This is a genomic window from Sphingobacterium sp. UBA1897, from assembly GCF_002337775.1.
Classification (GTDB): Bacteria; Bacteroidota; Bacteroidia; order Sphingobacteriales; family Sphingobacteriaceae; genus Sphingobacterium; species Sphingobacterium siyangense.
This window is the reverse complement of the sequence record NZ_DDGR01000023.1, coordinates 258,001-315,671: the sequence shown is the minus strand read 5'-3', so window position 1 is coordinate 315,671 and position 57,671 is coordinate 258,001. Positions and strand designations below refer to the sequence as shown.

Here is a 57,671-nt window from a genome sequence, read left to right as displayed (position 1 = left end):
GACCACAAAAACATACCAGAACGACAACAAATCGACTACAACATGCTGCAAATTCGTAACTCAGAATATAAAACAATCAATTGCAACATAACACGCGCTGTACAAGAACATCATTAATTAAAATATTTTCGGTCCTTACTTCAATAGCACTCTCCCATTTTCTCAAAATTTCGAAGACAGAAATAATGCCATAACCAATCACTCTTGTAGCTAAACAACTACAACTATATCCTCTAAAATCATTCGACTAGAGCTCGTACCTGTTCCTGTCATATTGCGCCTATTATCAGGATGTTGTTTCTTTTTTGATAGCGTGAGGACTAGTAAAAATAGTGTGATTCAAAAGCTTTTTTAGCAAAAAGAAATAGTAAATCAGAAGAAATAGTCGTGAACTAGCTCGATTTTTTTACGGTAATTAAATTTACTGTTCTGCTAGCAGATGTCTCAAAAAAATTAAAACCGAAACAGAACGACAATGATTTACTATTTTTAAAGTAATAAGCACAAAAAAAAATTAACAATCTGATAGGGATATGGATAAAATCACGAAAAAAGAAATTGCAGAAGCAGAGAACCAACTTTTCTTGGCGCAGCTAGCCAGTAATGTAGACGGTCTTGATCTCCTCCTATATGACGACCTAGTTGCTGTAGCACCTGATGGTCAAATGTTAACCAAAGAAATGGATCTAAATGCACACCGATCAAAGGCTATGATTATTGAAAATGCTTCAACAGAAATTGATGAGATCAGAATAATTGGGGATACCGCGCTTTCCGTTACTACGATGACGGCAAAAGGCAAGGTAATGGGAGCACCATTAGAAGGAAAATTTAAATATTTTAGGGTATGGAAACGCATTGACAACACACTAAAAGTCATTGGTGCCAGTTTTATGCAATTGCCTTAATAAGGGAACGGAAAACTGAAAATTCGGTTTTTTAATTTTGTCCTTGTAAATTTATATAGATGGGTATGATAAATAATAAATCTAGGATTATATGCAATGCAAAAATGAAAAAATATACTTTTTTTCTAGCTTGTATTTTACTTTGCTTTTTTATTTCTTGTCGAAATATTGGCAAACCTGTTGATAAACAAAAATCCGGTTCCTACTTCATCGATTCAAAAGGGCAGATAGCTTATTGTCAGAATGGAAATTGGTTTAGTTTGGGCATTTCACAAATGCAGGCTGATGCAAAATCGTTTGAGGTTTTGTCAGAAGATATTGCTAAAGACAAAAATGCGGTATATTTTCGTGGCACGATTCAAAAACTTGTGGACAAGAATTCCTTTTATGTCGACAATCAGATTCCAAAAGATCGTTTTCATGTCTATTATATCGATCAGGCCCTAGGCTTTAATATCATCCAGGGAGCAGATCCAAAAACATATGAGCTCGTAAAGGATCATATAAACTGGGCACGCGACAAGGACCATTACTTCTACAGTAATGACATGATAAAGACAGATCGGAAAACCTTTTCGTTCGTCAATGACTATTTTTTAATGGATAAAGATTCAATTTATGTCTCTCCGAATATAGGTACCTTTAAAGCAGTTGTTGCTAACGCCGGAAACATTGAAGCCATAAACAAATATTACATAAGAATTGGCAATACAATTTACTACCCACCATTTCAGCAGGGATCAGATGTCATAACGAGGTCCTTTAAGACAATTGATAAAATTCGTGTACTTGATCAGGATCATATTAGTATTGACAACAAAACGATCCTATTCAGGGGGAAAAACTTCAGATATGAACAGGTAGATGCTCCTTCCTTTGAATTATTCCCGATTGATAAAAAGAATGATGTGTATGGAAGCAACTCCTATTCAAAAGACAAGAATAATGTGTATTATAATCAGGAAATAATTCCAGATGCCGATATTAAAACGTTTATACCTTTAGGTCACGATTTCGGAAAAGATGCAAAAAATGTCTTTTATCAAAAACAGCTGCTTGAAGGAGTAGATGCAAATAGTTTTAAGAAGGACGGTGATTCTTATAAAGACAATCGAGGCAATAAATTCAGCGGCCTTACAGGAAATAAAATCTAATCAGCTTTCTTTTGACAGCTAAACCTACTTTTTGTATTCAAAAAAAGTTTGTCCAGAGGAACTTATCGATTAAAATTTCCAACTCGCAAACTATTTTAATACAGCTAGTCAGATTTTAGGCGCAATACATCAAACATGCGTTGATATTCAGGTGTCTCGAGATTATACTTTTTAGATTCACGAATAACGTAAGCTGTCAAAGATGCCAACTCTGTTTTCGGTCGTTTATTAAGATAGTCCGTATGCATGGATGAAGTCGCATCGTAAGGCATTTGTTCCATTTTGTCCAAGGTCATATGTACAATATGATCAGCAATAACAACTCCTTTTTCCTGAGCTAATGCTGCAACCTCCTGAATAAGTTTAACAACCGCATCTTTCTTCTTTGGATCTTCCATTATCTGACCAATAGAACAATCAAAATAAGAAGTAGCTGTGGCCATAGCGGAAATAAAAATAAATTTATCCCATATTATTTTCTCAATTTCATCGGAATAATTCACATGGATATCAGCCTGTTGAACAAGATGATATAACCTATCCAGTCTTTCATCATGTTCTCCATTCAATCCGAAACTCATTGTACCCCATTTCCCTGTCACTTCAATTACTCCAGCAGCCTTTAAACGGGATACAATATAGGCGCAACCATCCACAACCAAATTATTCGGATAATATCTGTTGATACGTTCTTTGCTGTCTACTCCATTCTGCAAGGGTATGAATACTGTATCTGCGCTCACACACGGTCCTAATAAGGCCATAGTATCTTCTAGATCATAAGATTTAGTACAAAGAAAAATGTAATCCATTTTTGTGAAGTTTTCAGCCTCACTGGAAGCCTGATAGGGCTTCGCTGTAAAACTTCCCTTTTCTAATAACAGCTTTAAACCATGTTGGTTAATCTCCTCAAGATGGTTACCTCGCGCCAAAAAATTGACATGAATATCAGTGTTTTCATACTTGCGCGCTAACATACCACCAAAATAGCCGCCCACTCCCCCCAGGCCCACAATTAATATATGCTGTTCCATTAGTTTTTTATTTCGTATTCCTTACCTGTATTCAACCTTAAAATAAATCTAAAGTGAATATAAAAGAACTTTTGACAACACACAACTTATCAATGTCAGGCGGAGATCAATTATTCAGCAACAACTTTTCTTTTACCATTACTTACAAATTTGTTAGTAACACACAAATAGCCGCTTTACACCCAGAAGCAAGTATTTGCCTTTACATTTGCTCGTATAATTAATCATGTACAATAGGTTTTTATTTATGAAAAAATACGCATACATCGGAGCTTTGGGTTTTCTCGCAGTAATCACAACCGAGTTTGGCATTATTGGCATCTTGCCCCAAATAGCCGATCATTATCATATCAGTATCGACAAAGCAGGTTATTTATTAAGTGCTTTTGCCTTGATCATTGCCATAACTGGGCCATTTATGACATTGCTGGCTTCGGGATTCGACCGCAAGAAAGTCATGTTAACTGCCATCGCTATTTTCTTAATCACGGCGATTGTCTCTTCATTATCCCCTCCTTTCTGGTTATTACTTACTGTAAGAATTCTTCCCGCCTTTCTCCAACCTGTTTATATTGCGACAGCATTGTCTGTCGCCATTTTAAAAGGGGGGAAGAAAAATGAAAATGAGCTTATGAGCATTGTTTTTAGTGGTGTTGCAATCGCCATGGTGACAACAGTCCCCTTCGCCACCTACATTGCCAGTCTCTATTCCTGGACATATTCTTTCACGATACAGGCCATTGTCAGTATAATTGCACTACTGGCGATCTATTTTACCATTCCTCCTTTGCCTGTAAAAGAAAAAAAATCCTACGGCAGTCAGATGAAAATATTAACCAAACCCATTTTTATGGTCAGTACCGCAATGAATTTCTTTATGGTATCCGCTTGGTTTTCTACCTATAGTTATTTCGCCGAATATTTAAACAAAGCAAAGAATATGGACAGTACCATGGTTAGTTATATGCTATTTGTATTTGGTATTATTGGAGTCATCGCAAACTGGGTGGCAGGGAAAATGCTCAACCGAAATATTACGTTTACCACAGCATTTTTCTTATCAGGTACACTTATTATTCCTTTATTACTGTATTTTTCAGATGGCAATATGTTCGCTACGGTCTGTACGATTGCCTTATGGGGATTTCTTTATTCTCCTAGCTTCTTAAACGCATCTACCTATATGATTTCTTCCGCTCCCGAGGCGCTAGAATTTGCCAATAGTCTAGCGACTTCATTTGGCAATCTCGGGGTAACCTTGGGAACTACCGTAGGTGGCTGGATTATCGTTTCGAAAGGTGTGGAGTTTTCGCCCTGGCTTACGATGGGTTTTGGTTTTCTCGCCTTTCTGATGATCGCCCTACGAGAGTTTTTAGAAAAACGTGGTACAACAAATCAAATCACTGTGGTACAGTGTACACAGCAATAATATATTTTGCCGGTATTATAAATAGCCAATGCACGACAATTGAGATCTAGTTAGCCTGAATAATCATTCCAGGCTAACTAGATCTAATGCATCTCCTTAAAGACCGTCGACAAGATACCAACTCAAAATAATACCTATAACAAAAATCAATATGGCCACAATTGTAATGCTATTTGAAGTTTGAGCGAAGTTCTCCTCTTCAATTTGTTTGTTTGTTTTACGATATTTAAAAAAGGCGACAATAACCGTCAACGCACCAATAACCACAATAGAAACACCAACAGCACCAGAATGTTCATGTTGGGATCCTGCAACTACATCTTTTTTTAAAATGAGCTCAATCTGACGAATAAATAATGAAAACTTAACAACCACAAAACCGAAGCCCATAATGCCCAGGCTTGTCCGGATCCAAGCAAGGAAAGTTCGTTCATTCGCAAGATGGTCATTTATCTTCTGGGGTACAGTTTTATTAGACATTTGAAATAAATTTTGATCAACAAAAAGTTAAAGGAATTTTAAAAAGTATTTCATAGCCTTAAACAATACTTTATCGCTGTGAATAATGCTTCAGCACATTTAATTTCACGGGTTAGTCAATTTTTTAAGGTTAAGAAATTCCATTGTTTGCTCCTCTATGAACGTTGCAAAACTTTGAAAGGTTTGAAAAATAATTCAAAGCTTCTTTCTTTCAAATCTTTTTTAGCAATGGCATACCGAACCCTGCAGATGAGGAAGGAATAAGTTTCCCATCTTTGACGAGATATCCCGACAAATCCACATCATCAGATGTACTTGTAACCCCTTCAATGGTTACGGTATTTCCGAGCCCTCCGGCTAAATGCGCTGTATAGAAGCTCTTGAGAAGTGATCCCCAGGCATGTGGAGATGCTCGTGCTCCGAGTTGTATTAACTTTGGCATTAAGTTCCTCCAATTCGTAAATCCAAGGCCTTCAATATCCGTAAGGTGAACATCCAGCAGTTTCTTTTCAAATAAGGTTCTCAGCAAGTTCTGATCAGGATCTGCTTCGCCATCCGCCAGCAAAGTATTTATGCCTTCCGATTTTAAAAAGCCGCTAAGCTTTTGATAATCCATCACCGTTTCATGAAAAGGTTCTTCTATCCAAAAGAGATTTACCATTGAGATACCCTTTAAATACTGAATAAATTGGTCTGATGTAAAACCGTTATTTCCATCAACTAAAATTCTACAGTCGGGAAATGCGTCTGCCACTGCTTTTGTAACCTCAATATCCCGTTGAAGTCCTTTGGAAAAAGGCATCCATTTATGTCCCCTTCCAATTTTTAACTTGAATTGCCTGTAACCCACTCCATAATCATATTGGCATTCCTCTAGAATACGGTCAATTCCTAATGGCCTATCCGCTGGCTCTAAGTCATCGAAATAGATCATACCACTATAATAATCTGTTATGAACGGATCTTTTCGACCAAGTATTTCATAAACAGGTTTATTTAAAATGACTCCTGCGAGATCGTGAAGAGCCATATCAAAGGGAATATGTGTATGCAGCAGTGTACCGACTTTGGGAGAGAAAAGATCTGACATTTTCTTGCCTATCAATTCTCCCGAAATTTGTTCAGCTTCACGTCTTGAGCCACGGAGTGAGGCCCAGCCCATTGCTCCCTGATCTGTCCTTATAACACATATTTCCACATCAGGTCCATAACCATGTAGGTCGAGACGGGCATTTTTCCCCACAAGCCTCGGATAATTCATCTTTACGGTAGAAAATCTGATATCTTTTATCTTGTGATAGGACAGTACCTTGTTTTCTGGTTCAGCATCAGAGGAAAATAAAATTTCATTTGCGTAACCTTTATACAACGTAGCTGTGGCAATGCCAAAATTCAGGGCCTGAATAAACGTTCTTCTTTTCATGGTTGATTTATTTTGATTATCCGAAACCGTCAGGATAGACTTGTTTCTAGTTTTTCCCTTTACACCAGCGTAGGCATAACTAGCCGCCTAGCCAAAGCTTTATAATTAGTTTATAAATATCCATTTGAAAGATACTACATACGCGTTTGTATTTATTGACAGGGCGTATCAATTGCTGTACAATTTGTATCATTTTTTTTATCAATGTCTCTGTCATGTACAATTTCCGTATGACTATCTTTACCGCTTCGAGCGGCCTTATTACCTCATACCAATACCGCATAAAAAAATTGTATATAAATACCTATGTCTTAAATTTTCCTTTATTTTTGTATACATGCGCGTATTGGTAACAGGATCTTCGGGAAAATTAGGAAGTGTAACAGTTCGGAATCTACGTCTTGCTGGACACGATGTTACAGGAGTTGATTTATTAGAAAGCGATACCACTGATCATTTTTTAGATGTACAGCGAACTGAGGCAGTTATTGAATTCACAAGTGGTTATGAAGCCATTATCCATACTGCAGCGCTGCATGGTAGACATATGGATTTGAATTATAGCCGACAAAGTTTTATAGATACCAATATAACAGGAACATTAAATCTGTTAAATGCCTGTGTAAAGAACGGAATAAAGCGTTTTCTTTTTACCTCTACAACCTCGATATACGGCAATGCACTTGTTGATGCGGAAAAAGCGGTGTGGGTTACAGAGGAACTTATAGCCCAACCACGTGATATTTATGATATTACCAAACAGGCTTGTGAAGAGCTCTGTAGAGACTTTTTAGAAAAAGAACAGCTAATGACCAGTGTCTATCGCGTTGGCCGATTTCTTCCAGAACCCGATAACCTTATGCTAAATCATCGTTTGTATCGGGGATTGGATGAAAGAGATGGAGCTGAGGCTCTTAGACTAGGTGTTGAGACCAACTTTACGTCGTTTCAGATTTTTAATGTTTCTAGCGGTTCGCCTTTTGAAATTGAGGATTTAATTGAACTAAAATCTAACCCTTCCCATATCATCGCTAAGCGTATCCCAAATGCCGTTGAAATATACCGACAGAGAGGCTGGAGTTTTCCAACATCGATAGATAGAGTCTACCGAAGTGATAAAGCAATGCAATTACTTGATTACACTCCGCAGTATACTTTCGAATTTCTTCTCAATCAACTTCAATAAAATAGCAAGACGGCACTTTAGTTATTGATCTACACCGATAAAAACGCCTTCATTTTATTTATTGCTTGCAAGGAAATATCTAAATCTTTATTGAGCACGATTTGTCCACTTGATTTTTCCCGAATAATTAAATTAGCATATTGTGTTCTAAATAATGAAAAAAGTGGCCTTTCCTTTAGCGGTAGATACTTTTCAACAATAGAAACTGCGTAACTATCGAAAACATATTCTTTTTTTCCAATGCTTATCCGGTCACTGAATAACGTACAGCGGTTTTGCCGATAGGTGGAAACAAGTAAGGCGGGTAAAAGAACAAATCCAAAGAGAGCGAAGGCCCCAAAAGATATAACCGTACTTGTACCTGAGATAATTCCCAAAAGATTATAGATTGATCCGAAAATAATAAAGGGCGCCAAGACACCATAAAAAATAAGTGTACGCTGTGATAGATTGATTTTCATACTAATTATAAAAAATTGATTTAATACACCAAAATAGTTAAAAGCAAAGGAATCTCCCGCATAATATAATTATCGCTTTGATCTCCTTAATATTCGTCCACTATCAATAAATAAGGGTAATATTTTTACCATTTTTAATCGGGAGTTTTTCTATCGTCAGATTCTTGCCGGAGCTTACAAAGCATTTGAAACAAGTCTCAAAAAACGACAAAATCTATATAAGATTTCCAAATTTCCCAGTATAGATTAGGATAAGGGTAATCATATCGAATAGCGCATGTGAAATGATTGAAACCCAAAGATTATTATTCCATTTTTTATATAAAATACTCCAGTACAATCCTCCCAAACAAGCAGCAACAACAGCAAATATATCTTGCTGCAGATGATAGAGGCCGAAAAGAATACTGGTTATCACGATAGGCAACCCACGTCCCATTCCTTTAAACAATCTTTTTTCGAGTATATTCTGGATATAGCCCCGAAATACAACTTCCTCATAAAATCCACCAATAATCCAAGCTGCAACAATTGTCATGATCAATCTTGCTATACTACTCCTGATAAAATTATACTCCGTATAATCGGGAACATTAAATAGATGTTTGATAATTGGAATATATATTATCTGCATAAATATTACCCAGGCTAATGCAGAGAGAATTCCTAAAAGAATAGCACGCGAAGAAAGGTTTTTCTTATCTAATCCCAAATCCCTCAATGTCCTGTCTTCTCTTCTTAAAACAAGAAAAATTGCTAGAAAACAAATCACTGCATAGGAATAAAAAGGTAATGGAACAGCATGCGGAAATACGACAAGAAATAGGATGAAACCGATATCCTGAATTATTGAAAATGCTTTCCTTTTCATAGCTTCAGTTATGAAGTGCGTATTATTTTCAAAAATTTAAGCAACCGTAACACCGAAGAAATGTCCTATTAACGCGGTCACTCCCATTGCTATTGTTCCCCAGAAACATATTCTGCCTACTGCAACTCCGATACTCGAGCCTCCAGTCTTGGCCGCAATCGCTCCAAGAACCATTAAAAAAATAATCGTAAAACCATACTGCAGATAGACCATCTGCCTAATTGGTGCAAGCAATGAAACCATAAAAGGAAGTAGCGCTCCTAACGCAAATGAGCCCAGAGATGCCAGTGCAGCTTGTAAAGGTTTAGCTTGTGTAATCTCATTGATACCCAATTCGTCATGTGCATGGGCGCCCAATGCATCATGAGCCGTTAGTTCACGTGCAACCTGTAAGGCGGTTTCTTGACTGACGCCTCTTCTTTCATAAACTTTGGCTAACTCCTGTAGCTCGATTTCAGGCATTTCTTCAAGTTCCTTTTTCTCACGTAGGAGATCGGCCTTTTCGGTATCTTCCTGTGAGCTTACGGAAACATATTCTCCTGCTGCCATAGACATTGCTCCCGCAATCATGCCTGCTAATGCTGCCAAGACAATGGTATTGCGTTCAGGACTTGCCGCTGCAACTCCAATCACAATACTCGTCGTCGATAATAAGCCATCGTTGGCACCTAACACAGCAGCGCGAAGCCACCCAACCCGGTTGACATAATGTTTTTCTAATCGATGGTGCATATCAGTATGTGTTTGTGAAAGATACTTAAATTTAGCAATTATATTTATTTAAAGCTACACTGATATCACTGTAAGTCAACAACCTATCAAATCACTAACAATGCAATCCTGATTTTTTCACGATTGTGGTTATCCCTTTTAACCATTACCTTTCAACATTCCACAAATTCTATTCCACTCAGGGACTTAAAGAGAAGATGTAAAGAATCTTGCTTCTTTAAAATTTATAATTATATCCTAGTCTCAGCACCTGCGTTTCGTAATAATCATGGCTTGTATAATTAAAACCAATACCATCTATTTTTCGCTTAATAACCATCGTATTTAATAAATCCGTTGCATTAAAAAAAAGCTCGCCTTTTCCTTTTTGAACGGATTTTTTTAGTCCTGCATCTATTGAAAACCTCGATTGGATTTTTCCCTGCGGTATAATATCCGGTGCCAAATAGATTGCAGTAATCTGCCCATCCCATCCTCTTGCTAAACGAAACATATTGTTAAACTTCAAGTTACCTGAAAGTGCAGCCTGCCGATCTGCTGAAAAAGTATTGGGTTCGGGATAAAGATTTTCTACTGTAAAGGCATTGATTTGGTTTCGATAGAGATTACCATTAATATTAAAGGAGTAAATTGAAGATACTTTTTGATTCAAGATTGTTTCAATCCCCGTATTGAAGCTCTTTCCTGCATTTTGGAATACAGCATAAATTAATTTACTGTCCGGAACAGTACTCGATATCCGTGTAATAGTTCCCTCAGCGAAACGGTGATACATTGCGGCGTAAAAGTAACCCTTGCTCCAGGTGTTCTTATATCCCAGTTCGACAGAATTGGTGAACTGAGGACGCAAGCCTGGATTTCCAACCTTGATAATTTCAGCATCATCATACTTTGGAAAAATACGAATGTCAACTTCATTAGGTCGGTCCACCCGCCGATTATAAAAAGCCGAAAGCTTGTTATTGTCGTTAAGTTTGTAGGCCAATCTCACATTGGGAAAGGGTTGCGTATAATTGTACCCATCGCTTTTATAGGTGTTATGATTTGGATTTACATCGTATTGAATTTTCACATATTCTAGACGCAAGCCTAATTCAGCCTCCCATTTTTCATTTTCGAAAACATAATTCCCATACACTGCTGGTATCAATTCTTTGTAATTTGCCCAGCCGCCAGCATTCATATCAAGAACAGAGTTGGCGCCCGGTTTAAACTCCATATTAGTTGGAATATTCCGGTTTCTCACCTTTATTCCGGTTTCAATACGTCCATATTTCAGCGGTTTGATATAATCTACATTAACATCATAAACCTGTTCGTCAGATAGTAGCTTAAAAGAGTCTGTTCCCTTCGAAGAAGGTAGATAATTGTCATAGAAGTACTTTTCGTCTTCTCGATGAAATGTATAATTAAAACCAACATTGAGCAAATGCCCGGCATCTTTAAATTTGTGCTGATAAGAAGTGGTCGCCATGGCTGTTGTCTTCAATTCATCTTCCAAAAATTGCCAAAGACGCAAGCGTGTTGAAATATCAGCATTGAAAAAAGGTTGATCGCCCCGGTCAATAATCTTCTCACTACCATACATCCCCGAAATAGTCAGATTATTCTGTTCGTCAATATGCCAATCTATCCCCGCTTTCGTCGTTAGAAAATTCGTATTCCGATTTCGTTTCAGCTGTGAGTTAATAATTGTACCATCTTCATATTTACGAGTTACAAATTCATTCTTGTTCAGTGTCTGTGTATAGAGATTATCGGCCTGTATGAAAATATTGACCTTATCTTTTCTGTAATTTAATGATACACTTGGATTGATTTTAGGTGTTAAAGTATATTGTGGTCTTATGGTTGGTAGATTTTCCTTCCGGATCCATAATGAGCCCAATCCGGAACTGAAACCGACTTTACCATTAAATCCATTTTGATTACTTTTCTTCATAATAATATTAATAATACCTGCATTCCCATTGGCATCATACTTCGAAGAAGGATTATTGATGATCTCTATTTTATCTATCGCTGATGACGGAATATTATCCAACCCAGATTGGTTACCAAAGCCCGTCAAGGCGGTTTGTTTTCCATCGATCAGCACGGTGACTTTGTGGTTGCCTCTCAGTTGAACTTTGCCATCCTGAACCGTGATTCCGGGCAAATTTTGCATGGTCTGCAAAACAGAACCGCCGGTCTGACTTATATTATCGGCAACGGAATAGATTTTCTTATCCAGTTTATTACTTACATGACCTGCCTGAGCAGTCACGGTAACCCCTTCCAATGCGATGGAACGTTCGCCCAACTCGATCGTTGGGATATCCAAAAACTCCGAAAGACTACCAACAAACAGGGATTGCTTCTTATCCTCAAACCCTGTAAATGAAATGTTTAATTGGTAATTTCCTGGCTTAATTTTGGAAATGGTAAACCGGCCTTCATCGTTTGTCATCGTTCCGGCGATAAAAGCGCCGTCTTTATCAGATTTGACCACAACATTAACATATTGAATAGCCAATTTATCCGCCTTATTTTTTATAATACCTGAAAGGGTAACAGACGATACCTGTGCCGAAACAACCGAAGAAACTATAACTAAAATAAAAATAAAAAATAACCGTAATTGAACCATAATCTAATCCCTAACCTCCTTTATAAATTTACCCTTATCATCAAAAATTAAGTCCCTACCATCGACTTCAGCCTCATAGCTAGCATTATTTCTAGCATCAGTAATTTTGGCTGCTTCTTTGATATTTTTATGTGGATAGTTTTTGATTACATAAGCTTTAGCGTCTGCAGGAAGCTCTCCGACGGGAATTCCAACCTCGGTTTCAATAATATGTCCTGCGGCATTTATAAGGACGGAATAATTAATTTTTCCATCCTTAAATCCAGCTTCATAATTTCCCTTTTCTTTTTCCCATTTTACAGACTTTACATTAGGGTATTTCTGTTGAAACGCCAGCTTAATTACTGATGGAACTTTCTTTTCTGAGACTTCTTGAGCTTTGACCAATGATACGCTTACCATCAGAGCCAAAATAAAAATTAATCTTTTCATGTTCTTTTTATTAATGATTTCATAAAATTCAAAAACAATTTAGAAGAAATTTAGAACTCAATACCAACCAGGATGATGGAAATTGTGGAGCTCATGAATAGCTATCATCTTCGGAGATTACTCGGTGCTTGTTCGGAACTTCTTCGGAACTTCTTCGGTGCTTCTTCGGTTGGGAGCGAATAAATAGCGACTAAGCTCCGAGGAAAAAACGTCGATTGTATGAGTAAATATCGAAAACTATATAAGGTTAAACTTACCGCGTATGGGATTCGCTTTCCTTACAGTATTTTATTTTTTCAAATAGCCTGATACATCTTAAGGATATGTTAAACTTTTCGTATTAACACTTTTTAACGATGTTAAATGGTAGCTTTAGCAAATATTATAATTTACATCAACCACAAATGCCCTTTTTAGACCATGTTCTGCAAGTTCCTACCTACGGATGGAAAGACAACGATGGAAACCTCGTAAAGCCAAGCAAAAAAGAAATTTTCAGCGAATTCTTCAAACGCCTCAATATTTTTAAAGATAAAAGAAATTGGTTACCCTTTTTTAGCTGGCTAAAAGTAGCTTGCCTCATCCCCTTTTTTATCATCTTTTTGGTGTACCACTTCAGTTGGTGGACTGTCTTGGCAGCATTTGTCTACAGTATGATCGTTATGGGGACTCATGGTACGATATGGCACCATCGATTTGCAACACATGGCGCATTTAAATTCCGGAACGGATTCTGGCGTTTTTTCACACAGAATCTGACTATTAATGTAATTCCAGAAGAAATATATGTGATTTCACATCATGTTCATCACGCAAAATCTGACACCCCTGGTGACCCTTATAATGCACAAGCTGGCTTTCTATACTGTTTTTTAGCCGATGTAAATCATCAGCCTATTGCTAAGGACCTTACGGAAAATTCATATAACCGTGTTAAATTACTGATGCGACATACAGGTGTAACCGCCAATAGTTATGCACAATATCGAAAATGGGGGTCGTACGTAAATCCTTCCCATGCTATCGGATCCTGGATACTAAACTGGGCTTTTTGGTATGCCATTTTCTATTTGATCGGTGGCCACGCGCTTGCCTGTACACTCTTTGGTGCGGCCGGTTTCTGGGCAATCGGTGTACGGACATTCAACTATGAAGGCCATGCAAAAGGTGAAGACAAGCAACGTGAAGGTATTGATTTCAATGAGAAAGACAAATCGATAAATCAGTTATGGCCCGGCATTGTAGCGGGTGAATGGCACAACAACCATCATTTATATCCTAAGAGTGCACGGAGTGGTTTTAAGCCTTATCAGATTGACCTCGCTTGGTGTTATATCAAAATGATGTATAAACTCGGCGCAGTCAGTAGTTATCGGGATGACAAGAAAAGATTTGACGAACAATATCGTATCCCCTACCTAAAATCTAAGGAATAATCAATCGCTCCTATTATAGTTTTAACCTGTTACCGGCTTCAGCTGGATAGCACGAGAACAACTAAGTCAACGTAGCGCGATAGTAGATTACTGCATTTTATTTGGAACAAGTCTAAATAGAGTGTATATTTGGGTGCTTTGAAAACCTCCGTACGTAAAATAGAGATCAACAAACAACAATTTGAAGAGTTCTTTCAACTGTATTGGAAGAGAATGTTTTCATTTGCGCTTAAAAGTGTAGACAATGAAGATGATGCAAAAGAAATTGTTCAAGATGTCTTCAAATCTCTGTGGGAAAGAAGATATCAGCTAGAACTTCAGGATGCGGAGCGTTATCTATTGCGTTCGGTAAAATTAAAATCGCTAGAATTTCTTCGGAATAAAGGAAATAAAGAAAGACATCATGAGCTGATCTTAAATAGCAAAGCAACATCTTACGAAGACAATTATATTTATTACAAAGAACTCAAAAATCACTTGGATCAAGCTGTTGATTCTTTACCCAAACAATGCAAAAATGTCTATAAACTGAGTCGCGACGAAGGGTTAACTAACAAAGAGATTGCAACAAATCTACTTATTTCAGAGCGAGCAGTCGAATATCATATCAGTAAAGCATTGTCAGTTATCAAAATAAGACTTAAAAAGTATTGCAATATCAATATTGCGAGATTCCTATTAATTACTTTTTTGTACTTTTGAATATACGTGGATTATCAAAAGATGGAAATCAACCAAGAAATACTTAAAAAATATGCTTCAGGTGAATGCTCTGAAGCTGAAAAGCATGCGGTTGAAAAATGGTTGGATAATAATTCATGGGATAGTATTGCGGAAAATAACCATGTCGATGAACTAGTTGGATCTGACATGTGGAATAAAATTAATGCCGATGTATATCGATATAGAAAATTCCATTGGGCCAAAATTACTGCCGCCGCCGCAGTTCTTGTAATCGGTTTTTCTGTTTTCTATCTATCTCCCCCTGCTCTGGATAATCATACCTTTACCAATACATCAATTGAGAATAGCAAGCTCTTTACCGAAGATCATTATGATTTACAGTTAAGTAAAAATAGCACGGCCAATATTGATTTGGTCAATAAAAAACTAACCTTCAGCGGAGACTTTATGATCACACCTAAACGGGACTTTGAGCTTGTGGATAGCAACCATAATGTTCTTGTATTTAAGGCCGGGCGAGAATACTTTGTTTCTGATTCTCCGGATTTTGGTAAAATCGTTGCTTTTCAAAAAAGTGATTTGGCATTCCTCCCGTCCAATATGCAGATTAAAATTAGAGAACAATTTCAAAGCATTTAATAGGCAAACATGAAGCGATTAGTATTGTTGTCTTTCCTTGCAACTTTTATTTTTTCTTGTAAACAAATTTCCAACAAAAACATAGATCCTGATTTTGTTTTTTGTCTGTTCAACAAAGATGAAAGCCCAACCAGTTTGTTTTTCTCCGAAAGTTTGGAGGATACCCGACAACCGACTTTACAAATTCCTTTGTCCAGCTCACGAATTCAGGAACGGGAATATATCTATAAAAATGGCTTCTTTTATCGGTTGTCAAGCCAAACCAGTGTATTTACAAAACACCGATTACAGGGGTCGTCCTTGGTCCTTATTGACAGTATACAATTAAAAAATCGCGACTTTGAAACCATCACCTGGAAGGATGACAACAATTTAATTGCGCTATGTCGAGAGGATCTTATTGCAAAAAAAGCCCAGGCTCGACTCTATCAGATTAATGTTGCAGAGATGAAAATTATTAAGGAAGATACCATCACACTTCCCTTTGCAACAAAAGAATATAACGCACTACACCTCGGGCTTGTTGATATTGAAAACAATAACCTTTGGCTGGCTTATTCCTTCTTCAAATCACGCGGGAAATATGGACATACCACATCTGATACGACCTATTACGCCACAATAAACTATCCTAGCTTTACATTGCAACAAATTCAGAAAGAAACTCGTTCGACCTATCCCGGTGGCTTCAACATCATACAATCCTATAGTTTTAAAGACGAATTAGGGGACTATTATTTCATGACCAATCCTGGCATAGCGCTGGGCAATAATTTAAGGCTTCCAACAGCAATTTTTAGAAAGAAGAAAGGGCAGCAGCTCGTCGATCAGCACTTTATGATCAATATTTCCAAGGCAATTGGTAATCATGCATACGGGATCTGGTATGTGGGCAACGGAAAGGCGATTGTTCGCAATGAACAGAAGAATTTATACACCGATTTTTCCAATTATCACGCAGTTTATCAGTTCGAATATAGACTGGTGGATTTAAAATCTGGTTCCATCGAAAGAATTCCGCTCCCATTGGATAAAGGTACCCAAAAAGAGAATGTCTGGAGTGACAAAAAGGATGTTTATATAGCGATAGATGATGCAAATGATGAGCATCGTGTATGGAAGTATAATTTGCAGACAAAAGAAATCTCCAAGGGGATCCAACTCCCCAATAGTACAAACTTTATTGTACGCATGGATTATTTGAAAAAATAATCTATAGTTCTTCAAAAAAAACAAAGCTCATAATCAACTATTTGCATATTTTTCAAAAAAAATAGCTGAAATCAACATTCGGTAAGTGATCGGTATAGGCAACTCTCTTGTATATACTTAATCTAAATAAAAATGTTGAAGTCAACATCTACTTTTTTACTCTTATTAATTTTTACCGTATTTACACAGGCCCAGACCTCCCAAAAGAACGTTATTTCAGGTTTTGTCAAAGATAATTTTGGAAGACCAATCTCAGGTGCAACAATACTTCTAAAAGATCAGGTCAATGGTACCTCATCCGATGTAGATGGATATTATAAGCTACATACGAATATCCCGAACAAGGCCATCATACGTGTCACTGCGGTGGGATATAACTACGAAGAGCGACCTCTAAACGGAAAAAATATTCAGGACTTTCAACTTATCGAGGATCGCAATTATATCGACGAGGTAACCGTAACAGCACATAGGAAAACTGAAAATGAGCAGAAAGTAGCGGAAATAAAGCGATCGGGCTTTAATGTCAGTGTCATTGACATGAATAAACATGCCAACGAAGCTGCCAATTTAACACAGGTTTTAAAGCGCGCCACAGGAGTTACTATTCGTGAAGATGGTGGATTAGGCTCCAACTTTGTATTCCGTATCAACGGGCTCGATGCAAAAATCTATATTGACGGTGTTCCCATGGAAAACTTTGGGTCATCGATGTCCTTAAATAATATTCCTGTCAATCTGATTGATCGGGTCGAAGTTTACAAAGGTGTTGTTCCTGCTTTTTTGGGTTCCGATGCGCTCGGGGGTGCTGTCAATATTATTACAAAGCGCCGAGCAAGACCTTATCTGGATCTGAGTTATTCCTACGGCTCGTTCAATACTCATCAAGCGGCCGTCGTGGGCACATTTACCAATCCCAAAAACAAACTTTCCTTCCGGATGAATGCATTTTACAATCATTCCGACAATGATTATAACATGTATACTAACGAAAAGTACAACGTTCTTATCGAGAACACCGTCGACAACAAGTATGTCACCATCCCCAAAGCCAAGCGTTTTAACGATGCTTACACTTCAGCCATGGGACAATTGGAGGTCGGTTTTCGCGATGTATCCTGGGCTGATCAGTTCTATGCAGGTCTGACCTATTCACAAAATCACAAAGAAAACCAGCTTGGTGCCTCACTTAGCAAAGTGTTTGGCGGAGCATGGTCTGAAAGTAAATATCTGATGCCAACCCTGAGCTACAAAAAAAGCAATTTTCTGGTCAATCGCCTATACGCAGATATTTTTACAAGCTATAGCTACGATACCCGCTACGTGCGGGATACAGCTATGTACAATTACGATTGGTCCGGAAACTGGATCTCGAATTACAATGCCACAACCCCGAATCCCCAAAAAGATACAAAGTATAATTTGTCAAATTATCTCGCGCGCGTAAATCTAAACTATGACTTTGATGAAGCGCGTAATCAGAGTTTAAATTTCAATTACAATTTCAATAGCAACGATCAGAAACAATATGAACTGATTGGCAATTATGACCGGTCTGGTTTGCCATCCTACTTGGGCCGACATATTTTGGGTTTGTCATGGCAAAACCAATGGTTTGACAAGCGCCTATCAAATGTTTTAGCCGTAAAATATTACCGCATGAATGCCTCAAAAGATATTGACGAACGCACCTTTGATGCAAACAACAATTTGATCAGCGGTGGGATAATCAGTCAAAAAAAGCAAGGGAATTACTACAGCATGAGTTTAGCCTCACGGTATAGGATAACCAAGGATGGCGGTTGGAAACTATCTTATGAAAGAGCATACAACTTACCTTCTATGACGGCTCTTTATGGTGACGGTATCAATACAACATCCAACTGGGATTTAAAGCCCGAACGGAGTGACAATATCAACACTGGGTTTTACTACAATACGTATATTAATCAAAATCACTTTCTGAATGTCGATTTAACAGGTTTCTATCGCTTGGCAGATAACTATATAACCAGCCGTGCGGTCATGCAGAATGGAAATGCCTATTTTCAAAGCTATAACGAACCTGGAGTAAAGCTCTACGGCTTTGAGGCCGAAGTCAAATATGGCTTTAAAGATCTTTTAGCAGTTACCCTGAATGGTTCTTACGATAAAGCTACTTACAACAAAAAATACACAGACGATTCAGACAATAAACAAATTAGCCTCACTTATGGCAAACAACTCATTAATCGCCCTTGGATCTATGGAAACGCTGATATAAGCCTGATCCAGAATAACTGGTTTCAGCAAGGAAGCAGAGTGCAACTCTCCTACTTATATCAATACACGCACTGGTTTTATCTGACAGAATCATACTTGGGATCACTTGAATCCAAAGATCTCATCCCTTCCCAAAATATCCATTCTGCGGTACTTAGTTACGCTTGGGACCGGAACAAATACAATGTATCCTTTGAGGCTAGAAATTTAACAGATGAACGAGCATACGACAATTTTCGACTGCAACGACCTGGACGTGCATTCTACGTCAAGCTGAGATTATCCATTATGTAAAAAACAAATAAATATATATTTTTATGAAAATCAATAAATTCGCCATCGCAATATTTGCTGCGACTGTGTTATTTTCTTCCTGCAAGAAATCACCTGACACCACTTCACCTGATGAAACTACACCGACTTCAAATAGCTTATATAGTGTATGGGTGACGACCGCAGCGGGTTCATCTTACCTGCTTACCGCAGATAATTTAATGAAAGATACCCTGCTCACTCCGAACAACAATCAAGGAATCGATATTACCTCTCACCTACCAGCAGCATTCTATGCCATTTACGCTTATGCCTATGAAGGTAAATATTACCTGTCAAATGATGGAACAAGATTTAGTCAATTTGAAGTAGTCAATAGTAAATCTTGGAAAGAAACGAACAATTACGCTTTCCCCGGAAATTTCTATCTGGGAAAAGTCCTAAAAGATATCAGCACAAAAGATGAAATGGTCATGACTAAAACAGCTGGTACGACCAATAAAGTGAAAAATGTACTGGAACAACCGATTTATTTTATGAACATCAACAATATGACAATCAATAAAACAATTGGTATAGAAATTCCAATGATCACTTTTAATCCCAAAACTCCGGAAGGAAAAGATCATAATCCATATATCGTACCGACGAGCTTCACACAAAGAGGCGACAAATTATTTGTCGGACACAAATACAGAAGCAATGAAACTCGTAAAGATATCATAGACACGGCCTACATGTATGTGTGTGATTATCCGAGTTTAGCGAATGGGAAAATTATAAAAGATGGCAGAGGAGGCTTTGCTGCGGGACACTGGGAAGTACAGACACTTACTTTTACAGATGATAACAATGATCTATATATCGTAACCAAAAAGACGGATGCTGCTACCTATGGTTTACTGCGTATCAAGGCAGGCCAGACTACGTTCGATCCAGATTATTTCTTCGACTTGAAAGACTATAACGTTTTCAGCAACAACATTTCACAAGTTCAAAAACTAGGCGATGGCAAGGTTTACATCAGTCCATTTGTGGTCGATCCGGCAAATAAGAAGATTGTTGCAGATCTTCGGATTTTAGTTGGTGGTGGAGAATCTAAAACAACGATGAACTTTATGGAAAATGGAAAATTGTACGATGTATTCAAGACAGATGAGTCTAAATGGTATGTGTATGAATACGATCCAGCAAAAAATTCGGTAAAACGCGGTGCCGAGATCGATCCAGGAATTACACAGGTTTATCACTTGAACAAGCTTAAATAAAACGCCACTAAGTTTAGGAAATACCTAGTCGATGACACCTTCAAAACTCGAGTACTCGATGATGAAACGTGTAAAATCGAATCTAGGTATTTCTAAAACATAACTCCTAGTTTAAATCAAATGAAAACAATACTCATTAACCTCTTCACATTTTTTATTGTGCTGTCAGCTTCGGCACATGCTGTCTTTATTGAAACTTCGCTGAAAGGAACCAAAGGAAAGCTCCATACGGTAAAAATCGTTTATGGTGAACCCGATGAACATGAACTTATCTCAAAATGGTGGTGGTATAAAGATGGTACGCAGATTACGTTGACATTGATCAAACCTGATGGAAGCACAGCCGCCTTGATAACAACTGCTCAAGAAGATCACTTATTGGCCTCATTCACCCCTGACCAAGAGGGCGTATACCACATTACCCTAAAAAAAGATACAGATCGCAAAGAAGGAGCCAAAACACAGTATCAGATCAATGCGATAGCGACAATCCAAGTCGGAAATTCCACTATTGGAAATACAGCAACCCATATCGAAAATGAATTGTTTGTCTTTACGAACAATATAGTTTCCAAAAATAAAAAAGAGCTGTCGTTGACTTTATTCGAAAAAGGTAAACCTGCAGCAAATACAGCTGTTCAGATCATTGCACCCAGCGGATGGATTAAATGGCTGCAGACAAATGACCAGGGTATAATCAAATTCACGCCAGAATGGACTGGTAAATACTTTGCGGAAGTATCGAAAAGGGAAAAAGTTACAGGACAAGACTTTGAAGAGTATAGCCGCGCAAGCTCTATGAGTTTTGCCGTAAACTAATGTGGACATGGCTGTAAGAAAGAAGAAAAATAATTCGCTGTTCAGGCAGATCAATAATTGGTTGCACCTTTGGCTGGGATTAATTTCAGGTAGTATTGTATTTGTGATCTGCCTGATGGCCTGCCTTTGGGTTTTTAACCATGAGATTATCGATCTTGTTATCCCGAAAAAAGAAAGGCAATATATCCTTGCTTCCAGCCAGTCCTTGATTTCGCCCTCAAGGATCGTCGGAATAGCAGACTCACTCTATCCTAATGCTGTAGTAAGGGGCATCACCTATACCCGGGATCACCCCATTTCCTTTACCCTCAAAAAAAAGGAGCAAGAGGACAAAGGCAAAGAAGCTAGTTCAAAAGCAAACGCGCAGGTGCATCTATTACACCCATATACAGGCCAATACCTAGGTTTGCAAACAGAAGACAATTCCAAGGAAGCGCAGTTAAGAGAAAAATTGAACAGCTTTTTTGCATGGACGCTGAGTGGACACCGTTTTCTGTGGCTTCCCAGAGAAATTGGACGCCCCATTGTAAACTATGCAACCTTGGTCTTTAGTATTACTTTAATCACAGGATTGATCTGGTGGTATCCCAAAAAATGGACAAAATCAACTCGGGAAAAAAGCTTTCGGATCAAATGGAAAGCTGGTTGGAAAAGAATTAATTTGGATCTGCATAATGTGGTTGGCTTTTATTCTTTTATTTTGATTCTATTATTGGCCATAACTGGAATGTATTATGGTATCGAGTGGTTTAACAGAGCCTTGTATTGGTCCACAAACTGGGGAACGCCGCTAGCCGAAAGAACTTCTGTTCAATCCGATTCTACAAAAATTGGTCAAATAACCCTTTTTTCGACAGCTTTTGATCGCGAGATTGAGACGATTTTAACCCAATATAAAGATCCACACTACTTGACAATCACCTATCCAGACAAGGAAAAAAAGGATGCTACGATTTCGGTCTATATTCGCAATGACATGGATCGACAGTATAACAATCGCTATTATTCATTCGATCAGTATACCGGGGCATTTCTACCCAATAACATTTCCTTGTTCAACAAGGATTTTGAAGAATTAAGTGCAGGTGAAAAATTCAGAAGACTCAATTACGATATTCATGTAGGGTCAATTTGGGGATTCCCGACAAAAGTGCTGGCATTTGTACTCACCTTTATTGCAGGTACACTTCCTATTACAGGCTTTATTATATGGTACAATCGCAAATGGGGAAAGAAAAAAGGCCGCAATAAATTGGGCAGGGAATCGCATACCGGGGAAGAAATGGACGTATCAAATACGAACATACAAACAACAATACGAAAACCACCGATTCGTTTCCGTCCAAAATCCACAAACCTTTAGGTTTTCGAATCACTACTATTTAATTTATGCTTAAACCGGTTCTTTCTCGAAGAGGACAAGGGACACGATTATTATGACGAAATCTACATTATTATCTATATTACTTTCAGGCGCTGCCACTGGACTTGTCGCGCAAACAAAGTTATCTGGAAAAATATTTGACAAAGACGGGCATCCAATCAAAGGTGCCACAGCCAGTCTTTTACACTTGGCTGATTCTTCCCTGATCATGCAGGCAGATGCAGCTAAGGATGGCTCATTTCTACTGCATACGCCTAAAAATGGAAATTATCTTATACGCTATAGTTCAATCGGCTACACAACAGTACATAGTCGAGCATACCAGTTAGCTGGAACCGAACACACAGCGCCCCCCATTTTTTTACAACCAGTTGAACATCGGATGGAAACCGTACATGTTATTGGAAAGCAAGCTAGTGTACGTCAGTATGCCGATAAAATGGTAGTTGATGTCGAAGGAAGTGTATTAGCTGAAGGCAACAATGTCCTCGAATTATTGGAGAAAACACCGGGTCTTGTTTCGGATGGGAAAGGAAATTTTTCAATTCAGGGTCGCGCAGGTGCTAACGTACGCATTAATGGCCGTGATATGTATGTTTCCGGTGAACAGCTTGCCAGTATTTTACGCGGACTGCAAGCATCCGAAGTATCGAAATTGGAACTGATCAGTAATCCTTCGGCACGTGAAGATGCCGCGGGAACTGCCGGCATAATTAATATTGTGACCAAGCGAAATGCAAAGGCCGGCTTTGGGGGCGATGCCTTTATCCGAGCTGGACAGGGCCGACAATTTTATGGTGGTTTGGGCGGTGGATTACACTACAAGATGAATGGGCTAGATATGTACTTGCAGGGAAATAAGAGCTATGATCGGAGTAATAGTCATAATCTTACAGAAAGAAGTTTTTTTAACCAGGGTAATTTAACCTCTTTTCAGAGACAACACGAACGTAAGAAATTAGATGATGCCAGTTTTCATAGTGTTCGTGCTGGGGCAAAATATGAATTTTCGGACGGCGGAATTTTGGATGGAAGTGTACATTGGATGACGGGCAATTATAAACCCTATGCATCTATCGAGATGGATACCTGGGATTATCCAGCCAATATTCAGACAGCGCATGCAATCAGTAACAACCGTTTTGACGAGTCGTTTAAAAACTGGACATTTAATATCAATTATATTAATAAATACGAAGGAGAAGATCACTTTTTAAAATTCAACTTTGACTTTGCTCCACACGGAAACGACTATAATAACCGGTTTGAAACCGATCAGTTTAATTTGCAAACAAACACGAAATCTTCAACAGGGAGGACCAATGTTCAGGATCTGAGCAATACGACCTATTCCGGAAGGCTTGACTACAGTAAACCGTTAACAGATTCAAGCAAAATTGAGCTCGGCTGGAAAGGAACGTATTTCTTTATCAACAACGATGTCATAAATACACTACTGGATAACGGCAAATGGATACAGGACAATGCAACCTCAAACCGCTTTCAATACACGCAGCATATCGAAGCGTTGTATGCCATCTACTCTGGCAAATACAAACGAATAGAATATCAGGCTGGCCTGCGGGGAGAATATACATTTATAAACGCCAATCAGGTCACGTTGAACAAAAAAAATGACCAGCGCTATTTTGATCTGTTTCCAAGTGGATCATTGTTATATCATCTAAATGAGAAAAATACGTTGAGAACATCCTTTAGCAGCCGTATCGAAAGACCGGGTGATCATGACATCAACGTATTTCGAATTTACGAAGATGCCTATAGCTACAATGAGGGAAATCCTGACTTGAAACCCGAAAAAAGTTATATTACGGAAATCGGTCATGGCTATAGGAACAAATTGTTCACCACATTAGGTATTTCATACGGACGTGACATGATCAACTGGATTATCCGCCAAGGCGATAAAGTTGGTGAAAACTTGTCGAAACCAGAGAACATCGGGCGCTATATGAACTATAGCGCAAGTGTAATGTATAACCAAACGTTACGAACATGGTGGACAGCAAGCCACTATGTAAATGCATTTTACAACAACTATTCCGGAGAAATTGGAAATGTAAACCTAGATTCTAAAGGCTCAAGCTGGACAGCGAACAGCCGGCATACGCTACAATTTAAATATGGATTTCGCAGCGAAATTGCATTTTATTATCGATCGGGAATTACTACAGGACCTTCCCGAACGGATAAAAGGTATGGTATAGATGTCGCCGCGGAGAAAAAAATGTTTGGAGATCGCGGCATGATAAAACTGACCGCAAATGGCCTGCTCAGAAATGCGAACCCGCAGTTGGTTAGTGAATATGGAGATCTTAAGGTATTTTATACTGACTTTCCGGACAACAGGAAAGTCTTATTGTCACTGAGCTACCGATTTGGAGACTAAACAAGGTGGGACTGCAATTTTGTCATATTAACTGAACTGGCATAAAAAATGTAATACTATAGATTCATAATTTAGGTTTATAATTGGTTAGTTAAAACGCTTGAATTTCCCCGATTCAAGCGTTTTTTGTTTCTAAAAATTAGCTTATAGGGGCTATTAAAAAATTGACACATTAGTCAGTATTCAACATTGCCTCCAACATAGGTCGTATTTTCCAAACAGGGAAATAATAAAACCTGAGAAATGGAAACACATGACAAAAATCACATTAGATTAAACCCATATCCTGGCGAAAAGCACCTGCATTGGTCAAACCATCTTATCTTTAATAGCGATAGGAAAACGGTAAATGATTATTGATTTTCAAGTGCCCAATTGGCCATTGCCTGAATAACAGGAAATAAACCTACCCCTGCCGGACTTAATCGGTAGATCACAAAAGGTGGGACAACAGGTCTTGCCTCCCTTAAGATCAATCCATCCGCTTCCAATTGTTTTAAACTCTGAATAAGCATTTTTTCTGTAATTGCAGGGATACATTTTTTAAGTTCACTATATCTCTTACAATCCGTAGACAGATGATAAATAATAATTGGTTTCCAATATCCGCCGATCTTATCCATTGTGAAAGTTACAGGGCATAATTCCGCTGCAATTTTTTTGTTTTCCTGAATCGTCGATGTCTCCTTAATTGCTGTCATGATTGTCTTGTTTATGCGTTTAGCATACTTACTATAGGGTAAGTACTTCCTTAAAAGAAAGTACAAATGTACTTTTGTATTATCACATATAAAAAATTAAACGATGAAAATTACAATAACAGGTTCTTTAGGAAATATAGGCAGACATTTAGTCGATATTCTTATCAAACAAGGTCATGAGGTAAGTGTAATCAGCAGTTCTCCTGAAAGAGCGAGCGAAATTGAACATTTGGGCGCTAAAGCGCTTATTGGTTCTATCTTAGATGTTCCTTTTTTAACCGCGAGTTTTTCAGGTGCAGATGCTGCTTTTCTGATGACTCCTCCCAATTTAGGTGGCCAACATATTGTTGAGAATACCGCAAATGCAGGAAAAGCCTACGCGACAGCCATAAAGTCGGCTGGCTTAAAAAAAATAGTGATGTTAAGCAGCGTTGGAGCTGATTTTGATGCTGGAACAGGACCAATTCGCGGTTTGCACCAAATTGAAGAGATATACAAAACACTACGCGATGTTCATATCACCTTTTTGCGTGCCGGATATTTCTACACGAATTTTTATAACGATATTCCATTAATCAAAAACGCAGGTATTGAAGGATCAAACTTCCCTGCAGAAATAAAAATTCCATTGGTTGATCCCTTAGATATTGCTACTGCCGCAGCCGATGCGCTCCAAAATTCAGAAGTTGGACATCACGTGCGTTATATTGTTAGCGATTATGTTTCAGGAGCAGAAATTGCCCACACATTGGGAGCTGCTATTGGTAATCCAAACCTGCCATGGATTGAATTTACCGACGAACAAGCTTTGGACGATATGTTAAAGGCGGGACTTCCAACAGAAATTGCATCACTCTATGTAGAGATGGGGCAGGCAATTCGTGCAGGAAAATTACAACAAGATTTTGAAATTCAGGGTCAGCCTATCTATGGTAAGATCCAATTAAATCATTTTGCCATTGATTTTGCTAAACGATTCCAAAAACTATAGATCAATAAAAAAGGATATTTTAAGTTGTAATAACTAATAAGATCGGCCCTTTTTTATTAAATTTAATAGCGATGAGCACGATATTCAATCGGACTCATCCCTATTAAATCTATTGAACTAAACATCCTGCGCAGCTCTCTGAATAGGTTATGAAAAGCTTGAACTTCCTTTGTATCATACCATTAAAATTATCCATGTGCCTAAAGTTAAACGGAAATACTCTTTATTAAAACAGAATACAGGTCTTCAGGCTTGACAGGTTTGATTAACCAGCAATTTATAGCCAGAGAGTGACAAAGCAGCTCTATGTCTTGCTCTTCAACACTAAAAATGGGAATTATGTTGTGCTCAAAATTGTTATTAAATTTTTTTTCGCGAATATTCTTTATTGTTTCGATACCACTGATAATAGGCAATTGATTGTCGATCAAAATAGCATCAAAACAGCGTCCTCCTTTTAACATCTGTAATACTTCAAATCCAGTTTTTGCCTGTACGCTATCAATATTCTTTAAAGATAACATCCGAGCCAAGGCATTTCGTTCAGATTCTTCCTCGGCTACAACGAGTACATCCTTTATTTTTTTCAATTCCTGCCACTCATTTATTTCCCAGATAGAACGCACATGAATGTTGAAAAAGAAACGGCTTCCTACACCAAAAGTACTCTCCAACTTCAATTCACTGTCCATCATTTTAAGCAGTTTATTCGATATCGTCAGTCCTAAACCAGTGCCGCCATAACGTTTAGTCATCGAGTTATCTTCTTGCGTAAATGCATCAAATATCCGCTCCAATTTATCCTCTTTGATGCCTATGCCTGTGTCTTTGACACTAAAACACAGAACAGCATGTTCTGCATCATGTGATTCTACTGTAATGCCTAGTTCAATGGTTCCTTTCTCGGTAAATTTTGTGGCGTTGCTCAATAAATTCATCAATACTTGCTTGATGCGGAGGGCGTCAACCCAGATATAATGCGGTACATCGGCAGCGATATTCAGATAAAACGCTAGATTTTTGGTTTTGATCTGCAGATTAAGAAAGTTCGTCAGCTGAATAACCAAGTCGTAGAGATCGGTCTGTTCAATCTCCAGTTCTAATTTGCCGGCTTCAATTTTAGAGAAGTCCAAAATGTCGTTTACGATGCCAAGCAATAAATTAGCGGATTGATCAACGATCGTAAGGTATTCCTTTTGCGTATCCTCAAGTGCTGTTCCAAGCAATAGATCGGTAAAGCCAACAATGCCATTCAGCGGTGTACGAAGCTCATGGCTCATATTTGCCAAAAATTGTGATTTTGCTGCATTTGCCTGCTCGGCTACTAATTTTGCCTTTTCCAGCTCCTCGCGTTGATGAATAATCCGGCTTATATCTGTCGCAATCGCAAGATAACCGATGACATTGTCATTAATATCCCTAATAAGTGTAACTGCTAAGGAAACATGTAATTGAGATCCATCTTTTCGACAATAGATCCACTCTTGCTGTTCAGCACCGTGTAGCTCTGCCATATCTACAAAGAAACGAAGTTTATCTACCGAACGTCCCAATTCGACCTCCAGTTCTTTCGTCCTCAACACGAGCTCCTCTTCTAAATGAAAGTGTGCAAGACCAAATTTACCAATCACTTCTTCACTACGATATCCCAAAAGGTTTTCGGCCCCTGTATTAAACAATGTAATTACACCTGCGTTGTCGGTCGCAATAATACCGACAGCAGAGGTTGCATCCAACACTTCTGCAAGTAGTTTTTTTGAATTTGAAGACTCTGCTTCGATACGTTTACGCTTATCAATATCCTGAAAGGTACCGTATAAACGGACACAATGACCATTTTCAAAATCAGCATTTCCCAACGCACGTATCCACAGTTCATGACCAGCGAAGGTGACAATCTCTAGTTCCAAGTCCCAAGCTTCTCCCGTAGCGAGTGCCTGTTCAATTGCAGTCCGTATTTTATTTCTACTTGCTCCCGCTTTATAGAACTGTAACGCAGTTGTCAGCTCTGGTTCATAGTCTTCGGGTACCTCATGAATTTCTCTCGTAATTTCGGACCAAACAATCTTCCCATCAGCAGGCGTATATTCCCAGCCTCCAATTCTAGCTACCCTTCCAGTCCGCATCAATGTCGCCTGTGCATGCTTAAGCTTCTTTTCTAGAAAATGTTGTTCTGTAATATCTACTGCATTACCAATCACATAAGGTATTTTGTTCTCACTGGCCTGCAGAATATTGTTAAACATCCAGATACGCATGTCACCCGAACGAGTCATGGTACGCATTTCTCCTTTGATTGTTCCATGCCGAACAATCGCGTCCAGGTAGTCCTGTAAATTCTTGTGCCCCTCCGATGGAACAATATCAAAAAGAGATAAAGTCTGAATCTCATCTCTCGTATAGCCTAAGATCCTGGCTCCAGCATCATTGACGGTGATGAAATTCCCTTTCAGATCATGGGTACACATAAGCCCCTGAGAATTATCGAAAAATGCTTTCAGCTTTTGTTCACTTTCCCTGTACTTTTCTTTCTCCTTTCTGTTGACAATAAGCGCGACAACTTCATCCCGGAGAAGGGTTAGAATTTCTTTTTGATGCTGGTCGAGCTGCCTTGGAACACGATCGATAACGCATAGCGCACCTAAAGCATAGCCATTGGGATCGATTAATGGTAAACCAGCATAATAACGGATATTTGGTTCTCGGGTAACAAGCTCATTGGATTTGAAACGTTCATCTTTTTCAGCATCTTCAACTTCCATCAGTTGATCTTCTTCCAAGGTATACTGGCAGAAAGATACATCCCGTATGGTTTCTTCAGTCTCCAAACCAACGCGCGACTTAAACCACTGCCTGTCTTTATCCACCAACGAGATCAATGAGATAGGTGTACCGCATACAAGCGATGCAATTTTTGTAATGCGATCGAATTCTTCCTCTGTTGCAGTATTTAAAATTTCGTACTCATGCAACACACGGATTCGATCGGATTCATTTGTAGGCAACAATTTAGCATTCATACAAAAGCCTGTATTCGTTATTAGTTTTATCTTCGAAATCTTTATAGGTCCTATTGTCTAGCTTGCTCTAGCGTATAAATAATATTTCACTAATCTTCTAACGATTGATTTAATCATTCCAATGCCCAACTAATCTGGATTTAGTATTGACTTTCCTGAGTCTACAGTAAAAAGTAGAAAACCAGCGGTAATAGCATAATAAAATATAAACATGAACACCGCTACACTAAAATAGTTTTAAATAAAAAAATAAACTATAAAACTAAAAGTGCATAAACAATGAGCTAGAGCGTTTCTTTTCGCTTGATTTTTCAATGTGAGCGAATATATTTTAAAAAAAAATGAACTTGTGAAATCCAAGCTTTCCAAAAAGTCGTAGATGGGTATAAGTACAGAGAAAAAATTATAAACTAAAAGACTTTTGTTATGGAAAAGATAACCTCCCACAACGAAACACTATTGAACTCCAATAGTGACATGGACAAAAGAGATCTCAGACGAAGAGACTTTTTAAAATATGCAGGAGCCAGCGCAGCGACATTAGCCATACTCGGTATGTCGAGCTGTAAAAAAGACCGCGATGATGGCATGGATAACGGCGGCAAGGGCATGTATTTTGGCAGCGGCGACATTGCTATCCTAAATTACGCCTATGCACTTGAACAACTTGAAGCTGCATTCTACATCCAGTTAGTCAATAATCCTTATAGCGGTATGACGGATATGGAAAAATCTTTTTTCACCGATATCCGTGATCATGAAATCGCTCACCGTGAGTTTTTCAAAGTGGCCTTGGGTGCAAAAGCCATTTCAAGTCTCGAATTTAACCTAGCTGGCGTCAATTTCAGTAGCCGTGAAACAGTACTCGCAACAGCAAAAACATTTGAAGACCTTGGTGTTTCGGCCTACAATGGTGCTGGTTGGCTAATCAAAGATGTCAATTATTTACTATTGGCAGGTAAGATTGTTTCCGTTGAAGCACGACACGCTGCTTGGGTCAGGGATATGATCGACAACGGCAGTTTTGCCAATCAAGAAGTCGTGGATTCAAATGGTCTTGATCTCGCAAAGAGTCCAAGCGTAGTGCTTAGTGCCGCTGCACCATTTATTAAGTCCAAGATTGATGTTAGTGATCTACCAACCTATTAATTCACCCAAAATCTGATTATCATGAATCTTTTAAACGTTTTTGAACAAATAAATGCTGTAGATCCTGAATTCAGCGATCGTATCAGCCCTCGCCGTGAAGCAATCAAAAGTTTGGCTTCCATGAGTAAAAAAGTAACCTTGGCTGCCCTGCCCTTTCTGATAGGTGAACTCTTTAAAAAAGCATACGGTGCGACCGCGCCCACAGATGTAAATGGTGTACTCAACTATGCCTTGACATTGGAATATCTCGAAGCAGAATATTACACAATGGGTGTTGCCAAAGCAGGTCTTATCCCCACAGGTAAACCACTTGGTGCGATAACCACCATTCGTGACCATGAAGTTGCACATGTGAATTTTCTTAAACAAGTATTGGGCAATAAAGCTGTTTCAAAACCAACCTTTGATTTTACTGCTGGTGGCACTTTTGGCAATGTTTTCAGTGACTATGATACATTTTTAGCTGTCGCACAAGCATTTGAAGATACTGGGGTAAGAGCTTATAAAGGCCAGGCGGGAATTTTACTTGGCAATCGAGTTGTACTGACTGCCGCACTGCAGATCCATTCGGTTGAAGCAAGACATGCCTCCCATATCCGTCAAATGCGCCGTGCCCGCGGAGGTGGAGCCGCCAATCAAAAACCTTGGATTACGGGAAGCAATGACAGTGGTATAGGAGCTGTTGTCAATCCGGTATATGCAGGCGAAAATAATGTGACACAAGCGGGAGTGGATATTACGACTTTGCCAGGTGCCTCGGGGAAAATTTCGACCAATGCGGCAACTCAGTCATTCGACGAACCTTTAACTGCAGAAGCTGTACTTAATATTGCAGGTTTATTTATAAAATCCTAACAAAAGACGTAGTTTACCTGTTTTTAGCATGTCCTGATCGGTTTATCCCATCAGGGCATTTTTTTATATACTCCCCATCACACATAATGCACTGAGCGTTGGCGCATCTTTGCCGCCTTCATCTTCCAGTGTAATGGCAAAAGCCTGAGCATGGGGAATATCGAGCATCTTACTTGCAGAGTCTCCTTTTGAGTCCAATGGAAAAACACCTGCATTAACAGGTTTACCGTCAACCATCGCCCACAACTGATATTGCTTTCCTTTAGGTGCAACAGGCATATGTTCGATACTCAGATAAACTGCCTTTGATGCCTGATCCCAAAATACCAAGGCACGATAATCGGGTGTATGCTCAACTCCCTTAAGAGGGATCGTTTTTATAGTTGGATTTTGAACCAGGGTCCATTTATCCTGTAAGGTTGTGAGTTTTTCTTGTTCAGCATCAAGTAAGGACGTTGTCTGATTTAACTTATTTGCTGTATCCTGTTTACGTTGATATAAGAAAATATTGGCACCAATACTAACCGCTAACAATAGACTCGCGGCAACCGTCCATGTGTAAGATCGAGCACCGAGCGTTTTCTTGTCGGCATCGATAGCAATTACTTCGTTATGGTCTGTCGAGGCGGGTGCGAGTACTTCGTTGACTTCCTGATCTTCGCTTGGCACCAGATTTTCCGCTAGGAGTTTATTCCATATATCTTGTTTGAACTGCATAGGCATCTCCATCGCTTGGCTATCAGCCAACTCTTCGAGTGCAATTTCTGCTTCGATGATGGCTTGTTCCACTTCGACATTATTTTTTCGAATACAATTCAAGATGCTCACTTCCTCTTCAGAAGCCAGTCCCAAAACGTACGATTCAATAATCCCCGACGATATGTATGCTCTAATATCCAAAACTAACGGTACTCCTTTAATAATTGTTGTAACTGTATAAATGCTGCTCTGGTACGGGTTTTTACCGTTCCGAGCGGAACATCAAGTTGTTCGGCTATTTCTTGTTGTGTATATCCTTCATAGTAGGCCATTTCAATCAAGATACGCCATTCAGGCTTCAATTTATCTAAAATATTTCTGAATCCAATAAAATCTGCTTTCGTATGTAGTTCGCCCTGACTTTGATCTTGTTCTTCCTCTCTATTTACGATATTTGAAAGCGGTTGGTTTTTCTGTTCGTTTACGATCAATTTTGATTTTCGATGATCGAGGGCTGTATTACGGGCAATGTTAATCATCCAGGTATAAAGACGGCCTTTTTCGGCATCGAAAACATCGATGTGTCGCCAAATTTTGACAAATACGTCTTGTATGACTTCTTCCGCATGCTCAGTTGAGGCCACTATACGACAAACCACACCAAAGAGCGCAGTGGCATAGTGATCATAAAGATAACTAAAAGCCTGCTGATTCTTCTTTTTCAACAAAAGAATCAATGTTTCTTCAGAAAGGTTGTGTAATGGACTCAAATTTCACGTTTATAATGAGCTAAAGATGGATATTAAAAATCAGAAAAAAAAGCAACTAAAATAAAATAAGTTAAAGTACCTATAAAACAGGTTAAAATACCTAATACACCTTTGTATATATGCGGATAGCACTTGTTACTAATGTTTTACATTGCTCAATTCCTGTTTTTGGTTATTAAATTCCACTAGTAGTCCCACTACAACGGGATCAATTTAACTTAATTAGGCCAGATAATCAGCTTGTAGTTTTCATTTTCGGCTAACCTGGTATACACAGTTAGATTTACTAAAATTTATCTAATAGCTTAATTTACAAGAAGAACTCCCCTTAGAAATTGGATTTATCAATAGCATATCACATGTCGCCAGATAAAATTCATCAATTAACTGGATAATCAAATCATCTCTTTCGTTATTAACAGCTAGTCCCACCCAATTTTTGGAGGGAAGATATTTACTCCGAGTCCATTGAGCAGGCTGTTCTATTTGTTTTTCTGAACGTAACCATTCTAATCCACTATCATTGAAATATATCTTTTCATTTGACAAATCCATCACGATGAAAGGTCTTTTCTTAAAATAGAAAATACTCATATCAAGATCTGCAATTACATTCATTCGAATATGTTTTTTGAGATGCATATATGCATTTATACGGGTTAGTGTTGACATCTATTTATCTTATTGGCTATAAAATCATCATAAATTTCCATGAACATTCAAAGCAGGCGAAGTGTTCATCAGACGAGAATCAAAGATATTCGAACCGGCGGTCTAAGTGGGGGTATATTTTGTTCTAATAGGTGGAAAAAAATGTTAATGTAAGTTGAAAATACGACGGATAAAACCACTAATTTACCAAGCGAGAGGATATGTGTTAGTTTGCCCCCTTACAGGTTTCGGCGAATCGTAAAATGCCTGCACGGATTGTAAATACCACCATTGAACCAGTGTTGCAATGGTTTAAATTTGATAAACAACAAAAGATATGCGGAAAGAAAGTAAAAGCACGTCATTCATTAAAAAAATTCTAGGCTTAATTAGTCTTATCCTTATGGTAACAAATAGTAAAGCACAGCAAGTCACGCACTATTTTCCAAGCGGAAAAGATAAGGCAAAGACAATCAGTGGACAGTATGGTGGTAATAGCGGAATTTGTCTTTTTGAAGATGGCAAATTTCTGTTATATGGTTATGCTACATCTGTTTTCGGGTCCTATGTTTTTGAAAAAGATTACCTGCTTTTCTATCCGGATGAAGCCCCTTTATTTCAACTGTATGGGCGTCACAATGCTAACTTCAAAGACAGTACTTGTTTCAATCTGGCAGGTTTTGAAAGCGGGAAAACCTATGTACAATTTGATAATGACAGTACACATCGGGTTTTCAATGACAAGGCAAACTGTTTCAGCCCCCCTTTTGTTCATCAGGAATCCAAACAAGTTCAATCGCTTAAATTTACTGTACAAAGTCAGTATATGGAAGATGATAGCACTTATCAAGTCTTTCAGTATACCAATGAAGGAAAATTCAATGATTTTATAGCTGCTTATAACAAGCCCCAACGTGCACGTCAAAATTTCAGCGCTTACCTATATTTGGCTGAAGGTAATAAATTAGCCATCAGGCTCTCCAATTATGGTGGAGAAAGAGGTTTTTTAAGAGAAAATCAAGACGGTTCAAATCAAGAGCATTGGAACGAAATATTGACCATGAAGAAGGATTATGATCAGACAAACTATATCGACCCCACGGAAATATTTAGCAATGCACATTACACAATATTTTACCCTGACCTCGAACAGTACATTTTAGATCCTGTCACCAAAAGATATATCAGCAAGTTTGCATCAGACAATGAAGCTTTTTTTGCAGGAAATCCTGAGCAAGACGATCGGTATTTAAATAAGTACATCCGGCAGGGTCTGTCCTTTCTGCAAGATGAAAGATTCCATAAATCAAAACTAGCTAAAACCAGCTTATTCTTTACGAGCTGTGACGAACCTGAAAAATCATATCATTATGAAAATGGATCACAGCAATAATTGCCCAAAAGCCACAGCAATGATCCAAATAGGATTTTAGCACTATTAAGCGTAACAAACAGTGGTATAAACGGCAATTAATACTAGCGTGACCTCTTAAATATGGCTTAATTTTGGTAGTAATAACCGGATAACATATACACTAGTTTTATTTCGGCAAAGATGAGGAATTATATAACGATTATTATTGGACTAGGAATTTGCTCACTAGCAAGTTGTGCAACGAAAAAGGAAAGTATTGCAAATAAAAAAGAGACAGAAAGTGTATCCTTAGCTGAGGGACAAAGAAAATCATTGCGAGCATATCCGATCAAGATCAAATTTAAAGGTATTTCAGAAGATAGCCGTTGCCCTGAAGGCGTCAACTGTATTTGGTCTGGAGTTGCAGTAGCAGAAATTGAGATCGCAGAAAAAGCAACCAAACCCACGATCATAAAGCTCGCTACAATAGATTTACAGGATAGAGGCTATCAAAGAACTGCCAATACCAACGGATATACCATTTCATTACAAGATATCGCTCCTTATCCGAACAAGGAACAAGGGACACAAACGCTACGGGGTAACTACAAAATTTCTGTTATTGTACAAAAAACTGTAAAATAAGCCCGTAGCGGTTCGCCAGCAATCGTCCTATGGAAATAGTCATTGAAAAATGACCCAATTCTACCCAATTCTTAAAAACACCGATACATATATTTTAATTATATGCATGGATACTTATTGGTTCATTCCTTGAAAAATAATACCTTTGCCAAAACCTCATTTATGAAAAAGTTTTTTAAATTTATTAAGATCACATTTTTTTCTATACTGGCTATTATTGGGCTATTATTCCTCTATTTTTTTATTTCCAATCGGATATTTATAGGAAATACCAACGCGGAAAATATAGCGTACCTCAAGCTCCATAAAACGGAGATTAAGGATAATATTGTAGATTCTCTATTCGACAATAGCTTCTATAATTCGGATATTTTTTTACTTGGGGAAATTCATGGCTATGCAGACAATCAAAAGTTGGACAAAGAGCTGTTATTCTATTTGAACAAAAAGCTCGGTGTTAAATATTACATTGCTGAGATGGATAGTACAAATGCAAATAAACTAAATAGCTTTTTATCCAAACCCCTAAAAGATAACACCTTACTGAAAGATGTGGTCAGCTCCATTCGTAAACGTATTCCGCAACAGTCTAGTTTAGAGCTATATCAAAAATGGGGTGAAATTTATGATTATAACCGCAACCTTGCCGATTCGGCAAAAATCACTGTTATTGGCATAGACAAAAGCTTTACAGCGGATAAATCTGACGTATCCAGGGATTCAGCTATGCTGTTAAATTTGGAAAATTATATTAAAAATCACCACATTGATGGTCAAAAACTATATGGACTATTTGGTTTTTTTCATGTTTTACAAAAAGGAAAGGATGCAACCAATGATCCTTTTGCTACACGCTTGAAAAATAAAGGATATAAAGTATCTAGCTTTGTTAGTTATACCATTGCTAGTGAAATGTATCTTCCAAAGAATCCTCAATTTCCAACCCCTGAAGATGAAAAAGTAGATTGGGTAAATGCAGATGGCCCACTTATGCTCGTGAAAGGCATTCAGGATCTAAAAGAATTAAGTCGACCAAATAGTATATCATTGTTTAAACTCAATGCAGCACATTCACCCTATGCTACTTCTCAAAATTTAATAACTGTAAAATCACGGCTTTTTGGCGAAAATATCATACCCGCTGAGACGACTCATACAACTGACTTTTTTCAATATGTATTTTTGTTACGCAATTCAAAGGCCCTAACAAAACTTGATTAGGACAGCAAGCATTTCATCAAAAAATCGGGTAAACAAGCTGCCTGTAGATCATGTGATCAAAGAGACAAGTATCCTAATTAAAAATATTCCATTCATAAACAGGATGATCCGTATTTAAAAGAAGGAATCTAGCTTATCGACTTGCAAGATATCACTTTGGTTTATATATTTGCGACATCATAAGAAATCCTAATGCGGAAGTGGCGTAATTGGTAGCCGCACCAGACTTAGGATCTGGCGCCGCGAGGCGTGGGGGTTCGAGTCCCTTCTTCCGCACAAAAAAACTCCCGAGCTCATAAGTTCGGGAGTTTTTTTTAGAAATTAGTTCTTAGCTACACGATTTAAACCGACCAGTCAAATGGTTTTGTACAAGGATCACATTCAAATTTTAAAACCTTGCCTAGACTTTTGGCTTTTTTCCCTTTTTTCACAAATACATACGCTAAATCTACATATTCTTCAACTTCCACTCCGCTTTCATCTCTACCTTTTACGATAACAGAATAATATTTCCCGTCAGGATATTGCTTGAAAAATACTTCGTTTACAGTAATCTTTTTCGGTGCTTGATTGTCGCAGCAGCTACACCATAAAATAACAATGGGCTCTTTCTTAAGATATGCTACTGCGGTTTCAGCTTGTTTTTGTGTTAGGGCCTGTAGTTGGTCGGCTTTTGAGAATAAGGCTGTGCATAGCAACAAAAGAAGAAAAACGGTCTTTTTCATACAAATAGTTTTAAGTTTAAAAGAATTCATCAGCAAAGACTATGCCTTTAGATACACGAAAAATAACAACAGCTTTCCTTAGGTATGAAATAGTCGGTTATTTCTTTGCCAATTCTGGGCAGCGTATTGGATTTACCCTAACAGAAAGACCCCATAAATTTATAAATTAACAACTTAAAAAACCTGTTCTCAAGATACAAACGGTATCCCTAATAGATGGTGTTAGTATCTTGAGAACAAATTAATATTTTATTTTTCCCAAACCAATGCACTTGCACCAAGAATAGCAGCATCAGCTTCTTCCAATTCACTAAAGACAAGTTTCACTTTATTCCTAAACAAAGGAAAAAGATTTCTTTCCATATGCAGCTTCGCAGGTTTTAAGATAAAATCACCAGCTTTAATTACCCCACCAAATAGGAGAATTGCTTCAGGAGATGAAAACATCACAAAATTGGCCAAGGCCTCACCCAGCTTCTGCCCCGTATATCTAAATACTTCGATGGCAATTGCATCCCCTTTCAAAGCACACTCATGAACAGTCTTCGAATTTATAGCATCTTCTGGATACTGATTTAACATCGACTCAGGAAATTCAGCTCTCATTTTTTTTGCCGTAATCGTTATTCCTGTCGCAGATGCATACGCTTCTAAACTTCCTTCAGAACCCGTGCTCCAATGCTTCCTTCCTCCAGGTTTAACAATGGTATGGCCTAATTCTCCAGCAAATCCGTCATGACCATAGATAAGCTTTCCGCCGGCGACGATACCGCTGCCGACACCTGTCCCTAGGGTAATCATAATAAAATCTTTCATTCCCCGCGCTGCACCAAAAAGCATTTCACCATAGGCTGCAGCATTAGCATCGTTGGTTATGGTACAGGGAATGTTAAACTTAGCGGTCATTAAGTCACTGAATCGAATGACACCCTTCCAAGGAAGATTGGGCGCATGGTCTATGGTTCCAGTATAATAATTCGCATCCGGAGCACCAACACCAATTCCATCAAAGCTATCTTTACCTCCAAAATTTTCAATTAAAGGAGATGCTTTTTCATACAACGCATCGATAAAATCCTCTACTGTCTCATAATCATCTGTTTTTATGCTTCCCTTTTCAAGTACTTCACCGCGATGATTGACCACCCCAAATTTCGTATTGGTCCCTCCGATATCTATTCCCAACGCTACGCGTCTTGATAAATCTATTAACGACATTTCTATTTCTTGTTTCTTAGTTCTAAAATTACTAAAAGATAATATTTTATGAGCAGTCGACAAAATCTTCTTGCCATTTTATATCTGTAGGGAACGCTATTTATGATCACGGGCAATCCGATCAAAGTTGGATCCATCCGGCATCGCTACTTTATTTTATCGCCTAGGCACAACAAATTACCAAAGGCGGCATAGTTTTAGCACGTTAAGAATAGTTTAGGCCCTATATTTATATTTTTTAGTACAACAATAAATTTATGAATAAAATATTACGATTTTTTGATCTACACCAAGGTGAAGAAAAAAAGGAAGCTGTTCTGGAAAATGTTGTCAGTAATATTTCTTTTCGCGGAGCTAATGCCTGGATTCTAGCCTGCGCGATTGTAGTGGCGTCTGTTGGATTGAACGTAAATTCTACTGCCGTCATTATAGGAGCAATGCTGATATCTCCGTTAATGGGGCCAATAGTAGGAGCTGGATTCGCCTTAGGGACTTTTGACTTTCCGTTATTAAAAAAATCGCTAAAAAATCTACTGATCGCCACATTGATCAGCTTGGTCGTATCGTTTATCTATTTTCTTTTAAGCCCCTTTAAAGAGGCACAATCTGAGTTACTAGCACGCACATCGCCGAATATTTACGATGTCATGATTGCAATCTTCGGTGGTCTGGTCGGTGTCATTGCTATTACAAGAGTGGATAAGGGCAATCCAATTCCTGGAGTAGCAATTGCAACAGCCCTGATGCCTCCGCTCTGTACCGCGGGCTATGGACTCGCAATAGGCAATTTCAGCTTTTTCGCCGGCGCATTATTCCTGTATATAATAAACTGTGTTTTTATCTGCATTTCGACCTTTGTGATTGTCAAATATTTACGATACCCCAAAACACATTATGTCGATCAGCAACGGGAAAAAAGAATTACACAAAGTATTACCATCATCACAATTATACTTGTATTGCCGAGCGTATATTTTGCCTACAATCTACTGCAAGAAAAAAAATACACAAACAAAGTAAATCAGTTCGTTCAACAGGAATTGAGCAATAAAGGTTATACGGTTATTTATGAAAAACTGGAGATGAATGGTAATCCAAAGAAATTAGAACTGGCATTCTTATCAAAAAAATTCAGCAAAAAAGAAGTTGAGTCTCTACAACACAGCATGGAAACATTTGGGATTACCAATACCACGCTGGTTATTCATCAGGACAGTTTAGACCTAAAATCGAGTATTCTTAGCGAAATCGATAAGCGTACCGCTGCTGTAAGTGAAAAAGACCTTACCATAAGAGCGCTCAATAATGAACTTACCAAATACCAATTGGCTAATCCACAACTCGATCGGGATATCTTGGTATTGTTCCCCGAGCTAAGCTCCTATAGCATTGGTATACAACAACATTACAGCAAAAAGGATAGCTTAGCCAACCTTGTCGCATTTATTTATTCTACCAAAACTCCGCTACCTCAAACACAACAGGAAAAGCTACAACAATGGCTACAAAATCATTTTCCTAAAGATAGTGTGGAAATTATACGTAAATAGACTTGAGTCAGCTCGTTCTATGCCGACGATCTGACGGTTTAAACAAGCGTAAGAGTTATGTTCAATTAGCAAAGAACGAATAGCTACGCCATGTTTTCACACGGTCTTTCTATAATTATAGATGGCTAAACCATTCAACAAAAAAGCAAATCCAATAAGATAAACAAGCTCTTTCTTCACTTCCTGAAATCCACTCCCTTTTAAGACAATTAGCCGTACAACACTGATAAAATGGGTAACTGGTGTGCATTGCGAAATCGCTCTTGCCCAAGCCGGCATACTATCTGTGCTGGTAAAAAAGCCACTCATCAGCATAAAAACCATCATAAAGAAATATGCAATGAACATGGCCTGCAATTGTGTGTCTGCAAGGGTAGAAATAAACAATCCCAACCCCAATAGTGCAATGAGGTAAACTGCAGCAAAGAGATATAAAAGCAGTAAACTTCCCTGCGGAAAAATACCATAAACAATATACATTACAATCATACCAACGGTAAAAACAATCATGCCCACAATCCAAAATGGAATTAGTTTCCCTAGGATAAACTGCCATTTTTTGATGGGCGTCACATTGATCTGCTCGATTGTTCCGATTTCCTTCTCTTTGACAATATTGAGCGCTGTAATAAATCCGCCAATCATCGTAAGCAACAAAACCAAAATACCCGGCACCATATAGTATTTGTATTCAGCCCTGGGATTATACCAATTGGAATTCGCTATTTTGACGGTTGCGACCTGCTCTGAAACACCTGTTTTAGCGGCTTTGATATTTACATCCAAACCGCTGTTAAAATCAGTAATTACACTGGTTAAATAAGCTCCACCCAAGGACGATTTTGTACCATTGATGGCATCCACTGCGATATTGACTTGCTGCGTACCTTCCCGCACCAGATTGCGCTCAAAACCTGCCGGTATCTCCAATACAAGATCAGCGTCTCCTTTTTCGATCATTTCCAATCCTACTTTATAAGATAGTGGACTACTTACGATTTTAAAGTATCCTGAAGATGCAATTTTATTGATTAAGGTTCTTGAATAAGAACTGTGGTCGTTGTCAACATAAGCAATATTGATATTCTTTACTTCAAAATTGGCTGCAAATGGCATGATGATCAGTTGAACTGTCGGCATGACAAACATCATGGCCAAGATAATTTTGTCTCTGAATATCTGCCGAAACTCTTTCTGTAATATGAATCTCAATACCTCCATTACAACCTGATTTTAAATCTTTTCAATGCAATTGACAACAACACAACTGACATCCCGGCGAGAATCAATGTTTCTTTCCAAACATAACTAAAGCCCATTCCTTTGAGCATGACAGCTTTAATGATTGCATAGTAATACCGGGATGGCACGATATGCGAAATAACCTGAAATATCCAGGGCATATTTTCCAAAGGAAACATAAAGCCAGTCAATAATAAGGTCGGCAGCATCATGCCCATCATCGCTATTAACATGGCAGTTTGCTGAGAATCGGTGACGTTAGAAATCAACAAGCCTAAAGAAAGACAGGTGATAATAAATAAAATACTCTCCGCGAAAATCAACACCAGACTTCCCCTGATCTCAACATCAAGTACAAACACCGAAAGTAGAAGAATAATGATAAAATTGACGAGTGAAAGCACGAGATATGGAATCGCTTTGGCGATGAGAACCATAATGGGTTTGAAAGGCGATACCAATAGAATTTCCATAGTCCCCAGCTCTTTTTCGCGCACAACTGCCACGGAGGTTAGGGCTGTGCTCACGATCATAAAAATCAATGCGATCACTCCAGGGATAAAATTAAGGGAACCGTTCTGCTCTTCATTATACAATTGTCGCAGTTGGGGCACAATCTGATAAGATAACGCTGTTCCGGGATTTAGGTCCTGCTGGTATGCCTTGATTATAGCCGTCAGATAATTGGTGACTATTGTGGCAGTATTCGGGTCGGAAGCATCAGCTAATAGCTGAATTTGAGCACCATCCTTTCGATATAGATCCTCCCCGAAATTGGCAGGAAAGATTATTGCACATTTGATGCTTCCATCTTTAAATCGGCTTTCTACGTCCTTATAATTTACAATTTCGTCTTTCACCTGAAAATATGAACTTGTTTTAATACGGTTTACGATTTCACTAGAGTTGACATCACGTGCATTATCCTGAATCGCAATTCCAATATTTTTAACTTCGCTACTCAATGCATAGCCAAAAAGGAGAATCTGAACGACGGGAAACCCAAAAAGGATAAGCAGTGTTCTACGATCCCTAAAAACATGATAAAACTCCTTACGAATAAAAGCGAACAACTGTTTCATATCAATCTCCCGATCTTTTAGCTCCACGTGCCAGTTGATAAAATACGTCGTCCATGGAATGGGTTTCGAACCGCTGTTTCAGATTTGTGGGACTGTCCATTGCTTCGACTTTCCCATCTACCATAATACTGATACGGTTGCAGTATTCGGCTTCATCCATATAGTGTGTTGTCACAAACACCGTGATGTTATTGGCAGCAGCCTCATAAATCATATCCCAAAACTGCCGTCGGGTAATCGGATCAACGCCTCCTGTTGGCTCGTCCAAAAAAACAATTTTAGGTCGATGGAAAATCGCTACAGAAAATGCCAACTTCTGTTTCCAGCCCAAAGGTAATTCCCCTACGAGTTTTTTTGCTTCTTTCTCTAAACCTAAGGTGTGGACCAAATCACTGCTTCGCGACTTTATGTCTGCCCTTGAAACACCATAAACACCTCCATAAAACTCAATATTTTCCAAAATAGTGAGGTTATCGTACAACGAGAACTTCTGACTCATATAACCGATATTCTTTTTGATCTGCTCCTGTTCTTTATACACATTGAAGCCAGCGACAGTTGCTTCACCCGATGTCGGGTAGGACAAACCACAAAGAATACGCATGGCCGTGGTCTTCCCCGCACCATTGGCACCAAGAAAACCAAAAATTTCGCCTTGGTCAACATCGAACGTAATTTTATCTACGGCCTTAAAATCTCCAAATTGCTTGGTCAGGTCCTTACAGACTATTGCCTTATTCTCCATCTGTAACTTGTTTGAATTCGTCCATACCATTTTGATCCTGCATCAGGCGGATAAAACTATCTTCGATTGTTGCAGTTATTTTTTCAACCACGAGATGTTGTGGGTTATACTTATTTGCCAGGGCAATAATGCCTTCCCTACCATCCACTTCTGATTTTGGGGTAAGGTGCAAATATTCGCCAAATGCATAACAGCTTTCTACCGCCTGATCCGAACGGAGATCCTGGAGCAGTTTATATATATTGTCCGCTTTAACCGCATATAGTGGCTTTGGAAAACTTTTTATAATACCTGACGGTTCATCGATTGACATAATCCTTCCGCCCTGCATTAATGCAATACGATCACACAGTCGAGCTTCATCCATATAGGGTGTGGATACCACGATCGTGATCTGCTGTTCCTTGAGTTTGGTCAACATTTCCCAAAATTCCTTTCTGGATACAACATCGACACCTGTTGTCGGTTCATCCAGAAAAAGCACGTCGGGCTTATGGATCAGCGCACAGCATAAGGCCAGCTTTTGCTTCATTCCGCCAGACAATTTCCCTGCTCTACGATCGTTGAAGGGTTGTATCTGATCATAAATATCTTTGATAAGTGGATAATTTTCCTGAATGGTTGTACCAAAAACTGTCGCAAAGAAAGTAAGATTCTCCTTTACCGTCAGGTCCTGGTATAATGAAAAACGTCCTGGCATATACCCTACCCGATTGCGTATCTGTTGATATTCGCTGACAACATCAAATCCCTCTACAGCAGCAGTACCGCTATCCGCAAGCAGTAAAGTGGTTAGTATTCGGAAAATTGATGTTTTACCGGCGCCATCAGGCCCTATAAGCCCAAACAACTCACCTTTCTTTACCTCAAAAGAAACGTCATCTACGGCTCTAACATTACCGTAGGTTTTGACCATATTTTCTACACTGACAGCGATCATAATAACTTACTTTGACCAAAGGACCTCACCATACATCCCTATTTTTAAATAACCATCATTTTTCACACTTACTTTGATCGCATAAACAAGATTAGCGCGCTCATCTTTAGTCTGAATTGTCTTTGGTGAAAACTCAGATTTATCTGAAATCCATGTGATTGTTGCGGGATATTCCTTATAATTCTCCTTGCCGTCATCAATGCGCACAGTCACCTGCTGTCCGACTTTTATCTGTGGCAACTGAATTCCGGTAATATAAGCCCTCAAATAAAGCTTCGCCGTGTTGGCAATTTTATATAAAGGCTTACCGACGACCTGCAATTCACCCTGTAGTGCATAGTTTACCAAAACTGTCCCACCAATAGGATTAATCACCTGTCCCTTATTGATCTGTTCCTGAATCTGTGCAGCAGATTTCTCTAACGGATTTTTCTCGCTTAGGATACTCCGATTTTGAGTATTTGTATTGTATGTATTGAAGGTGAGTTGTTGCTTGGTCACGGCTATTTGTTTCCGCAATTGATCGATTGCCGCATTGATGTCATCGAGCTGTTTACGTGTTGCGGCATCTGATTTTACCAGATTTTCCGTCCGGGTCCTTTCGTACAGCTGTTGTTTTAATTGCGCTTCCTGAACGACCAGTTGGCGCCGTACCAGTTCAACCTGATCCCTGGGATTCACCGTCTTTTGAGCTAAAGCTTCGATACTTGCCTGCACTTGTTCTTTTTGCAATTCAGCAGTACGGACATCTATTTTTCCGACAGTATCTCCAGGTTTCAATTGCTTTCCTTCTTCAACAGCATATTGCATCAATATTCCGTTTTGCTGCGCAGAGACAATCACTTCATCAGCCTCAAAGTTCCCGGAAGCGTCATATTCATTATGTTGCTTACAACCACTAAGCAAAGAGAGCGCAGTAATAAATACAATTAATCTTTTCATTTTTTGATGTTTACAGTTAATTCCCGGCTATAAATTTTAAATTATAGATCGCTTGTAACAATTGGATTTCGTGCAATATCTTGAGCTGCTTGGCCAAATGTTCGGCATTTAATTTTTGAATATACTCATGGGTCGTGATCACTCCATTGCTCAACTGCGCCTCAGCAGATTGAGTTACCGATGTCCGCAAGGCAATCGCAGCATCATCCTGTCGAATCAAGATGGTATATTTATTGACCTGCTCATCCTGTTGGCTCAGGTCAACTTTGGCATTCAACAAAAATGTCTCCTTATCGGCATCAATAGACTGACGATTGAGCTGAAGGATATTTCGTTTGTTCGACAGTGAATAAAAGCTACTTAGCGACCAAGAAAAACGCAGCCCTGTAACGTACCAGGGACCAAATTTGTTTTCAATGATATTGAGGGTTGGCCTTCCGTATGCCCCTTGAAAAAAACCACTTACCTGTGGAAGATAATCGGATTTCAGTTGTTTTTCCTGTTGGTCAACGATGTTTTTTTGTAAATCAAAAGCTTTTAATTCAGGTCTGTTAATGGCGGAAAGCGTATACTGAGCAGTAGGCAATTCCAATTGCATGGATTCGGGCAGCTTCTTTCCTATAAAGAGCGAAAGCATATTTAAATATGCTGTACGATTAGATGTATATTCTATGGTCTGCATTTCTATATTCAATACTTCAGCTTTCAGCTCTTCCACATTACTACGAAATGCCACCCCATTGTCAAAAGCAGCCTCAGCTTTTTGTACCTGAGTCTGTAAGTTAGCCTTGTTTAACTCGTTCTGCTTCAATTGGGCATCGATTAATAAAATAGCAAAATAAAGACTATTGATACGTTGATTGATCCCATAGAGACTGGATACTAAGGTCTGCTCCTCCAGTGCCGTATTTGCAGCGATTAAATCCTTCTGTATTTTTGTATTGCCAGCATCGTAAATGAGCTGACTAATTTCACCCTGTATTTTATACTGATCTTTACTGATAGAAGGCAAGGAAATACCCGGCAATGAACCCACAGCATCCGCAAAACTTACTGTTTGGGATTGATAGGTTGCCTGACCTGAGAAGCTGATTTGGGGGAGAAACCTTTTATTGGCATTTTGGATGGTATACTCACCCGTTTTGGTTATCAGATCCATTTTTTTAATTGCTGGATAATTTGCTTTGGCAAGAGAGTAACAACGCTCCAAAGTAAGCGCTTCTCCTTGTGCAGTTGCCCTATTTGCAAAATGCAACAGGATCAATAAAAGAATAACATGCGTTAAATAACAATACTTCATAACTGCGTTGTTCATATATTGTGGCATTATTTTTTAATCTTTAGATTTAATCATTTGATTAAGTTTGAGACAAAAAAATTATTTTGCTTTCATCATCGCTCCTATCCATATCGGTATAAGCTTCTTACGCTCAATCATAAGTGTATTAAACTGTTCGATATCGAGATCTTGTACCCCCATAATCAAAGGCTTTGCGATAAAAGGAAACACAACCAACCCTAGTAAATTCATTAAAAAATGTAAAGGATGTGGCTCCATAATAAAGCCCTGTGTTACGGCTTCATGATGCTGTTTAAAAAAAACAGAATTGTTTAGCAATTGTTTGATTGGCAACTTTTCGAGGAGTTCCTGAGGATTGTTTCTGATTTCCGAAATCAAAAAAGTAGGCACCTCCGGTTCTCTGATGATAAAATCGATATATCTATTGGCTATCAATTCAACTTTACTTTCAAGATTGGTTGTTTCATCATTAAGGATAACAGCCATACTCTGTACGAAAGCCGAAAAGGTTTCAAACATAATAATTTCAAAAAGCTTCTCTTTGCTCCGAAAATAATAATTGAGCAAAGCAAGATTGATCCCTGCTTCTTCGGCAATATCCCTTGTCCTGGTTGCTGAAAAGCCTTTTTTATAGAATACCACCCTCGCCGCTTCCTTAATTTTCGTTTCCGTCGACAGATCTATTTTTTTCTCTTTCATCCCGATTAAACTTCTTTGTATTATGCAAAGATAGAAAAAAGAATCAAAAACAAACAATTGTTTTAATCAAATGATTAAAACAAAACAATAAACGTATTTAGATGATAATCAATGTAAATAAACAACAAAAAAAGAATCCGTTCCGCAACATGCAAGCAATAAAGCAAGCAATAAAGCAAGCAAATGATAGGCAGTAGCAAACAGTCAGGACAAATTATTTGCAGCTTTTATTCTTTGGTGGACCTGGCGCAGTCGTTAGCTTTTGATAATCCCTACTGTTTTAGAAGAGCTGCATCTCTTATAAAGATTTCAACCCTGCTCCGATCTTTCTCATTTAATTTGACATAACCTTTTACAATAACAGGATTCTCTTTTAACCACACTTTATTGTTGTCGCTCAGCGTAACCTCCACCATGGGTGGAATACCATTTTGTCCACAAAACATACATTGCTGCACTGGCAAGACCGACAAAAGGAACCTATTATGGCGAAGGCCGGCCTTTAACGGTACCATATAGCCTTGCAACTCTACCATTGTTCCATCCAGTTTCGACAGCTTACTCGGAAAATAGGGGGTGTAAACCGTCTTGCCATTAACCTTGTTCACTTTATAGAGCATGGTGTCAAAGGTTTTCCAAACCTCATTCATCAAGGGCTTATGATCGACCAAATGTTGTGATTCCGTTACCCCTTGAGAAAAGACTGGATTAGTTTTACCTTCTGCAACAACAAACAAAAAAACCAGAATAAATTGCTTAAACATAACGTATTAAAGATTTGTCTATCAAATATAGTTAAAAACATCAAAAGCAACTATATTGCATTTGATGTTTTTTAACTATATTTATAACGCGAATAGCGCTATGAAATGGCAACTCCATTTGACAATAGACAAGAGGTATAATCAGTACGATTTGATAAAAATTAATTTATGAACACATTATTAAAAAAAGATACAGCATCCAATCCGGAAGATTTAGGAGACCACCACATGATGACTTCAATGGATACTCCCCTGCGACCCGATGCATTTGATCGAACAGACGAAGAAAAAATCAGCAAGATATCTCAACTTTTTAAGGGCATTATGTTTGAACTTGGCCTCGACCTCCAAGATGACAGTCTGAGCGGAACGCCCCATCGTGTAGCAAAAATGTATATCAACGAATTGTTCTATGGCCTTAACCCGGTTAACAAGCCCAAGCTGTCCACCTTCGAAAATCGCTATGGCTACAATAAGCTATTGATGGAAAAAGACATACGGGTAAATTCAGCCTGTGAACATCATTTTTTACCAATCGTAGGGCGGGCACATATAGGCTATATCCCCAAAGACCGCGTAATAGGACTGTCAAAAATAAACCGTATTGTAGACTACTATGCGCATCGACCACAGGTGCAGGAACGCCTTACTTTACAGATTTACAATGAGCTCAGATCCACCTTAGCAACAGATGATATCATTGTTGTGATTGATGCCGATCATCTCTGTGTCTCCGCTCGGGGTGTCAAAGACACTAGCAGTAGTACAACAACACTGGAATACAGCGGTATATTCTTATCAGAAAGTAAACGAAACGAATTTTTCAATTTATTGAAATAAGATCTGCCTTTCCCCAACTTTCGTTGGGATAATAACAGAAGCAGATTAAATGTATAATCATCGCAAATGAATACAGCTCATGCTCGTCCAGTAACCATTTTAACTGGCTTTTTAGGTGCAGGAAAAACGACTTTTCTAAATGCCTTAATGAAATCCTATCCGAAAAAACGTTTTGCTATCATTGAAAATGAGATAGGACAACTAAATATAGATAGTTCCTTGCTCAATGAAAACTATGGACAATTGGTAGCGCTCCAAGAGGGGTGCATCTGTTGTACGCTGAACGATGAACTTTACACCGCACTCGAATCGCTCTATCAAAAACAAGACAGCTTTGATGAACTCGTTATTGAATGTACAGGTCTTGCCATACCCGATGCTATAACAGAACCTTTTACAAGGCATCCAGTGTTTAAGAGCTACTTCCCATTAAAAAAGATTATTTGCTTGGTTGATGCTGCACTTATTGAAGATCAGATCAAGGAAAGGGATGAAGTGTTACGGCAAATCACAGCTGCCGACGTCATTGTCATTAACAAAACCGAAGCGGTACATTCAGCATATTTGAGCTATTTAAGCAACTACTTAGCACATGTAAACCCATTAGCGAAAACTCTCCAGTCAACAGTAACGGAGGGGTTTCCTTTCGAAATAATTGAGGAAATAAAGTACACAAAAAAAATAGAAGCCTTTTCTTTTCTGAAGAACGTTAATCTAAGCAGTTCACTGATACTTGGCAAATCAAGTCTGGCAAAACAACATCTGAGCGATATTGCAACGCGCGTCTATACTTTTGCTGAAGAATTTAATTTCGTAAACCTATTTCTCGGTTTGAGCAAACTCGTCGGCAAATATCCAAACAAAATTTACCGAATGAAGGGAATTGGTTATAAAAAAGATGAAAACAAAAAAATCATTATACAGACCGTCGGTTCACGTGTCGATATGGACTATGGTAACCATTGGAAAAAGGATGAAAGAAAAATGAATACACTGGTATTTATTGGAAAAGAGCTTGATAGTCTCTCCATACAAGATCTCCTGATACGTATGTTGACCATCAAAGAGAAGCAATAAACGATTTATAGAAACAATTGTCTACGTAAAAAGACCTCTCGGACACAAATCCAAGAGGTCTTTCCATAACTAATTACGCTTACTTTGTATTTTATTTAATAAGCCAAATAATGTCATTTTGGGTATCTGATCCATTAAACTGACGTTGCAAAGCTTCTTTCAAGTAAGTTTCGTTGGTACTGTATTCGGCCTTAGGGTATGCCCACCGTTTCGGTATCTGGTTATTATTGGCATTCGAAGGTCCTATATCAAAAACTGGCACTCCTGTCCGGCGCTGCTCAAAAAATGCCTGTTTTCCTGAGTTTTCAAAAAATGCCACATACTTTTGTGTTAGGATCTGCTTTAACCCTTCCATATTGTTCCCTTTGTAAGGATTTGCCTGTAAGAACAAATTGATCTTGTCTTGAGAAATTCCGTAGAACAGCATCGACTGACTTATCCCTGACTGAAATCTTACCGCAGCATCTCCGCTAGCCCAACCGCGATTGATACCTTCTGCCAGGGCAAATTGGACTTCGGAGGCACCAAGTTGAATAGACGGAACCCCAGACGGCGAAGCGAGCCAATAATCGAAATTGATCATAGATAGCTGTCCATCCGCAGCTTGTTTTAGCAAGGTACTCTGTAGGTCGCCTGTTTTCCCGCCATTGTATGCGTCGAAGGGGCGCGTAGGATCAGAAGGCATCGCCGAAGCCGGCAGTGCCTGAATCAACAATCTTGGGTCCTGTAAAGTCTTTAAAATATTCAGGTAGGTTGCTCCCAATGTGTTGCGCACATCCTTTTTTATAATCACACCGTCTGTTGGCCACAGCGGATAGGTGTTAATATTATTGTAAAGGAGTTGAAAATTATCCCGATTTTCAAGAATCAGTGGGTATTTGGTTGGATTCGCCAAAACTTCAGCAAAGCGTTCCTTCACCCGCAATGCGGGACTATCATCGGCACGTTTGCTGAGGCTAATTAAAACACGTAGCTTAAATGAGTTGACCAGTTTCTGCCACTGCTCAGGCTTGCCATTGTAAAAGAAATCGCCATCTAATGTATTGCCTTTTTCTTTTAGATTTGCCAGTTCATTATTCGCCTCCTCAAGCCAGCTAAGCACCTGCTGGTATACCTCCAACTGGGTATTGTATTTGGGCGCAAAATTGCCCGCTGATTCACCTTGCAGAGCCTCTGTCAATGGAATATCACCAAACATTTCCGTCGTTCGGGCAAAGAAATAAGCCTTGAAAAATTTGGCCATGGTCATATAAGCAGCACTCAATTCAGGAGTTTTTGCAGCTTCGATTTCCATACGGTACACATCACGCAATATACCATAGGGCGTTTCGAAAGATCCTGTAGTCCATCCATAAGGCTGCCCCGCATAATAGGCCTCATTTTGTGTCATGTACTGATTATGTCGATGATCTTCACTCCATGGCGCATCATAGGAACGCATGAGTATTCCTGTAAACAAAAGTTTTGGAGCAGGATTATATACTGCCGCAGGGTCTTTTTGTAGATCCGTTATCTTTTTACAGGAACTGAAAGAGCACCCGAACAGGAGAAGAATGAGAGTGGATTTAAAGTACTTCATTTTTAAAAATTTTGACTAAGTTTTTAGAAGGTTGCGTTAAGATTTAGACCAAAGCTCTTTACTGATGGTGTCTGGTAGTCTGAGCTAGCACTGGTGAATTGGTCCAAATCCATATTTTGGGTACCTTTTCCAGTGAAATACAACAAATTCCTACCGACCACTGAAACACTTGCACTGCGGAAGAATCTGGAATTTTTCAGCAAGTTGGCAGGTACATTATAACTGAAAACGATCTCCCGCAATTTGACAAAGGTTCGGCTTTTGGCTGTAATTGGTCCCGACTGATAGTAATTAGTGGCCCAATTTTGCCACAACACAGAAATATCATTTGGGGCAAATTCTCTTGTATCGGAGATTATCTTACCATCCTGATCTGTATTGAGCTGCCCCTTGACTATTTTTAAACCATTGGTCATGACAGTTCCTTTATAATCTTTGACATCCCTATTTTCCCAGTCCTTTAGACGATATTCATTTGCTGATTCGGGATGTGTTCCTGATCCCCATTGTTTGGCATCCTGCACATTTTTTATTAAACCACCAAAGCGGCCATCGACAAGAAAACTAAAACTGAAATCACGGTATCGGAAACTATTGCTGATACTGGCCGTAAATTTATTATCGCTATAACCTATTCTGCTCACATAAGGATTGTAAGCTGGTAAACCGTTTGTACCCACAATTGGCATTCCTTTTTCATCACGCTGAAAATCATTCACGTAATATCCGTCCCATCGCTCACCAACACGAACATTCCCAGAACGCGTTTGATGCCCATCGATGTCATGTAGCCAGGCATGATTTGTTGATGCATTGACCATTACATTCCAGCTAAAATCTTTCTGTTGAATCAAAGTCCCATCGATACTCAGCTCGATACCTTTACGCAATAAAGTCAACCCATTGGTTTGTCTGGCTCTTACACCCGAAGTAACCGACGTAGCCAATTCGATAATCCGGGGACCTTCCAGGTTTCTAAAAAAAGCAAAATCGAAACCCAGACGGTTGTTAAATAAACGAGTTTCCAAACCTATTTCCGCCGTCTTCACACGCTCTGCCACGAGATCCGGGTTAGGTAATACATCAGTATATGTTACGCCGGTCATTGAATTGGCCCAACGACCATAATTACTGTATGCCGGCAAAAGTTTATAAATATCGTACTGGGCCGATTCATTGACGAAATCACTCGCAACGTTAGCGTATGCTCCACGGATTTTTAATGCGGAAATAACCTTAGGCAAAGTGACCATCTGTGAAATCACAGCGCTTAGTGAAGCCGATGGGTAGAAGTAGGTGTTATTCTTTACCGGCATCGTCGAAGATTTATCAAATCGCCCCGTTAGATTTAAGAATAACATGCTTTTATAGTCTATATCCATGAATCCATAAACACTTCCGACCTGGCGCAGGGCGCGATCGTTAGTAGACACCGTGGGCATGATCGAATTGCTTAAGTCATAAACACCGGGCACAGTCAATCCACGATCTGTACGTGCAAACAGCGATTTGACACTGACGGTTCTTAAATTACCAAAAACTGAGCCTGAGAAGCCTATGTCCTCGGCGATACGATTTTGGTATTTTAAGGAGACCTCTGTATTATTTTCCCAAAAAGTATCATAGGTTTCCTGATAACCTCCAACACGGCTTCCACCGATATTATAATTATATAAGTTGGCAGAAATTGGAATTTTAATCGTTCTATTCCTATTCCAGGTACTAGCACTTGTACGTGCATTTAATGACAATTTATCATTAAGCTTGTAATTAGCCGACACGTAACCGTAGATATCATCCTTATCATAAGTCCTCAAATTTTCATAAGCCGTCATCCAAGGATTGTCATAAATGGTGTATTCACGATTGTACTGCTGTACATTTTCTTTCCCAGGCTGCCAATAGTTGCGAAGATCATCAATATCATAATCTGCCGCTCCCCACAATGTAAGAATGTATATAGGACTATTTGGTCCATAAGCAATATTTGGATAATTTGGTGAATACTGCTTATTGTAATTTATGCTCGCATCGAAACGGAGCTTACTACCAGCGTTAATGCCTCCGGTAAGATTTATATTGGTGCTTCCCAATTTAGTGTTAGGCGTAGTTCCCCGTTGAAACATCTGAGACGCAGATAAGCGTAGATCACCATGATCATTTTTGGTCGATATAGCAATATTGTTTGTACTCAAAAGACCATTCTGAAGAAATTTCTTCAAATTATCTTTTCCTCTGGCCTCCCAAGGTAAGGGAATAAGCTGTCCTGTTTTGGGATCTATCGGACTGTTATATTGCGGAATAAGCTGTCCTTCAAATCGGGGTCCCCAAATATTGTAATCGTTGTCATTGATTCCACCCCCACGACCATCTTTAAAAGCATATTGATAATTTGAACCCGGGCCATATTCGGTTTGAATTTTTGGTATCGCATTATACCCCGTCTGCAATTGTGTACTTGAGTTAAATTCAACCTGGAAACCTTTATCCTGTGATTTTGCTCGTTTTGTCGTTATCACAATCGCTCCATTTTGACCTCTGTTCCCATATAATGCCGCAGCATTTGCCCCTTTTAAGACAGAATAGGATTCGATATCATCCGGACTAAGATTCCATGAATCGGTATTAATCGGCATGCCATCGACCACAATAAGAATATTGCTCCGACCACGTAACGTGATACCCGGGTCTCCAAATAAGTTCGTACTCGGTGTAATTGTTAAGCCTGACACACGTCCAGCTAAACCAGAAATAGCATTTGGTTCCCGAGCTTTAACCATGTCTTTGCCTTTTATTTCCTGCACTGAATAGCCAATAGCCTGCTTTTCTTTTTTGATACCAAGCGCAGTTACAACCACCTCATTGAGGGATTGTTGGTTCGGTATAAGCGAAATAACGGATGAAGATTGATTACCAACAATGAAAACCTTGGGAAGATACCCCATGTAGCCAATTCTTAGCGTATCACCGATATGTACGTCAATCACAAACTTACCGGAATGATCCGATGAAACAAGCTTAGCTAAATGAGAATTACGAATTGTTGCGCCATGAATAGCGCCTTGACTCAATGAATCGACCAGTCTCCCCTGGAACGATCGGGTCTGGCTAACCCCCTGTGCAGCCAGCATGGCCAATGACAATGTTAGGCCAGTAACTTTAGGTGAAATTGAATAGGATAGTTTGAACATAATCGCTTACTTATAGATGAAAATGTAAGCAATATTAAACATCGTTTATTAATACTAAACTAAATTCATATTAAGTTTAGTATTTCCATATTAAGTTTAGTATTTCTTCTTACCCTAAAACTGCTTAGCTAAGTCAGATAGTGGAGCGTTCACCAACACATCAAAGGATATACTTTAAAAAGTATATGCATGTTATTCGTTAGCAAACGAATAACATGTTAATTTACCCGATTAGTTTAATAAAATGACAGATAATGATCAAATTTACTTGTTGCTGAATTAGAATTTTCCGTCATTTGTGTAAATGATTTTTTTAGCTTTAAAAAAATCACAGCTAATTATTGACATGGCTGCTACAAATCGAATTACACGGAGCAAATAACATAACCTATTTTATCCGTAATTTGTGCGTACTCCCAGATTGAATTATTGAAAATCATACAACATTAAAACAACAATGAAAAAATTAACACTCGCCCTAATTTTCTTGGCTGGAGTCTACACACAGCATGCGGAAGCACAGACAGCAGGTACAGGACCCGACAAAGGACTTGATCTGAGCTTAATGGACAAATCTGTACGTCCACAGGATGACTTTTACAACTACGTAAGCGGAACCTGGATGAAAACGGCTAAAATTCCTTCCGACAAACCCACTTGGGGAAGCTTCAATAAATTGGCAGAAGATACGGACAACAATTCGATGAAAATTCTGAACTCACTTTTAAAAGATAAATTTCCTGAAGGAAGTGAGGGAAAAAAAATACAGGACCTGTACGCTTCTTACATGAACTTAAAGAAAAGAAATGCAGACGGTATTAAGCCGATTCAGGGAAATTTAAACAAAATTGACGCGATTAAAAACCTAAAAGATCTTCAGAATTATTTAACTTCCGTAACAAAAGAAGGTGAGAATAATTTCTATGGCTGGGGTGTCTACGCTGATTTAAAAGATTCAAAAATGAACGCGGTCTACTTAGGAGATGCCTCCTTAGGGCTAGGAAGAGATTATTATCAGAAAGAAAATGAAAAAAATACCGAAGCTATTGCCGAGTATCAAAAATATGTAGCTTCCATGTTAACAGAATTGGGCTATAAAAATGCTGATGCTGCCGCAAAAGGAATCGTTGACTACGAAAAAAGCATTGCGAAGACCTACTTGACCAATGAACAAAGCCGTGATAATACGTTACAGTACAATCCACAGACCATGGCAGAGTTAACCGCCTTGGTTAAAAATGTAAATCTACCTGAGTACCTTAAAAAAGTAGGTGTCAATACAGAAAAAGTAATCATTGGGGAATTAGGTTATTACAAGAACTTCGATAAATTGGTCAGTGCACAAAACCTTCCTGTTATTAAAGATTACTTAAAATTCCATATGATCAACGGTAGTGCCTCTTATTTAAGCGAAAAATTAGGAGACATGCGATTTGCTTTTTATGGTAAGTATTTAAGAGGTCAACAAGAACAAAGAGCATTAAATAAAAGAGGATTTGAACTGATCAATTCCACATTAGGTGAAGCTTTCGGAAAATTATATGTCGAAAAATATTTTCCAGCTGAGGCTAAAGCACAAATGGTCGAATTGATCGACTATTTAAAGAAAAGTTTTGCAGTCCATATCAACGATTTAAGCTGGATGTCTTCGGCTACAAAAGGAAAAGCGCTTGAAAAATTAAACAAATTTACTGTAAAAGTTGCCTATCCGGACAAATGGAAAGATTATTCTAAATTGAGTATTCTATCTGAAAATAAAGGCGGCAATCTGTATGCTAACCTCCAAAATATCACCACATGGCGATATGAAAAGGATCTGGCTAAAATTGGTAAGGCTGTTGACAAATCAGAATGGGGAATGACTCCACAAACAGTAAATGCCTATTACAATCCCGTAAACAATGAGATCGTGTTTCCGGCAGCTATTCTTCAACCGCCATTTTTCAACCCACAAGCCGACGCAGCTGTCAATTTCGGTGGTATAGGTGCGGTAATTGGCCACGAAATGAGCCACGGATTTGACGATTCGGGCGCACAATTTGATGCGGACGGAAACTTGGTAGACTGGTGGACACCAGAAGATAAAGCCAATTTTGAAAAAGCAACAAAAACACTCGCAGCTCAATACGATAAATATGAACCTGTAAAAGGCACTTTCGTCAACGGAACATTTACAAACGGTGAAAATATCGCGGATTTAGGAGGTGTAAACATTGCTTACGATGCACTTCAACTATATTTAAAAGATAAGGGAAACCCAGGTGAAATAAGTGGATACACGCAAGATCAACGCTTTTTCCTAAGCTGGGCAACTGTATGGAGAACCCTATCCAGTGAAAAATATATGGTCAACCAAGTTAAAACTGATCCACACTCTCCAGGATATTTCAGAAGTTTTGGTCCATTGATCAATGTTGACGCTTTTTATAAAGCTTTCGATGTTAAACAAGGAGACAAACTGTACAAGTCACCGGAAGAAAGAATCAAAATCTGGTAATAAGCATTTTACAGGAGCTGTCTCAAAAAAGGCAGCTCCTGTAATTTTCTTTAATCCAACATCTATTTCTTTTGTGCACCAACCAACCAACCAACCAA

Annotated in this window: 48 protein-coding genes and 1 tRNA gene; 24 read left to right on the top strand and 25 right to left on the bottom strand. The window is 38.7% G+C overall.

The annotated features are described in order from the left end of the window. The first annotated feature begins 533 nt into the window (after positions 1-533). Positions 534-908 carry a nuclear transport factor 2 family protein gene (locus B4N43_RS14680; RefSeq protein ID WP_286735437.1) on the top strand — a complete coding sequence of 125 codons (375 nt, stop codon included), beginning with the start codon at positions 534-536 and terminating at the stop codon, positions 906-908. Between the two features lie 59 nt (positions 909-967). Then, a complete protein-coding gene (locus B4N43_RS14675) occupies positions 968-2,062 on the top strand; it encodes a DKNYY domain-containing protein (RefSeq protein ID WP_376749016.1) in 1,095 nt (364 codons plus the stop codon). A 104-nt stretch (positions 2,063-2,166) separates the two neighbouring features. Here the strand turns inward: B4N43_RS14675 and B4N43_RS14670 are convergent, their stop codons facing one another. Beyond that, on the bottom strand, positions 2,167-3,096 hold the full coding sequence (locus B4N43_RS14670; protein ID WP_286735435.1) for a ketopantoate reductase family protein: 930 nt from the start codon (positions 3,094-3,096) through the stop codon (positions 2,167-2,169). Between the two features lie 247 nt (positions 3,097-3,343). Here B4N43_RS14670 and B4N43_RS14665 point away from each other — a divergent pair, with 247 nt between their 5' ends. Beyond that, complete coding sequence (locus tag B4N43_RS14665; RefSeq protein ID WP_286735434.1) at positions 3,344-4,525, top strand: MFS transporter; 1,182 nt, start codon at positions 3,344-3,346, stop codon at positions 4,523-4,525. Between the two features lie 96 nt (positions 4,526-4,621). Here B4N43_RS14665 and B4N43_RS14660 read toward each other — a convergent pair whose 3' ends face one another. Then, positions 4,622-5,005: a YidH family protein gene (locus B4N43_RS14660; RefSeq protein WP_088162489.1), complete on the bottom strand. Its 384-nt coding sequence runs from the start codon at positions 5,003-5,005 to the stop codon at positions 4,622-4,624. A gap of 211 nt (positions 5,006-5,216) precedes the next feature. Continuing rightward, positions 5,217-6,428, bottom strand: a complete 1,212-nt coding sequence (locus B4N43_RS14655) for an enolase C-terminal domain-like protein (protein WP_286735433.1) — start codon at positions 6,426-6,428, stop codon at positions 5,217-5,219. Between the two features lie 337 nt (positions 6,429-6,765). On the opposite strand from B4N43_RS14655, the gene B4N43_RS14650 reads away from it, so the two are divergent. After that, a complete protein-coding gene (locus tag B4N43_RS14650; protein ID WP_286735432.1) occupies positions 6,766-7,614 on the top strand; it encodes an NAD-dependent epimerase/dehydratase family protein in 849 nt (282 codons plus the stop codon). Between the two features lie 29 nt (positions 7,615-7,643). Here B4N43_RS14650 and B4N43_RS14645 read toward each other — a convergent pair whose 3' ends face one another. The 5 genes from B4N43_RS14645 to B4N43_RS14625 form a co-directional block, all read right to left on the bottom strand. Further along, positions 7,644-8,075 carry a hypothetical protein gene (locus tag B4N43_RS14645; protein WP_145330502.1) on the bottom strand — a complete coding sequence of 144 codons (432 nt, stop codon included), beginning with the start codon at positions 8,073-8,075 and terminating at the stop codon, positions 7,644-7,646. Positions 8,076-8,289: 214 nt separating this feature from the next. Beyond that, positions 8,290-8,946 (bottom strand): CPBP family intramembrane glutamic endopeptidase, encoded by a 657-nt coding sequence (locus B4N43_RS14640; protein WP_286735431.1) that lies wholly within the window; start codon positions 8,944-8,946, stop codon positions 8,290-8,292. A 36-nt stretch (positions 8,947-8,982) separates the two neighbouring features. Then, positions 8,983-9,678, bottom strand: coding sequence for a VIT1/CCC1 transporter family protein (locus tag B4N43_RS14635; protein WP_286735430.1), 696 nt, complete (start codon positions 9,676-9,678; stop codon positions 8,983-8,985). A 217-nt stretch (positions 9,679-9,895) separates the two neighbouring features. After that, entirely contained in the window at positions 9,896-12,307 is a 2,412-nt protein-coding gene (locus tag B4N43_RS14630; protein ID WP_286735429.1) for an outer membrane beta-barrel family protein, read from the bottom strand. 3 nt (positions 12,308-12,310) lie between these two features. Then, positions 12,311-12,739 carry a PepSY-like domain-containing protein gene (locus tag B4N43_RS14625; protein WP_286735428.1) on the bottom strand — a complete coding sequence of 143 codons (429 nt, stop codon included), beginning with the start codon at positions 12,737-12,739 and terminating at the stop codon, positions 12,311-12,313. A 356-nt stretch (positions 12,740-13,095) separates the two neighbouring features. Here B4N43_RS14625 and B4N43_RS14620 point away from each other — a divergent pair, with 356 nt between their 5' ends. From B4N43_RS14620 to B4N43_RS14580, 9 genes are all read left to right on the top strand, one after another. Continuing rightward, positions 13,096-14,175, top strand: a complete 1,080-nt coding sequence (locus B4N43_RS14620; RefSeq protein WP_232475586.1) for a fatty acid desaturase — start codon at positions 13,096-13,098, stop codon at positions 14,173-14,175. Between the two features lie 138 nt (positions 14,176-14,313). Continuing rightward, positions 14,314-14,877 carry an RNA polymerase sigma-70 factor gene (locus B4N43_RS14615; RefSeq protein WP_232475587.1) on the top strand — a complete coding sequence of 188 codons (564 nt, stop codon included), beginning with the start codon at positions 14,314-14,316 and terminating at the stop codon, positions 14,875-14,877. Positions 14,878-14,898: 21 nt separating this feature from the next. Continuing rightward, positions 14,899-15,498, top strand: a complete 600-nt coding sequence (locus B4N43_RS14610) for a hypothetical protein (RefSeq protein WP_145330494.1) — start codon at positions 14,899-14,901, stop codon at positions 15,496-15,498. A gap of 9 nt (positions 15,499-15,507) precedes the next feature. Continuing rightward, positions 15,508-16,710, top strand: a complete 1,203-nt coding sequence (locus B4N43_RS14605) for a hypothetical protein (RefSeq protein ID WP_286735427.1) — start codon at positions 15,508-15,510, stop codon at positions 16,708-16,710. A gap of 132 nt (positions 16,711-16,842) precedes the next feature. Then, positions 16,843-19,266, top strand: a complete 2,424-nt coding sequence (locus tag B4N43_RS14600; protein WP_286735426.1) for a TonB-dependent receptor — start codon at positions 16,843-16,845, stop codon at positions 19,264-19,266. Between the two features lie 23 nt (positions 19,267-19,289). Next, complete coding sequence (locus tag B4N43_RS14595) at positions 19,290-20,513, top strand: DUF4374 domain-containing protein (protein WP_182330930.1); 1,224 nt, start codon at positions 19,290-19,292, stop codon at positions 20,511-20,513. A gap of 120 nt (positions 20,514-20,633) precedes the next feature. Next, positions 20,634-21,332: a DUF4198 domain-containing protein gene (locus B4N43_RS14590; protein WP_286735425.1), complete on the top strand. Its 699-nt coding sequence runs from the start codon at positions 20,634-20,636 to the stop codon at positions 21,330-21,332. 7 nt (positions 21,333-21,339) lie between these two features. After that, on the top strand, positions 21,340-22,695 hold the full coding sequence (locus B4N43_RS14585; RefSeq protein WP_286735424.1) for a PepSY-associated TM helix domain-containing protein: 1,356 nt from the start codon (positions 21,340-21,342) through the stop codon (positions 22,693-22,695). 73 nt (positions 22,696-22,768) lie between these two features. Then, positions 22,769-25,126: an outer membrane beta-barrel family protein gene (locus B4N43_RS14580; RefSeq protein ID WP_286735423.1), complete on the top strand. Its 2,358-nt coding sequence runs from the start codon at positions 22,769-22,771 to the stop codon at positions 25,124-25,126. 353 nt (positions 25,127-25,479) lie between these two features. Here the strand turns inward: B4N43_RS14580 and B4N43_RS14575 are convergent, their stop codons facing one another. Continuing rightward, the gene (locus B4N43_RS14575; protein ID WP_145330478.1) at positions 25,480-25,827 is read right to left on the bottom strand and encodes a winged helix-turn-helix transcriptional regulator; all 348 of its coding nucleotides are present in this window, start codon (positions 25,825-25,827) and stop codon (positions 25,480-25,482) included. Positions 25,828-25,930: 103 nt separating this feature from the next. On the opposite strand from B4N43_RS14575, the gene B4N43_RS14570 reads away from it, so the two are divergent. Then, complete coding sequence (locus B4N43_RS14570; protein WP_286735422.1) at positions 25,931-26,818, top strand: NmrA family NAD(P)-binding protein; 888 nt, start codon at positions 25,931-25,933, stop codon at positions 26,816-26,818. Positions 26,819-27,024: 206 nt separating this feature from the next. Here B4N43_RS14570 and B4N43_RS14565 read toward each other — a convergent pair whose 3' ends face one another. Then, the gene (locus B4N43_RS14565; RefSeq protein WP_286735421.1) at positions 27,025-29,838 is read right to left on the bottom strand and encodes a PAS domain S-box protein; all 2,814 of its coding nucleotides are present in this window, start codon (positions 29,836-29,838) and stop codon (positions 27,025-27,027) included. A gap of 426 nt (positions 29,839-30,264) precedes the next feature. On the opposite strand from B4N43_RS14565, the gene B4N43_RS14560 reads away from it, so the two are divergent. Beyond that, positions 30,265-30,987 carry a ferritin-like domain-containing protein gene (locus B4N43_RS14560; RefSeq protein ID WP_153846490.1) on the top strand — a complete coding sequence of 241 codons (723 nt, stop codon included), beginning with the start codon at positions 30,265-30,267 and terminating at the stop codon, positions 30,985-30,987. Between the two features lie 21 nt (positions 30,988-31,008). Beyond that, entirely contained in the window at positions 31,009-31,842 is an 834-nt protein-coding gene (locus B4N43_RS14555; protein ID WP_286735420.1) for a ferritin-like domain-containing protein, read from the top strand. Positions 31,843-31,905: 63 nt separating this feature from the next. On the opposite strand, the gene B4N43_RS14550 is transcribed toward B4N43_RS14555, so the two are convergent. The 3 genes from B4N43_RS14550 to B4N43_RS14540 form a co-directional block, all read right to left on the bottom strand. After that, positions 31,906-32,742, bottom strand: coding sequence for an anti-sigma factor (locus tag B4N43_RS14550; protein WP_286735419.1), 837 nt, complete (start codon positions 32,740-32,742; stop codon positions 31,906-31,908). 2 nt (positions 32,743-32,744) lie between these two features. Beyond that, positions 32,745-33,311 carry an RNA polymerase sigma factor gene (locus tag B4N43_RS14545; RefSeq protein ID WP_088162502.1) on the bottom strand — a complete coding sequence of 189 codons (567 nt, stop codon included), beginning with the start codon at positions 33,309-33,311 and terminating at the stop codon, positions 32,745-32,747. Between the two features lie 297 nt (positions 33,312-33,608). Beyond that, positions 33,609-33,929 carry a hypothetical protein gene (locus B4N43_RS14540; RefSeq protein WP_157698554.1) on the bottom strand — a complete coding sequence of 107 codons (321 nt, stop codon included), beginning with the start codon at positions 33,927-33,929 and terminating at the stop codon, positions 33,609-33,611. 436 nt (positions 33,930-34,365) lie between these two features. On the opposite strand from B4N43_RS14540, the gene B4N43_RS14535 reads away from it, so the two are divergent. The 4 genes from B4N43_RS14535 to B4N43_RS14520 all read left to right on the top strand — a co-directional run bounded on the left by B4N43_RS14535 (position 34,366) and on the right by B4N43_RS14520 (position 37,458). After that, positions 34,366-35,355 carry a preprotein translocase subunit SecD gene (locus B4N43_RS14535; protein WP_286735418.1) on the top strand — a complete coding sequence of 330 codons (990 nt, stop codon included), beginning with the start codon at positions 34,366-34,368 and terminating at the stop codon, positions 35,353-35,355. Between the two features lie 162 nt (positions 35,356-35,517). Beyond that, the gene (locus B4N43_RS14530; RefSeq protein ID WP_145330470.1) at positions 35,518-35,961 is read left to right on the top strand and encodes a hypothetical protein; all 444 of its coding nucleotides are present in this window, start codon (positions 35,518-35,520) and stop codon (positions 35,959-35,961) included. Positions 35,962-36,123: 162 nt separating this feature from the next. After that, the gene (locus tag B4N43_RS14525) at positions 36,124-37,182 is read left to right on the top strand and encodes a hypothetical protein (protein WP_286735417.1); all 1,059 of its coding nucleotides are present in this window, start codon (positions 36,124-36,126) and stop codon (positions 37,180-37,182) included. Positions 37,183-37,376: 194 nt separating this feature from the next. Beyond that, positions 37,377-37,458, top strand: a tRNA-Leu gene (locus B4N43_RS14520). 65 nt (positions 37,459-37,523) lie between these two features. On the opposite strand, the gene B4N43_RS14515 is transcribed toward B4N43_RS14520, so the two are convergent. Continuing rightward, the gene (locus B4N43_RS14515) at positions 37,524-37,907 is read right to left on the bottom strand and encodes a hypothetical protein (protein ID WP_145330466.1); all 384 of its coding nucleotides are present in this window, start codon (positions 37,905-37,907) and stop codon (positions 37,524-37,526) included. A 249-nt stretch (positions 37,908-38,156) separates the two neighbouring features. Further along, positions 38,157-39,125 (bottom strand): ROK family protein, encoded by a 969-nt coding sequence (locus tag B4N43_RS14510; RefSeq protein ID WP_075993778.1) that lies wholly within the window; start codon positions 39,123-39,125, stop codon positions 38,157-38,159. Positions 39,126-39,382: 257 nt separating this feature from the next. Here B4N43_RS14510 and B4N43_RS14505 point away from each other — a divergent pair, with 257 nt between their 5' ends. Next, positions 39,383-40,675 carry a TIGR00341 family protein gene (locus B4N43_RS14505; protein WP_120336373.1) on the top strand — a complete coding sequence of 431 codons (1,293 nt, stop codon included), beginning with the start codon at positions 39,383-39,385 and terminating at the stop codon, positions 40,673-40,675. Between the two features lie 96 nt (positions 40,676-40,771). On the opposite strand, the gene B4N43_RS14500 is transcribed toward B4N43_RS14505, so the two are convergent. From B4N43_RS14500 to B4N43_RS14465, 8 genes are all read right to left on the bottom strand, one after another. Beyond that, positions 40,772-41,896, bottom strand: coding sequence for an ABC transporter permease (locus B4N43_RS14500; protein ID WP_286735416.1), 1,125 nt, complete (start codon positions 41,894-41,896; stop codon positions 40,772-40,774). After that, complete coding sequence (locus tag B4N43_RS14495) at positions 41,896-42,999, bottom strand: ABC transporter permease (protein ID WP_088162512.1); 1,104 nt, start codon at positions 42,997-42,999, stop codon at positions 41,896-41,898. The genes B4N43_RS14500 and B4N43_RS14495 overlap by 1 nt, the downstream gene beginning before the upstream one ends. 1 nt (position 43,000) lies before the next feature. After that, entirely contained in the window at positions 43,001-43,744 is a 744-nt protein-coding gene (locus B4N43_RS14490) for an ABC transporter ATP-binding protein (protein ID WP_088163713.1), read from the bottom strand. Beyond that, positions 43,734-44,684, bottom strand: coding sequence for an ABC transporter ATP-binding protein (locus tag B4N43_RS14485; RefSeq protein WP_286735415.1), 951 nt, complete (start codon positions 44,682-44,684; stop codon positions 43,734-43,736). Before B4N43_RS14485 ends, B4N43_RS14490 begins: the two co-directional genes overlap by 11 nt. A gap of 6 nt (positions 44,685-44,690) precedes the next feature. Then, entirely contained in the window at positions 44,691-45,626 is a 936-nt protein-coding gene (locus B4N43_RS14480; RefSeq protein WP_286735414.1) for an HlyD family secretion protein, read from the bottom strand. Positions 45,627-45,642: 16 nt separating this feature from the next. Then, positions 45,643-46,941, bottom strand: a complete 1,299-nt coding sequence (locus tag B4N43_RS14475; protein WP_286735413.1) for a TolC family protein — start codon at positions 46,939-46,941, stop codon at positions 45,643-45,645. Positions 46,942-47,004: 63 nt separating this feature from the next. After that, entirely contained in the window at positions 47,005-47,625 is a 621-nt protein-coding gene (locus B4N43_RS14470; protein ID WP_286735412.1) for a TetR/AcrR family transcriptional regulator, read from the bottom strand. Positions 47,626-47,897: 272 nt separating this feature from the next. After that, on the bottom strand, positions 47,898-48,389 hold the full coding sequence (locus B4N43_RS14465; protein ID WP_205400665.1) for a hypothetical protein: 492 nt from the start codon (positions 48,387-48,389) through the stop codon (positions 47,898-47,900). 168 nt (positions 48,390-48,557) lie between these two features. Here B4N43_RS14465 and folE point away from each other — a divergent pair, with 168 nt between their 5' ends. After that, positions 48,558-49,229: a GTP cyclohydrolase I FolE gene (gene folE, locus B4N43_RS14460; RefSeq protein WP_286735411.1), complete on the top strand. Its 672-nt coding sequence runs from the start codon at positions 48,558-48,560 to the stop codon at positions 49,227-49,229. Positions 49,230-49,295: 66 nt separating this feature from the next. Then, on the top strand, positions 49,296-50,306 hold the full coding sequence (locus tag B4N43_RS14455) for a CobW family GTP-binding protein (RefSeq protein ID WP_145330449.1): 1,011 nt from the start codon (positions 49,296-49,298) through the stop codon (positions 50,304-50,306). Between the two features lie 91 nt (positions 50,307-50,397). Here the strand turns inward: B4N43_RS14455 and B4N43_RS14450 are convergent, their stop codons facing one another. Together B4N43_RS14450 and B4N43_RS14445 are read right to left on the bottom strand one after the other, a co-directional pair. Next, positions 50,398-51,885: a SusD/RagB family nutrient-binding outer membrane lipoprotein gene (locus B4N43_RS14450; protein ID WP_286735410.1), complete on the bottom strand. Its 1,488-nt coding sequence runs from the start codon at positions 51,883-51,885 to the stop codon at positions 50,398-50,400. A gap of 23 nt (positions 51,886-51,908) precedes the next feature. Continuing rightward, the gene (locus B4N43_RS14445; RefSeq protein WP_286735409.1) at positions 51,909-55,076 is read right to left on the bottom strand and encodes a SusC/RagA family TonB-linked outer membrane protein; all 3,168 of its coding nucleotides are present in this window, start codon (positions 55,074-55,076) and stop codon (positions 51,909-51,911) included. Positions 55,077-55,533: 457 nt separating this feature from the next. Here B4N43_RS14445 and B4N43_RS14440 point away from each other — a divergent pair, with 457 nt between their 5' ends. Further along, positions 55,534-57,573, top strand: a complete 2,040-nt coding sequence (locus B4N43_RS14440; RefSeq protein WP_145330442.1) for a M13 family metallopeptidase — start codon at positions 55,534-55,536, stop codon at positions 57,571-57,573. Positions 57,574-57,671: the final 98 nt, after the last annotated feature.

Coding starts and splice junctions, on each gene's coding strand:
- B4N43_RS14595 (WP_182330930.1), top strand. CDS start 19,290: ATGAAAATCAATAAATTCGCCATCGCAATATTTGCTGCGACTGTGTTA.
- B4N43_RS14570 (WP_286735422.1), top strand. CDS start 25,931: ATGAAAATTACAATAACAGGTTCTTTAGGAAATATAGGCAGACATTTA.
- B4N43_RS14660 (WP_088162489.1), bottom strand. CDS start 5,005: ATGTCTAATAAAACTGTACCCCAGAAGATAAATGACCATCTTGCGAAT.
- B4N43_RS14455 (WP_145330449.1), top strand. CDS start 49,296: ATGAATACAGCTCATGCTCGTCCAGTAACCATTTTAACTGGCTTTTTA.
- B4N43_RS14505 (WP_120336373.1), top strand. CDS start 39,383: ATGAATAAAATATTACGATTTTTTGATCTACACCAAGGTGAAGAAAAA.
- B4N43_RS14645 (WP_145330502.1), bottom strand. CDS start 8,075: ATGAAAATCAATCTATCACAGCGTACACTTATTTTTTATGGTGTCTTG.
- B4N43_RS14495 (WP_088162512.1), bottom strand. CDS start 42,999: ATGAAACAGTTGTTCGCTTTTATTCGTAAGGAGTTTTATCATGTTTTT.
- B4N43_RS14560 (WP_153846490.1), top strand. CDS start 30,265: ATGGAAAAGATAACCTCCCACAACGAAACACTATTGAACTCCAATAGT.
- B4N43_RS14650 (WP_286735432.1), top strand. CDS start 6,766: ATGCGCGTATTGGTAACAGGATCTTCGGGAAAATTAGGAAGTGTAACA.
- B4N43_RS14630 (WP_286735429.1), bottom strand. CDS start 12,307: ATGGTTCAATTACGGTTATTTTTTATTTTTATTTTAGTTATAGTTTCT.
- B4N43_RS14500 (WP_286735416.1), bottom strand. CDS start 41,896: ATGGAGGTATTGAGATTCATATTACAGAAAGAGTTTCGGCAGATATTC.
- B4N43_RS14610 (WP_145330494.1), top strand. CDS start 14,899: ATGGAAATCAACCAAGAAATACTTAAAAAATATGCTTCAGGTGAATGC.
- B4N43_RS14490 (WP_088163713.1), bottom strand. CDS start 43,744: ATGGAGAATAAGGCAATAGTCTGTAAGGACCTGACCAAGCAATTTGGA.
- B4N43_RS14580 (WP_286735423.1), top strand. CDS start 22,769: ATGACGAAATCTACATTATTATCTATATTACTTTCAGGCGCTGCCACT.
- B4N43_RS14470 (WP_286735412.1), bottom strand. CDS start 47,625: ATGAAAGAGAAAAAAATAGATCTGTCGACGGAAACGAAAATTAAGGAA.
- B4N43_RS14590 (WP_286735425.1), top strand. CDS start 20,634: ATGAAAACAATACTCATTAACCTCTTCACATTTTTTATTGTGCTGTCA.
- folE (WP_286735411.1), top strand. CDS start 48,558: ATGAACACATTATTAAAAAAAGATACAGCATCCAATCCGGAAGATTTA.
- B4N43_RS14565 (WP_286735421.1), bottom strand. CDS start 29,838: ATGAATGCTAAATTGTTGCCTACAAATGAATCCGATCGAATCCGTGTG.
- B4N43_RS14620 (WP_232475586.1), top strand. CDS start 13,096: ATGTTAAATGGTAGCTTTAGCAAATATTATAATTTACATCAACCACAA.
- B4N43_RS14635 (WP_286735430.1), bottom strand. CDS start 9,678: ATGCACCATCGATTAGAAAAACATTATGTCAACCGGGTTGGGTGGCTT.
- B4N43_RS14480 (WP_286735414.1), bottom strand. CDS start 45,626: ATGAAAAGATTAATTGTATTTATTACTGCGCTCTCTTTGCTTAGTGGT.
- B4N43_RS14605 (WP_286735427.1), top strand. CDS start 15,508: ATGAAGCGATTAGTATTGTTGTCTTTCCTTGCAACTTTTATTTTTTCT.
- B4N43_RS14440 (WP_145330442.1), top strand. CDS start 55,534: ATGAAAAAATTAACACTCGCCCTAATTTTCTTGGCTGGAGTCTACACA.
- B4N43_RS14675 (WP_376749016.1), top strand. CDS start 968: ATGGGTATGATAAATAATAAATCTAGGATTATATGCAATGCAAAAATG.
- B4N43_RS14485 (WP_286735415.1), bottom strand. CDS start 44,684: ATGATCGCTGTCAGTGTAGAAAATATGGTCAAAACCTACGGTAATGTT.
- B4N43_RS14445 (WP_286735409.1), bottom strand. CDS start 55,076: ATGTTCAAACTATCCTATTCAATTTCACCTAAAGTTACTGGCCTAACA.
- B4N43_RS14525 (WP_286735417.1), top strand. CDS start 36,124: ATGAAAAAGTTTTTTAAATTTATTAAGATCACATTTTTTTCTATACTG.
- B4N43_RS14530 (WP_145330470.1), top strand. CDS start 35,518: ATGAGGAATTATATAACGATTATTATTGGACTAGGAATTTGCTCACTA.
- B4N43_RS14575 (WP_145330478.1), bottom strand. CDS start 25,827: ATGACAGCAATTAAGGAGACATCGACGATTCAGGAAAACAAAAAAATT.
- B4N43_RS14535 (WP_286735418.1), top strand. CDS start 34,366: ATGGTAACAAATAGTAAAGCACAGCAAGTCACGCACTATTTTCCAAGC.
- B4N43_RS14600 (WP_286735426.1), top strand. CDS start 16,843: ATGTTGAAGTCAACATCTACTTTTTTACTCTTATTAATTTTTACCGTA.
- B4N43_RS14465 (WP_205400665.1), bottom strand. CDS start 48,389: ATGTTTAAGCAATTTATTCTGGTTTTTTTGTTTGTTGTTGCAGAAGGT.
- B4N43_RS14510 (WP_075993778.1), bottom strand. CDS start 39,125: ATGTCGTTAATAGATTTATCAAGACGCGTAGCGTTGGGAATAGATATC.
- B4N43_RS14585 (WP_286735424.1), top strand. CDS start 21,340: ATGGCTGTAAGAAAGAAGAAAAATAATTCGCTGTTCAGGCAGATCAAT.
- B4N43_RS14680 (WP_286735437.1), top strand. CDS start 534: ATGGATAAAATCACGAAAAAAGAAATTGCAGAAGCAGAGAACCAACTT.
- B4N43_RS14515 (WP_145330466.1), bottom strand. CDS start 37,907: ATGAAAAAGACCGTTTTTCTTCTTTTGTTGCTATGCACAGCCTTATTC.
- B4N43_RS14655 (WP_286735433.1), bottom strand. CDS start 6,428: ATGAAAAGAAGAACGTTTATTCAGGCCCTGAATTTTGGCATTGCCACA.
- B4N43_RS14670 (WP_286735435.1), bottom strand. CDS start 3,096: ATGGAACAGCATATATTAATTGTGGGCCTGGGGGGAGTGGGCGGCTAT.
- B4N43_RS14625 (WP_286735428.1), bottom strand. CDS start 12,739: ATGAAAAGATTAATTTTTATTTTGGCTCTGATGGTAAGCGTATCATTG.
- B4N43_RS14555 (WP_286735420.1), top strand. CDS start 31,009: ATGAATCTTTTAAACGTTTTTGAACAAATAAATGCTGTAGATCCTGAA.
- B4N43_RS14665 (WP_286735434.1), top strand. CDS start 3,344: ATGAAAAAATACGCATACATCGGAGCTTTGGGTTTTCTCGCAGTAATC.
- B4N43_RS14450 (WP_286735410.1), bottom strand. CDS start 51,885: ATGAAGTACTTTAAATCCACTCTCATTCTTCTCCTGTTCGGGTGCTCT.
- B4N43_RS14475 (WP_286735413.1), bottom strand. CDS start 46,941: ATGAACAACGCAGTTATGAAGTATTGTTATTTAACGCATGTTATTCTT.
- B4N43_RS14540 (WP_157698554.1), bottom strand. CDS start 33,929: ATGAATGTAATTGCAGATCTTGATATGAGTATTTTCTATTTTAAGAAA.
- B4N43_RS14640 (WP_286735431.1), bottom strand. CDS start 8,946: ATGAAAAGGAAAGCATTTTCAATAATTCAGGATATCGGTTTCATCCTA.